Origin of the sequence: Rhodococcus sp. BP22, from assembly GCF_014281965.1 — a bacterium.
In the GTDB taxonomy this organism is placed as follows: Bacteria; Actinomycetota; Actinomycetes; order Mycobacteriales; family Mycobacteriaceae; genus Rhodococcoides.
Window position 1 is genome coordinate 398,141 of sequence record NZ_JACFTB010000003.1, and the last position, 57,671, is coordinate 455,811.

Annotated in this window: 50 protein-coding genes and 1 pseudogene (2 of these 51 running past the window's edge); 22 read left to right on the top strand and 29 right to left on the bottom strand. The window is 62.0% G+C overall.

Annotated features, from left to right (window positions below):
• The 3 genes in view from H2510_RS09275 to H2510_RS09285 are tightly spaced (at most 5 nt apart) and all read left to right on the top strand, a layout consistent with a single transcriptional unit that may run on beyond the window.
• Nucleotides 1-159, top strand: the final stretch of a protein-coding gene (locus tag H2510_RS09275; RefSeq protein WP_261392823.1) for a carbohydrate ABC transporter permease. Its footprint begins 795 nt before the window's first position; the window shows 159 of its 954 coding nt (coding positions 796-954); the start codon falls outside the window, past its left edge; it ends in the stop codon at nucleotides 157-159.
• Nucleotides 159-992, top strand: coding sequence for a carbohydrate ABC transporter permease (locus tag H2510_RS09280; protein WP_084346011.1), 834 nt, complete (start codon nucleotides 159-161; stop codon nucleotides 990-992). Before H2510_RS09275 ends, H2510_RS09280 begins: the two co-directional genes overlap by 1 nt.
• A 5-nt stretch (nucleotides 993-997) precedes the next feature.
• Complete coding sequence (locus H2510_RS09285; RefSeq protein ID WP_186628041.1) at nucleotides 998-2,167, top strand: ABC transporter ATP-binding protein; 1,170 nt, start codon at nucleotides 998-1,000, stop codon at nucleotides 2,165-2,167.
• A gap of 38 nt (nucleotides 2,168-2,205) precedes the next feature.
• Here H2510_RS09285 and H2510_RS09290 read toward each other — a convergent pair whose 3' ends face one another.
• The 3 genes from H2510_RS09290 to H2510_RS09300 all read right to left on the bottom strand — a co-directional run bounded on the left by H2510_RS09290 (nucleotide 2,206) and on the right by H2510_RS09300 (nucleotide 5,364).
• Nucleotides 2,206-3,672, bottom strand: a complete 1,467-nt coding sequence (locus H2510_RS09290; protein WP_186628043.1) for an MFS transporter — start codon at nucleotides 3,670-3,672, stop codon at nucleotides 2,206-2,208.
• Nucleotides 3,673-3,812: 140 nt separating this feature from the next.
• Entirely contained in the window at nucleotides 3,813-4,661 is an 849-nt protein-coding gene (locus H2510_RS09295) for a chromosome partitioning protein ParB (protein WP_186628044.1), read from the bottom strand.
• Complete coding sequence (locus tag H2510_RS09300) at nucleotides 4,651-5,364, bottom strand: metallophosphoesterase (protein ID WP_186628045.1); 714 nt, start codon at nucleotides 5,362-5,364, stop codon at nucleotides 4,651-4,653. The genes H2510_RS09295 and H2510_RS09300 overlap by 11 nt, the downstream gene beginning before the upstream one ends.
• A 78-nt stretch (nucleotides 5,365-5,442) precedes the next feature.
• Between H2510_RS09300 and H2510_RS09305 the strand changes: the two genes are divergently transcribed.
• Nucleotides 5,443-6,030: a suppressor of fused domain protein gene (locus H2510_RS09305; RefSeq protein ID WP_186628047.1), complete on the top strand. Its 588-nt coding sequence runs from the start codon at nucleotides 5,443-5,445 to the stop codon at nucleotides 6,028-6,030.
• Between the two features lie 31 nt (nucleotides 6,031-6,061).
• On the opposite strand, the gene H2510_RS09310 is transcribed toward H2510_RS09305, so the two are convergent.
• A complete protein-coding gene (locus H2510_RS09310) occupies nucleotides 6,062-7,159 on the bottom strand; it encodes a magnesium and cobalt transport protein CorA (protein ID WP_186628049.1) in 1,098 nt (365 codons plus the stop codon).
• Nucleotides 7,160-7,252: 93 nt separating this feature from the next.
• On the opposite strand from H2510_RS09310, the gene H2510_RS09315 reads away from it, so the two are divergent.
• From H2510_RS09315 to H2510_RS09330, 4 genes are all read left to right on the top strand, one after another.
• Nucleotides 7,253-8,116 carry a PHP domain-containing protein gene (locus H2510_RS09315; protein ID WP_186628050.1) on the top strand — a complete coding sequence of 288 codons (864 nt, stop codon included), beginning with the start codon at nucleotides 7,253-7,255 and terminating at the stop codon, nucleotides 8,114-8,116.
• Nucleotides 8,113-8,727, top strand: coding sequence for a MarC family protein (locus H2510_RS09320; protein ID WP_186628051.1), 615 nt, complete (start codon nucleotides 8,113-8,115; stop codon nucleotides 8,725-8,727). The genes H2510_RS09315 and H2510_RS09320 overlap by 4 nt, the downstream gene beginning before the upstream one ends.
• A gap of 5 nt (nucleotides 8,728-8,732) precedes the next feature.
• Nucleotides 8,733-8,993, top strand: a complete 261-nt coding sequence (locus H2510_RS09325) for a hypothetical protein (RefSeq protein WP_315901306.1) — start codon at nucleotides 8,733-8,735, stop codon at nucleotides 8,991-8,993.
• Nucleotides 8,994-9,196: 203 nt separating this feature from the next.
• Complete coding sequence (locus H2510_RS09330) at nucleotides 9,197-10,393, top strand: NADP-dependent malic enzyme (protein WP_186628052.1); 1,197 nt, start codon at nucleotides 9,197-9,199, stop codon at nucleotides 10,391-10,393.
• An 86-nt stretch (nucleotides 10,394-10,479) separates the two neighbouring features.
• On the opposite strand, the gene H2510_RS09335 is transcribed toward H2510_RS09330, so the two are convergent.
• From H2510_RS09335 to H2510_RS09350, 4 genes and pseudogenes are all read right to left on the bottom strand, one after another.
• The gene (locus H2510_RS09335) at nucleotides 10,480-11,172 is read right to left on the bottom strand and encodes an ABC transporter permease (RefSeq protein ID WP_186628053.1); all 693 of its coding nucleotides are present in this window, start codon (nucleotides 11,170-11,172) and stop codon (nucleotides 10,480-10,482) included.
• A complete protein-coding gene (locus tag H2510_RS09340) occupies nucleotides 11,169-11,867 on the bottom strand; it encodes an ABC transporter permease (protein WP_186628054.1) in 699 nt (232 codons plus the stop codon). Before H2510_RS09340 ends, H2510_RS09335 begins: the two co-directional genes overlap by 4 nt.
• Nucleotides 11,864-13,040 (bottom strand): annotated as a pseudogene (locus H2510_RS09345) (ABC transporter ATP-binding protein). The gene H2510_RS09340 and the pseudogene H2510_RS09345 overlap by 4 nt, the downstream one beginning before the upstream one ends.
• A 68-nt stretch (nucleotides 13,041-13,108) precedes the next feature.
• On the bottom strand, nucleotides 13,109-14,056 hold the full coding sequence (locus H2510_RS09350) for an ABC transporter substrate-binding protein (protein ID WP_186628055.1): 948 nt from the start codon (nucleotides 14,054-14,056) through the stop codon (nucleotides 13,109-13,111).
• 188 nt (nucleotides 14,057-14,244) lie between these two features.
• Here H2510_RS09350 and H2510_RS09355 point away from each other — a divergent pair, with 188 nt between their 5' ends.
• Nucleotides 14,245-15,120 (top strand): glycine betaine ABC transporter substrate-binding protein, encoded by an 876-nt coding sequence (locus H2510_RS09355; RefSeq protein WP_186628056.1) that lies wholly within the window; start codon nucleotides 14,245-14,247, stop codon nucleotides 15,118-15,120.
• Here H2510_RS09355 and H2510_RS09360 read toward each other — a convergent pair.
• The 3 genes from H2510_RS09360 to H2510_RS09370 are packed head-to-tail and all read right to left on the bottom strand — an operon-like array spanning nucleotide 15,076 to nucleotide 18,425.
• A complete protein-coding gene (locus tag H2510_RS09360; RefSeq protein ID WP_186628057.1) occupies nucleotides 15,076-16,014 on the bottom strand; it encodes an alpha/beta hydrolase in 939 nt (312 codons plus the stop codon). The genes H2510_RS09355 and H2510_RS09360 overlap by 45 nt on opposite strands.
• A gap of 3 nt (nucleotides 16,015-16,017) precedes the next feature.
• On the bottom strand, nucleotides 16,018-16,863 hold the full coding sequence (locus tag H2510_RS09365) for an SDR family oxidoreductase (RefSeq protein ID WP_186628058.1): 846 nt from the start codon (nucleotides 16,861-16,863) through the stop codon (nucleotides 16,018-16,020).
• Nucleotides 16,860-18,425 carry an NAD(P)/FAD-dependent oxidoreductase gene (locus H2510_RS09370; RefSeq protein WP_186628059.1) on the bottom strand — a complete coding sequence of 522 codons (1,566 nt, stop codon included), beginning with the start codon at nucleotides 18,423-18,425 and terminating at the stop codon, nucleotides 16,860-16,862. Before H2510_RS09370 ends, H2510_RS09365 begins: the two co-directional genes overlap by 4 nt.
• A gap of 69 nt (nucleotides 18,426-18,494) precedes the next feature.
• On the opposite strand from H2510_RS09370, the gene H2510_RS09375 reads away from it, so the two are divergent.
• Nucleotides 18,495-19,151: a TetR/AcrR family transcriptional regulator gene (locus H2510_RS09375; RefSeq protein WP_186628060.1), complete on the top strand. Its 657-nt coding sequence runs from the start codon at nucleotides 18,495-18,497 to the stop codon at nucleotides 19,149-19,151.
• 162 nt (nucleotides 19,152-19,313) lie between these two features.
• On the opposite strand, the gene H2510_RS09380 is transcribed toward H2510_RS09375, so the two are convergent.
• The 6 genes from H2510_RS09380 to H2510_RS09405 all read right to left on the bottom strand — a co-directional run bounded on the left by H2510_RS09380 (nucleotide 19,314) and on the right by H2510_RS09405 (nucleotide 30,582).
• A complete protein-coding gene (locus tag H2510_RS09380; RefSeq protein ID WP_186628061.1) occupies nucleotides 19,314-23,105 on the bottom strand; it encodes a multifunctional oxoglutarate decarboxylase/oxoglutarate dehydrogenase thiamine pyrophosphate-binding subunit/dihydrolipoyllysine-residue succinyltransferase subunit in 3,792 nt (1,263 codons plus the stop codon).
• 111 nt (nucleotides 23,106-23,216) lie between these two features.
• Nucleotides 23,217-27,017 (bottom strand): ABC transporter ATP-binding protein, encoded by a 3,801-nt coding sequence (locus tag H2510_RS09385; RefSeq protein ID WP_186628062.1) that lies wholly within the window; start codon nucleotides 27,015-27,017, stop codon nucleotides 23,217-23,219.
• A gap of 36 nt (nucleotides 27,018-27,053) precedes the next feature.
• Nucleotides 27,054-27,815, bottom strand: coding sequence for an ABC transporter permease (locus H2510_RS09390; protein WP_186628063.1), 762 nt, complete (start codon nucleotides 27,813-27,815; stop codon nucleotides 27,054-27,056).
• Nucleotides 27,812-28,915, bottom strand: a complete 1,104-nt coding sequence (locus H2510_RS09395) for an ABC transporter ATP-binding protein (RefSeq protein WP_186628064.1) — start codon at nucleotides 28,913-28,915, stop codon at nucleotides 27,812-27,814. The genes H2510_RS09390 and H2510_RS09395 overlap by 4 nt, the downstream gene beginning before the upstream one ends.
• Before the next feature lie 90 nt (nucleotides 28,916-29,005).
• Nucleotides 29,006-29,854 carry an LLM class F420-dependent oxidoreductase gene (locus H2510_RS09400; RefSeq protein ID WP_397517341.1) on the bottom strand — a complete coding sequence of 283 codons (849 nt, stop codon included), beginning with the start codon at nucleotides 29,852-29,854 and terminating at the stop codon, nucleotides 29,006-29,008.
• 38 nt (nucleotides 29,855-29,892) lie between these two features.
• Nucleotides 29,893-30,582: a hypothetical protein gene (locus H2510_RS09405; RefSeq protein ID WP_179142246.1), complete on the bottom strand. Its 690-nt coding sequence runs from the start codon at nucleotides 30,580-30,582 to the stop codon at nucleotides 29,893-29,895.
• A 118-nt stretch (nucleotides 30,583-30,700) separates the two neighbouring features.
• Here H2510_RS09405 and H2510_RS09410 point away from each other — a divergent pair, with 118 nt between their 5' ends.
• Nucleotides 30,701-31,531: an AraC family transcriptional regulator gene (locus H2510_RS09410; protein WP_315901307.1), complete on the top strand. Its 831-nt coding sequence runs from the start codon at nucleotides 30,701-30,703 to the stop codon at nucleotides 31,529-31,531.
• A gap of 20 nt (nucleotides 31,532-31,551) precedes the next feature.
• Entirely contained in the window at nucleotides 31,552-31,947 is a 396-nt protein-coding gene (locus H2510_RS09415) for a VOC family protein (RefSeq protein ID WP_186628142.1), read from the top strand.
• Here H2510_RS09415 and H2510_RS09420 read toward each other — a convergent pair.
• Together H2510_RS09420 and H2510_RS09425 are read right to left on the bottom strand one after the other, a co-directional pair.
• Nucleotides 31,929-32,936: a glutathione S-transferase family protein gene (locus tag H2510_RS09420; RefSeq protein WP_186628066.1), complete on the bottom strand. Its 1,008-nt coding sequence runs from the start codon at nucleotides 32,934-32,936 to the stop codon at nucleotides 31,929-31,931. The genes H2510_RS09415 and H2510_RS09420 overlap by 19 nt on opposite strands.
• Nucleotides 32,937-32,946: 10 nt before the next feature.
• Nucleotides 32,947-33,657, bottom strand: coding sequence for a GNAT family N-acetyltransferase (locus tag H2510_RS09425; RefSeq protein ID WP_186628067.1), 711 nt, complete (start codon nucleotides 33,655-33,657; stop codon nucleotides 32,947-32,949).
• Between the two features lie 147 nt (nucleotides 33,658-33,804).
• On the opposite strand from H2510_RS09425, the gene H2510_RS09430 reads away from it, so the two are divergent.
• Complete coding sequence (locus H2510_RS09430; RefSeq protein ID WP_068369974.1) at nucleotides 33,805-34,008, top strand: cold-shock protein; 204 nt, start codon at nucleotides 33,805-33,807, stop codon at nucleotides 34,006-34,008.
• 176 nt (nucleotides 34,009-34,184) lie between these two features.
• Here the strand turns inward: H2510_RS09430 and H2510_RS09435 are convergent, their stop codons facing one another.
• On the bottom strand, nucleotides 34,185-35,330 hold the full coding sequence (locus H2510_RS09435; protein WP_186628068.1) for an acyl-CoA dehydrogenase family protein: 1,146 nt from the start codon (nucleotides 35,328-35,330) through the stop codon (nucleotides 34,185-34,187).
• Nucleotides 35,331-35,413: 83 nt separating this feature from the next.
• On the opposite strand from H2510_RS09435, the gene H2510_RS09440 reads away from it, so the two are divergent.
• Together H2510_RS09440 and H2510_RS09445 are read left to right on the top strand one after the other, a co-directional pair.
• Complete coding sequence (locus tag H2510_RS09440; RefSeq protein ID WP_186628069.1) at nucleotides 35,414-36,205, top strand: enoyl-CoA hydratase/isomerase family protein; 792 nt, start codon at nucleotides 35,414-35,416, stop codon at nucleotides 36,203-36,205.
• A 10-nt stretch (nucleotides 36,206-36,215) separates the two neighbouring features.
• Nucleotides 36,216-37,148, top strand: coding sequence for an adenosine deaminase (locus tag H2510_RS09445; RefSeq protein WP_186628070.1), 933 nt, complete (start codon nucleotides 36,216-36,218; stop codon nucleotides 37,146-37,148).
• Here the strand turns inward: H2510_RS09445 and H2510_RS09450 are convergent.
• Both H2510_RS09450 and H2510_RS09455 read right to left on the bottom strand, forming a co-directional pair.
• The gene (locus H2510_RS09450; RefSeq protein ID WP_186628071.1) at nucleotides 37,141-38,640 is read right to left on the bottom strand and encodes a molybdopterin-dependent oxidoreductase; all 1,500 of its coding nucleotides are present in this window, start codon (nucleotides 38,638-38,640) and stop codon (nucleotides 37,141-37,143) included. The genes H2510_RS09445 and H2510_RS09450 overlap by 8 nt on opposite strands.
• Nucleotides 38,641-38,690: 50 nt before the next feature.
• On the bottom strand, nucleotides 38,691-40,007 hold the full coding sequence (locus H2510_RS09455) for a D-arabinono-1,4-lactone oxidase (protein ID WP_186628072.1): 1,317 nt from the start codon (nucleotides 40,005-40,007) through the stop codon (nucleotides 38,691-38,693).
• A gap of 77 nt (nucleotides 40,008-40,084) precedes the next feature.
• Between H2510_RS09455 and H2510_RS09460 the strand changes: the two genes are divergently transcribed.
• Together H2510_RS09460 and H2510_RS09465 are read left to right on the top strand one after the other, a co-directional pair.
• Entirely contained in the window at nucleotides 40,085-40,726 is a 642-nt protein-coding gene (locus H2510_RS09460) for a TetR/AcrR family transcriptional regulator (RefSeq protein ID WP_186628073.1), read from the top strand.
• Nucleotides 40,727-40,805: 79 nt separating this feature from the next.
• Nucleotides 40,806-42,098 carry an amino acid deaminase/aldolase gene (locus tag H2510_RS09465; protein ID WP_315901308.1) on the top strand — a complete coding sequence of 431 codons (1,293 nt, stop codon included), beginning with the start codon at nucleotides 40,806-40,808 and terminating at the stop codon, nucleotides 42,096-42,098.
• On the opposite strand, the gene H2510_RS09470 is transcribed toward H2510_RS09465, so the two are convergent.
• Entirely contained in the window at nucleotides 42,099-45,539 is a 3,441-nt protein-coding gene (locus H2510_RS09470; protein ID WP_186628074.1) for a bifunctional RecB family nuclease/DEAD/DEAH box helicase, read from the bottom strand.
• A gap of 56 nt (nucleotides 45,540-45,595) precedes the next feature.
• Here H2510_RS09470 and H2510_RS09475 point away from each other — a divergent pair, with 56 nt between their 5' ends.
• On the top strand, nucleotides 45,596-46,225 hold the full coding sequence (locus H2510_RS09475; RefSeq protein ID WP_186628075.1) for an alpha/beta hydrolase: 630 nt from the start codon (nucleotides 45,596-45,598) through the stop codon (nucleotides 46,223-46,225).
• Between the two features lie 69 nt (nucleotides 46,226-46,294).
• On the opposite strand, the gene H2510_RS09480 is transcribed toward H2510_RS09475, so the two are convergent.
• Nucleotides 46,295-48,082, bottom strand: coding sequence for a long-chain fatty acid--CoA ligase (locus H2510_RS09480; RefSeq protein WP_186628076.1), 1,788 nt, complete (start codon nucleotides 48,080-48,082; stop codon nucleotides 46,295-46,297).
• A gap of 300 nt (nucleotides 48,083-48,382) precedes the next feature.
• On the opposite strand from H2510_RS09480, the gene H2510_RS09485 reads away from it, so the two are divergent.
• Nucleotides 48,383-50,203, top strand: a complete 1,821-nt coding sequence (locus H2510_RS09485; RefSeq protein WP_222438470.1) for a DEAD/DEAH box helicase — start codon at nucleotides 48,383-48,385, stop codon at nucleotides 50,201-50,203.
• Nucleotides 50,204-50,324: 121 nt separating this feature from the next.
• On the opposite strand, the gene H2510_RS09490 is transcribed toward H2510_RS09485, so the two are convergent.
• From H2510_RS09490 to H2510_RS09505, 4 genes are read right to left on the bottom strand one after another with little or no spacing between them, the layout of a single operon-like run.
• Nucleotides 50,325-51,071 (bottom strand): amino acid ABC transporter ATP-binding protein, encoded by a 747-nt coding sequence (locus tag H2510_RS09490; protein WP_186628077.1) that lies wholly within the window; start codon nucleotides 51,069-51,071, stop codon nucleotides 50,325-50,327.
• Nucleotides 51,068-52,555 (bottom strand): ABC transporter substrate-binding protein/permease, encoded by a 1,488-nt coding sequence (locus H2510_RS09495; protein ID WP_315901309.1) that lies wholly within the window; start codon nucleotides 52,553-52,555, stop codon nucleotides 51,068-51,070. Before H2510_RS09495 ends, H2510_RS09490 begins: the two co-directional genes overlap by 4 nt.
• A 41-nt stretch (nucleotides 52,556-52,596) precedes the next feature.
• Nucleotides 52,597-53,079, bottom strand: a complete 483-nt coding sequence (locus H2510_RS09500; protein ID WP_186628078.1) for a RidA family protein — start codon at nucleotides 53,077-53,079, stop codon at nucleotides 52,597-52,599.
• Between the two features lies 1 nt (nucleotide 53,080).
• Nucleotides 53,081-53,647 (bottom strand): histidine phosphatase family protein, encoded by a 567-nt coding sequence (locus H2510_RS09505; RefSeq protein ID WP_186628079.1) that lies wholly within the window; start codon nucleotides 53,645-53,647, stop codon nucleotides 53,081-53,083.
• Between the two features lie 75 nt (nucleotides 53,648-53,722).
• Here H2510_RS09505 and H2510_RS09510 point away from each other — a divergent pair, with 75 nt between their 5' ends.
• The 3 genes from H2510_RS09510 (at nucleotide 53,723) to H2510_RS09520 (ending at nucleotide 57,100) form a co-directional block, all read left to right on the top strand.
• Nucleotides 53,723-54,898 carry an acyl-CoA dehydrogenase family protein gene (locus H2510_RS09510; RefSeq protein ID WP_186628146.1) on the top strand — a complete coding sequence of 392 codons (1,176 nt, stop codon included), beginning with the start codon at nucleotides 53,723-53,725 and terminating at the stop codon, nucleotides 54,896-54,898.
• A 10-nt stretch (nucleotides 54,899-54,908) separates the two neighbouring features.
• Nucleotides 54,909-56,006: an acyl-CoA dehydrogenase family protein gene (locus H2510_RS09515; RefSeq protein WP_186628080.1), complete on the top strand. Its 1,098-nt coding sequence runs from the start codon at nucleotides 54,909-54,911 to the stop codon at nucleotides 56,004-56,006.
• 185 nt (nucleotides 56,007-56,191) lie between these two features.
• The gene (locus H2510_RS09520) at nucleotides 56,192-57,100 is read left to right on the top strand and encodes a phosphodiesterase (RefSeq protein ID WP_186628081.1); all 909 of its coding nucleotides are present in this window, start codon (nucleotides 56,192-56,194) and stop codon (nucleotides 57,098-57,100) included.
• Here the strand turns inward: H2510_RS09520 and H2510_RS09525 are convergent.
• Nucleotides 57,097-57,671, bottom strand: partial view of a stealth family protein gene (locus tag H2510_RS09525; protein WP_222438561.1) — the 3' portion only. Its footprint extends 841 nt past the window's final position; the window shows 575 of its 1,416 coding nt (coding positions 842-1,416); its start codon lies beyond the right edge, outside the window; the stop codon is at nucleotides 57,097-57,099. The genes H2510_RS09520 and H2510_RS09525 overlap by 4 nt on opposite strands.

Consider the following 57,671-nt stretch of genomic DNA (forward strand, 5'->3'; position numbering starts at 1 on the left):
TCGATTCTCGGTTACGACAACCTGTTCGGCGCTTTCAATCTCGGACTCGGTTCGGCGATCAGCGTTCTCATTTTCTTCTGCGTCGCCATCATCGCGTTCGTGTTCATCAAGCTGTTCGGGGCTTCGGCGCCGGGCTCGGACGACGGAGGCCGTAAATAATGACGACAGTGACGCCTCGCAAGAAGGTCGGCTGGACGGTCATCAATGTCCTCGTCCTGCTGTACGCGCTCGTTCCGTTGGCCTGGATCATCAGCTTGTCGTTCAAGTCGACGGCCACGATCACCGATGGCGCGTTCATTCCCCGGTCCTTCACGTTCGACAACTACAAGGGAATCTTCTCCACCAGTCAGTTCACGTCGGCTCTGATCAACTCGATCGGAATCGGTCTGATCACCACGGTCATCGCCGTCGTGATCGGCACGATGGCGGCCTACGCTGTCGCACGATTGGACTTTCCCGGCAAGAAGTTGCTCGTCGGTGTCGCGTTGCTCATCGCGATGTTCCCGCAGATCTCGCTCGTCACTCCGCTGTTCGACATCGAGCGTGCTCTCGGCCTTTTCGACACCTGGCTGGGTCTGATCATCCCGTACACCACGTTCGCGTTGCCGCTGGCGATCTACACGCTCTCCGCGTTCTTCCGGGAGATTCCTTGGGAGCTGGAGAAAGCGGCGAAGATGGATGGTGCCACTCCAGCACAAGCTTTCCGTAAGGTCATCGCTCCGCTTGCGGCTCCCGGCATCGTGACAGCCGCCATCTTGGTGTTCATCTTCGCCTGGAACGACTTGCTGCTGGCCATCTCGTTGACCGCAACCGAGCGGTCCATCACCGCGCCTGCCGCGATCGCGCAGTTCACCGGCAGCTCGCAGTTCGAGGAGCCGACAGGATCGATCGCAGCAGCAGCAGTGGTCATCACAATTCCGATCATCGTTTTCGTGCTCTTTTTCCAACGACGCATCGTGGCGGGCTTGACGTCCGGCGCAGTGAAGGGATAACCGTCATGTCCGAAATTGTTCTCGAAAACATCACCAAGCTCTTCCCGGACGGTGCCGCTGCCGTCAGCGACGTGTCCATGACCATCGCGGACGGCGAGTTCATCATTCTCGTCGGGCCGTCGGGGTGTGGAAAGTCCACGACGCTCAACATGATCGCGGGCCTCGAGGACATCTCGTCCGGTGAGCTGCGTATCGCGGGGGAGCGTGTCAACGAGAAGGCTCCTAAGGATCGCGACATCGCGATGGTGTTCCAGTCCTACGCGTTGTACCCGCATATGACGGTTCGACAGAACATCGCGTTCCCGTTGACTCTCGCCAAGCTCAGCAAGAACGAGATCAACGAGAAGGTGGAGGAGGCTGCGAAGATCCTCGATCTGACCCAGCACCTCGATCGTCGGCCGGCAAATCTCTCCGGCGGCCAGCGCCAGCGAGTCGCCATGGGGCGCGCTATCGTTCGCACCCCCAAGGCATTCCTCATGGATGAGCCCTTGTCGAACCTCGACGCCAAGCTGCGCGTGCAGACGCGTGCGGAGATCTCCAGGCTGCAGAAGCGTCTGGGTACCACCACGGTGTACGTGACGCACGATCAGACCGAGGCCATGACGCTCGGCGATCGGGTCGTGGTGTTGCGTGGTGGACGCGTGCAGCAGATCGGCTCACCGCAGGAGCTCTACGACAAGCCCAAGAACCTGTTCGTGGGCGGCTTCATCGGATCTCCTTCGATGAACTTCGTGCCGGGACAGCTCACCGCGAACGGTGTGTCCACCGACCTCGGCGACATCGAGCTCCCATTGGACCGAATGGACTCGATCAAGTCGAAGAATCCGGGGCGTGAAGTTGTCGTCGGCATTCGCCCCGAACATTTCGAGGATGCTGCACTCATCGACGGGTACCAGAAGATCAGCGGCGCGGTCTTCACCGCAAAAGTCGACGTTCTCGAGTCGATGGGCAGTGACAAGTACGCGTACTTCACCCTCGCGGGTGCTCAGGTCGAGTCCGCCGAACTACAGGAATTGGCTGCCGATGCGGGCATCGGCAATCTCGGTGGTGCGCAGGTCGTTGCACGGTTGGCAGCCGAGTCCAAGGCAGCCGAGGGTAGCCAGATCGAGTTGTGGTTCGATCCCGCGAAGGTGTCCGTGTTCGACCATGCATCGGGTGCAAACCTGACCCTGTAAGCGGTCCGGCGCGCAGGTATGCGGAAATCGATGGCCCACTATCGGTTTCCGCGTACCTGCGCGACCCCGCTATCGCGCGCAACTTCGGTGACGATTACGGGTATAGGTGGTTCCACTCGTATTGCCGTTGCAGCCAAGGCCACGATGGTGCACGCGATCGCTCCGGCGACGAATGCAAACGTGTACACCATTTCGCGTGGAATCGAGGTTCCTGCAATGGTGTAGGTGGCCAGCATGGTGGTGAGAAGTGCACTCGCAATAGACGTTCCGACGGTTCGGACGATCGAGTTGACGCTGTTCGCGACGCCGGTGTCGGAGGCGGAGACCTCGGCCATAAGCAGGTTCGGTATCGCCGCGAAGGCGAGGCTGACGAAGACGCTGACGATCGACGTCGCGATAATGACCTGCCAGGTGGCGGTGTGGAAGAAGACGAAGAACACGAAGCCGAAGACTCCGATTCCACCACTCGTGATCAGTATCGGTCGTGCACCGAAGCGTCGGATGAATATCCCGCTGCAGGTTGCGGCGATGACGCCGACGACAGCTCCGGGCAGCAGATACACGACGCTGGCCCCGAGCACGGTTGCGCTGAAGCCGTAACCGGCGAGTTCACGAGGTGTCTGCACGAAGTACGAGCAGGCGAGGAAGTTGACGAACATTCCGATACCGACGAACAGTGTTGCGATGTTCGTCGCCAGTAGCGGTCCGTGCGTGAGCAAACGCGGTGCTACAAGGGGAGCTGCGGTCTTGTTCTCGAATATCCACCACAGCGCGAGCGTGATGGCTCCGATGATCGCGCAGGCAAGGGTGGCGACCGAGCCCCACCCCCAATCCCTGCCCTGCGTCAACGCGAGGAAAAGCAGGACCAGCGCGATTGCGAGGAGGACTGCGCCCCACCAGTCCACCGAACCGCGGCCAGTGCGGGCGCGCGCTGGAACGGCGAACCACGCGATCAAGAGAGCCCCGAGGACGAACACCGCGGTCAGCCAGAAGACTCGGTGATAGTCGGCGCCGTCCGCGGTCAGCAAACCCGTCAGGACGAGCCCGAACCCACCCCCGACGCCGAGGGTGCCGGAAAGAATGGCCATCGAGCCGACCAGTTTTCTGTGCGGCAGTTCGTCGCGAAGGAATGCCAGGGCGATCGGAAACAGCGCGTACGACACACCTTGAAGCACCCGTCCGAAGATCAGCAGTGCGAGGGAGTGGGTGCTCGCGGCGATGAGGGAACCTGCGAGCACGAGCAGCAGAACGCCGATGAGCACGGGCCGTTTGCCGTGCAGGTCTGCCAACCTGCCGATGACCGGGGTCGCGACGACGGCGGCGAGGAGATTTGCGGTGAGCACCCATCCGGCGGCGGCAGGGCTGACGTCGAGCTGCATCCCTATCGTTCCGACGATCGGGATGACCATCGTCTGCAGGACGGCGACCGTCATCACCACGAAGCACAGACCCGGCAGCAGTAGAACTCCTGGTCGTAGATCTTCCGTGCGAACCGCGGATGACATGCGGAAGAACCCCGTTACATTTCGATGGAGCAAAGAGGCATCAAAAAAACTTGATGTGTGCACCTAAATGCTTATCAGAGTTTCTGTGGAGGGGGAAGGCACGCATGCCACTCGCGACTACGACGCGAGGTTCACGAACGTTAGGTGTCTCGCGCCCGCTCGCGGAGTTCGGAGACGATCTGGTCGTTCCAAATATGTTCGCGCACCAGGCGATACCGTTCGCGGATCATCCACAGATACGCCTCGGCGTCCGTCTTGCCTTCCAAGATGTCGGCGGCGCGCACCATCCTGACGACGGGGAGATACTCCTCGCCGAACCAGCGTCGGGCAACGGTTGGGCGATCGACGAATTCGGATAACTCCTGGATCAGCCGGAAACCCCAAGCCTCGACGCATTCGCTCAATTCCGCGTACTCCAACGGATCGGTGACCTGCACCGCGTCGCGGGCTTTGCCGACCAAGGGCACGCGGGTAAGGAAGATGCGTCGGTGATCCTTGATGAGCAGATCACCGCGTCTGGTGATGCCCTCGGGGGAGATGCGCGTGATGATCTCGGTGACCAGAGCGTCGATCGTGGTTCGGTGCATGGCGAAAGCGATGGACACCCGATGGTGGCCGTCGAGGACGAAATGCATCGAGCCGATGCGATACACCTGAATCGGCGGCATGGACTCGCCGCGTCGCTGGGCCGCAGCGAGGCGCTGCCACCGCTCCCGAACCCGTGCCGAGGTCGGTCGGAAGAATCGATCGAAGTCGCGTGTGCGGTCCACGCTTCCGACGATGGAGTCGACCCGGATGACCTGCAAGCCGAGTTGGCGCTCACCCACCTTGCCGAGAGCGGCGACGACCTCGTCGAACGGCAGAATGGTGTTGACGTCGTCAGGCTGTCGACGCAGCCACCCGACCAATCGTGCAATGTCGGCGCGTCGGCGCTGCCGCGTGAAGTCGTTCTCCGCATCGGCGGTGGGAAAGCCGGTGTCACGTGCCATGTCGTCGCCTCACGATCGTGGGTACGTTCTCAGCTGCTCGGCCACCCGGTTCGATCTCGAGCAAGGTGTACCCGACCGTGTTGAGGACGGTGGTCCCGTGCAGCTCGAGGTCTTCCGGTGTCTGCCCGTGGGGATGGATGTGACCGTGCAGAAGCAACTGGGGTTGCAGCGAACGAACGACGTCGTCCAGACATTCGAATCCGACGTGCGCGGGATCGGTGTCGTCGCCGACTCCGAACGGCGGGCTGTGCGTCAGGAGCACGTCCACACCGCGCTGGTCGCCGCGCACCGTCCGTTTCCATGACTCGATGCGGGTGAGGGACCTGGCTCGGCGACGCTGTTGACGTTGAGTCCACTGGTTCGGGCCATCGTTGTACCGAATCGATCCACCCAGGCCCGCGATGCGCAACCCCGCCGCCGACACGATCGTGCGGTCGGCGTTCACCGCACCTACCGGCCCTGGCCAGGCGCTGGGCAGACCCGCGCGCATCCATCCGACCCGCCCGGCCGAGAATCCCGTCAAGTCCACGTCGTGATTTCCGGGGACGAACACGCACGGCGCATTCAACGCATCCGACAGATATTCCAAATATTCGAAGGGCAGGTCGCCGGCCCCGAGAACGAGGTCGACATCGAGCGAGCGCACCTGTGTACTCCACAGGGTCTCGATAGTTTCGTCGGAGACGGCTAGGACGGAGACCACGTGCCCGACGCTACCGACAACCACCTTTCGTGATGCACCGAACGCGTCGTTCGGACCGCGGTGGTGTTGGATGGCACTGTGAGCGACAGCGTCATTTCCTCGGTCCGCGCACACCTCGTCGCGCAGATCGGGGACGAGAATCCCCGCCCCTACTCGGTCACCTTCCTCGGTCTCGAATCGTTGGAAGTGCTGACATTTCTGCCCCGGCAGGATGTGTTCGCCAGATTCGCAACCCTGGGCTGTTCTCGATACCCCATGTCCGATCCCAGTGAGATGATCGCCGACGCGACCCGCGGTCCCCGAGCCGAACTCATTCTCATCACGAGAGTCTTCGACGGTATCGACACCTCGTTCCTGCAGAATATCGCCAAGTTGGCGGCGTCGCCGTCGGTGGAAGGGGTGGTTCTGCGCCCTGATCTTCTGCTCGATATCGGCGAACCGTTGTGGAAGGGCGCGCCCTTCACCGCGGTGTTGCTCGGAGACAGTGAGATCGACGATCTGGTGCTGCCGGAGCCTGCAGATCCGGTGAAATTCCTGCAGTTGGTTCCGATCACCAGTACCGAGGCGGCATGGGTACGACTGCGCGGCGCCGAAGCGCTTCGGGACGCATGGAAAGAAGCAGGTATCGACGTTCGCGACCCTGCCCGGTCGGCTGTGACCCTCTAGTCACACCGAGTTCGACGCGGCCTGCCGGCGGTCAGAGCCAGTTGTTGCGCCGGAACGTCGCGAACAAGCTGATGCATACGATCGCTACTACTCCGATGACGCCGTAGTAGCCATATTTCCAGTGCAGTTCCGGGATGTTGTCGAAGTTCATGCCGTAGATGCCTGCCACCATTGTCGGCACCGCGGCGATGGCCACCCACGCCGAGATCTTGCGCATGTCCATGTTCTGCTGCATCGTCACCCGCGCCAACGCAGCATCGACCAGCGAACTCAGTACTTCGTCGAACTCGGCCACCCGCTCCGCAACCAGCGTGTGGTGATCCGCGACATCGCGCAGATACCGGCGTATCGCTTTCGGAACAGGAGTGTCCACACCCTGCACCAACTGGCTCAACGGCGTCGACAGTGGCGTAACCGAGCGTCGCAACTCGACGACCTCGCGCTTGAGTAGATAGATGTTCTCGATCGGAACGTGATCATCGGGGGAGAACACTTCCTCCTCCATCACGTCGACGTCACGTTCGATCGAAGACGTCACCGCCAGATACTCGTCGACGACGTGATCGGCGACGGCATGCAGAACTGCGGTCGGCCCCAGCGCGAGGTGCTCCGGATTCTGCTCCAGTCGATGACGGACGCCGGAGAGCCCGGAATGTTCGCCGTGCCGGACGGTCACCACGAAGTCCCGACCGAGGAAGACCATGATCTCCCCGCTCTCGACCAACTCGTTGGCCGTCGTCGCCGATTCGTGCTCGACGTAGCTCACCGTTCGGAGAACGAGAAACGAAACGTCGTCGTATCGTTCGAGTTTGGGACGCTGGTGGGCGTGAACCGCGTCCTCTGCCATCAACTCGTGAAGGCCGTAGCACTCGGCGACACTGTTCATCTGGCCTTCGTCCGGGGCATGCAGGCCGACCCAGACGAATCCGTCGCCGCGTCTGCGGACCTCAGCGATGGCAGCGGAATGAGTGAATTTGCCCGCCAGCCGGACGCCGTCGACGTACACGGCGCAGTCGACGATGGCGCGGGCGGTCGGCACCGGGATTTTCGGCACGCGAGCCGCCGACCGGGTAGAGGGCCGCAACGAGTGCAGGGACGGCAGCGAAGGCCGTGGTGGTAGAGATGGCATGGCTGCACTCCTTCGTCGAGGGCGGGTTCTTCGAGGGCGGATTGTTCTGGGCGGCGAGCGACGCGCAATCGTACGCCTGAGAGACTTTCCCTCGTGCGCATCGATCTTCACACTCATTCTTCCGCGTCCGACGGCACCGATACGCCGGCGGAGTTGGTTCGTGCGGCGCGCGCGGCAGGTCTCGATGTCGTTGCGCTGACCGATCACGACACTACGGCCGGTTGGGACGAGGCGCTGGAGGCGGCACCTGCCGGTCTGACCGTGGTCCGCGGAATGGAGATGTCCTGCACCGGTCGAGGCGAGGACGGTGATCCGGTTCCGGTACACCTGCTGGCGTACTTGTTCGATCCCGAGAACGAAGCCTTCGCGCTCGAACGTGCGCGATTGCGCGAAGAACGCAGCACGAGGATCGGACGCATGGCCGAGCTACTGGCCGTCGACTATCCCAGCATCGACCCGGAGGACATTCTGGCAGGCACCGGCCCGTCGGCCGGCCGGCCCCACCTGGCACGTGCACTCGTCGACGCCGGCGCCGTCCCGAGCGTGCAGGCAGCGTTCGACGGACCCTTGAGTACCGGGAGCCAGTACTACGTCCCCAAGGTCGATACCCCGCTGGATCGGGCCGTGGAGATGATCGCGGCAGCGGGAGGAGTCAGTGTCCTCGCGCACGCACGCGCCAGGACCCGGGGAAGACTGCTCGATCTCGCACAGATCCGTGAACTCGTCTCGCTCGAGCCCGGAGGAACCGGGGGACTCGGGGGTATCGAGGTCGACCATGCCGATCACAACGCCGAGGATGCCCGGATACTCCGCGAGCTCGCCGGCGAGCTCGACCTGATCGTCACAGGCTCGTCCGACTATCACGGTGGAAACAAAGAACTGAAGCTCGGTCAGCACACGACACACGTGGACGACTACGAGCGGTTGGTATCGCAGGCATCTGGACTGTCTGTATGAGCTTCGATACCACCCTCTACCTGACGGTCCTGATCACGCTGTTCGTCATCATGGACCCACCGGGCGCCATTCCTGTCTTCCTGTCCCTGGTCGGACGCAAAAGCAAACAAGAGCGAAATCGCGCCGCCTGGCAAGCTCCCGCGGTCTCGCTGACGGTCATCACCGTCTTCGCCATCGGTGGCCAGGCCATTCTCGGCTACCTGCACATCGGAATACCGGCGCTTCAGGGCGCAGGCGGTCTGTTGCTTCTCCTCATCGCACTGTCACTGCTCACCGGCAAAAGCGCAGGTGGTGGAACCGAGGCCGAGGAAGTCAACGTCGCGCTCGTCCCCCTCGGCACCCCGCTGATGGCAGGGCCGGGTGCGATCGCAGCCGTCATCGTCTATGTCAGCCAAGCCGACGGGCGGGTCGGGTCCCTCGCAGCCGTCGCGCTTGCCATCATCACCATTCACATACTGTTCTTCGCAGTGCTCAGATTCTCGACGGTATTGATACGAATCCTGGGTGTCGGTGGCATCACCCTGCTTGCTCGCATCGCAGGCCTACTGCTGGCTGCAATTGCCGTCCAGCTCATTGCGGACTCCGTCCGCGGCTTCATCACAGGAGGTTGACCGGTGTGCTCAAAGCGTTGAGTGGGGCCATCGCAGCAGGGCTCGTCGTCATGGCCATCCTTGTCGTGGGCGCCCAATATCTTGGAAATCAACGTGCGTTTCCCGGGCCGGGCACAGTCTCGGTAGTGGCCCACATCGCGGCCGCAGTCGCCGCCATCCTCGCGCAGCACTTCGCCGATCACCGTCGACGAGGGTCTTCGGCTCTCGCATCGACCGCCGTCTTTGTCATCGCAGGTGTGTTGCTCTGGACTCAGTGGTGGAGTTGACCTCACCTGTCGGTGGCGATGGCCGACATGTTGCCAACCCGCGGACCGCAGTGGCACACTGACTTCTGCAGTTTTCGGCGCCACCGCGTCATACCGACTGTGTAGATCGGTACACCCGCAGACGCAGCCGTACGATGGCGCGCTCGGTGACACCTCCCTCGAATTGCTGAACGGTATCGAAACCGGATTCCATAGGAGCTAACGTGACCACCGTGACCGAACCGACCAGCAACACAGCAAACCTGTCCGCTATCACCGATGAGGAAATATTCCTCGGCCACGTCGGTGGAAAGCTGTCCGTGGAACTGACCTCCCCGCTGGAGACTCAGCGTGACCTTTCCATCGCGTACACCCCCGGGGTAGCTCAGGTGAGTCGCGCTATCGCGCAAGACGCCGCGCTTGCCAAGAAGTACACCTGGACAGACCGCCTCGTCGCTGTCATCTCCGACGGTTCGGCTGTGCTCGGGCTCGGCGACATCGGCCCCCGCGCGTCGCTTCCGGTCATGGAAGGTAAAGCGGCACTGTTCAAGAAATTCGCCGGCCTGAACTCCATCCCGATCGTCATCGACACCCATGACGTCGACGAGATCGTCGACACCATCGTTCGTTTGCGTCACAGCTTCGGTGCTGTCAATCTCGAAGACATCTCGGCCCCGCGCTGCTTCGAAATCGAGAGGCGCGTCATCGACGCTCTCGACTGCCCGGTGATGCACGACGACCAGCACGGCACCGCCATCGTCGTTCTCGCTGCTCTCAACGGCGCAGCGAAGTTCCAGGGGCGTAGCACTGCAGGGTTGAAGGTCGTCATCTCCGGAGCCGGTGCTGCAGGCGTCGCGTGCGCCAACATTCTTTTGGCGGCAGGCACTCCGGATGTCGTCGTGCTCGATTCCAAGGGAATCGTCTCGGCCGATCGCACCGACTTGAACTCGGTGAAAACAGACCTGGCCTCGCGGACCAATCCTCGTGGGCTGTCGGGAAGCGCTGCCGATGCGCTCGCCGGAGCCGACGTGTTTCTCGGAGTCTCCGCTGGACAAATCGACGAGTCCTGCATCGCGTCGATGGCACCGGAGTCGATCGTGTTCGCCCTCTCGAACCCGGATCCTGAGATTCATCCTGAGCGAGCGAGCCTCTACGCCGCGATCGTGGCGACAGGTCGCAGTGACTTCCCGAATCAGATCAACAATGTGCTCGCCTTCCCCGGCGTGTTCAAAGGCGCACTCGACGCCGGAGCACGCCGCATCACCGAAGGCATGAAACTCGCCGCTGCCGAGGCAATCCTCTCGGTTCTCGGCGATGAGTTGGCTGCGGACAAGATCGTGCCGAGCCCGCTCGACCCTCGCGTAGCCCCGGCCGTTGCGGACGCAGTTGCGGCAGCAGCGCGAGCCGAGGGTGTCGCGTAGGACCGAATAAAAGAAGCACCCCGGACCTTGCCTCAACCAGGCATGATGCGGGGTGCTTTTTTGTTCGTGTCCGAATCCCTCTCCAGCTAGACCTCGGCCACACGCGAAGGCATGCGCTTCAGCCGACCTGTACCCGGAACCGAAGCCCAGACCGCAAGGGCCAGCAGGCCGTCCACGATCAGGGTCAGCAACGCCACCAGGATTGCGCCGACAAGCACCCGCCCGTAGTCGTAGAGTGCGAGGCCGTCGAAGATGTATCGACCGAGCCCGCCGAGGTTGACGTAGGCCGCAACGGTTGCGGTGGCGATGATCTGCAGCGTGGTGTTTCTGAGCCCACCGATCATCAGCGGCAGCGCGTTGGGAATTTCGACGCGAAAAAGCACTTGTAATTCGGTCATGCCCATAGCTCTGGCGGCATCCACCACATCGGCGTCGACGTTCGCAATTCCGGAGTAGGTCCCGGCAAGTAGAGGTGGAATACCGAGAAGAACCAGAGCGATGATCGGGGGCACCAGCCCGAGCCCGATGACAAGAACCAGGAACACCAGAATGCCGAGGGTCGGTAGCGATCGGAGCGCATTGACGAGTCCGACGACGAGGGCTTCACCTCTCCGGAGGTGTCCGATCAGCAGGCCGATGGGTATCGCGATGGCCGCCGAGATCACCACGGCGAGCAGGCTGTACCAGATGTGCTCGATGATGCGGGCGCCGATTCCGGTGGGCCCGGCCCAGTTTCCGGCTTCGAAGATGTAGGAAAAGGCCTCCGAGAACAAGTTCATGCCGACTCCTCCTCCGAGACTGTGGCCCTCTGCGAAACGGTGGCCTTCTTCTTCGAGGCCGAGCTGAGGCGAGTCCACGGTGTGAGCCAACGACCGAGTAGATACAGCACCGCATCGAATACGAGCGCCAGGAAGACGATGGAGATGATGCCGGCCACTATCTGGTCCGGGTAGTCACGCTGATAGCCCTGGGTGAACAGTTGACCGAGGCCACCGATGCCGATCACCGAGCCGACCGACACGAGCGAAATATTCGTGACCGCCACGACCCTGACGTTCGCGATGAGCACCGGAAGCGACAGCGGCAACTCGACGGACACCGCGCGCCGAATCGGCGAGTAACCCATGGCCTCGGCAGAATCGACGACCGCGAACGGCACCGAGTCCAACGCTTCGGGAACGGCCCGAATCAGAAGCGCAGTCGAGTACACCGCCAGCGCGATGACGACGTTGAGCGGATCGAGAATGGGGAGACCCACGATCGCTGGAATAGTGACGAACAGTGCCAGAGAGGGGATGGTGAAGGCAATGCTGGCCAGCGTCAGCGTGGTGCGCCGCACCCATCGTGTGTTCCGGATGAGCGTGCCGACGGGTATCGCAATGACCAGTCCGATGAGCAACGGAACAAGCGAAAGGTAGAGGTGTGTCTTGGCGAGGCCGAGGACGACATCGAAGTTGTCGAACAGCCACTTCACTGCTTGTCGTCCTCGCTGTGTTGCCCTGACGTGCGGTGTTGCCCCGAACTGAAGTGGTGCCGATTTCGTTCTTCGTCCTCGGACTTACGTTGTACAGCAAGGTTTTCGAGGATCTCTGCGGCGTCGACGCTGCCGACTGCTGCTCCGGTTTCGTCGACCGCGACCCCGATTCCCGACGGTGACGAGATGGCAGAGTCGAGCGCTTGGCGCAGATCCCCACCTTGGGTGAACAGTGACCCGCCCGCCGCGGTGCTGTCCTCCAGCGACCGCCCGTCGCGAACCTTCTCGACCCCGGTGACATCGATCCAACCGAGCGGACGACGTGCCGAGTCCACAACGAGAACCCACTGCCCCTGGTCCAGGCGCAGGGACTTCACTTCGCTCTCGGTTGCAGTGTCGATCGAGTGCATGGTGACCGACTGAGCCGACCTGAACGAGAGTCCACGGTAGCCACGATCGCGACCGACGAACGAAGCCACGAAGGAGGTGGCCGGTGCAGACAAGATGGTCTCCGGCTTGTCGTACTGCTGCAGTCCCATGGGGTCCGAAAACGGCAATGTGGTCACCGAGTCGGACGGCTTCGTCGATGTCGTGAGTGACGAACACGATGGTCTTCTTCAAGTCCGCTTGTAGGCGGAGCATTTCGGTTTGCAGGTCCTCGCGGACCACCGGATCGACAGCACTGAAAGGCTCGTCCATCAACAGGATCGGCGGATCCGCGGCCAGTGCCCGGGCTACACCGACTCTTTGCTGCTGGCCACCGGACAACTGTGCCGGGTAGCGAGAGGCAAAAGCTGGGTCGAGGCCCACTCGTTCGAGAACACCCAATGCTGCCTTGCGCGCGGCGCGCCTCGTGGCGCCACGCAACACCGGCACGGTGGCGACGTTGTCCACGACCGTGCGGTGTGGCAGCAGGCCGGCGCTCTGAATGACATAACCGATGCCGCGCCGCAGTTTCACGGCGTCGGCGTCGGCGATGTTCTTGCCATCGACCGTGATCACTCCCGAAGTCGGAGTGATCATGCGATTGATCATCCTCATCGAGGTGGTCTTACCACAGCCCGACGGCCCCACGAAGACCGTGAACGACTGGGGTTCGATCACCAGATCAAGCGAGTCGACGGCGGTCGTGCCGTCCGGATATGTCTTGTTCACACTCTCGAAAGTGATCACTACTGGGGTGCCTCTCGTCGGTGCACCGGCAAACCGTCGGTGAAGAGCATGCGTCGATGGACGAGCAATCAGCTGATCGGCTTGTCCAGTCCCTTCTGCGCTACCCAGGCCTTCGCCGCTGCCGCCGGTTCGACTTTGGCGTCACCGGAAACAGAGGTGTTGAGGGCGATCAGTTCTTCGGTAGTGATCTGCGCAGACACTGCGTCGAGGACCTTGGTGAGCTTGTCCGACTGCTTCGCGGTGTTGAGTACCGGGATGATGTTCTGTGCAGCGAAGTTGTTTTCCGGGTCCTCGAGTACTACGAGGTCGTTCTGTGCGATTGCGGGCGAAGTGGTGAAGATGTCGGCAGCAGTGACCTTGCCGGAGACCAGAGCTTCGACTGTCGCTGGGCCGCCCCCGTCGGAGATCGGAACGTAGTTTCCTGCCGCGATGTCGAGTCCGTATTTCGAACTCAACCCCGGTAGCCCACCGACGCGTTCCTGGAACTCGGGTGTGCCCGCGAAGGTGACGTCCGCGGAGAAGGGCGCTAGATCGCCGATCGTGGTCAGCTTGCGTTCGGTGGCCGTCGAACGGGTGACGACAACGGCATCCTTGTCCTCACCGGGTGCCTGCGCCGTCACGGCCAAGTCCGAACCGAGTGCGTCCGGAAGGGCCGCCAGAACATCCTCGGACGAAGTCGCCGTTGCCGACTCGTCCAAGTACTGCAGGAGGTTGCCTGTGTAATCGGGGACCAGATCGATCGACCCGTCCTTCACTGCCGGTATGTAGGCTTCACGGCTGCCGATGTTGAATTTGGTACCCACCTCGAAACCATTGGCGCGCAGCGCTTCTGCGTAAATATTCGCCACGGTCTCGGATTCCGGGAAGTTGGCCGAGCCCACCACGATGGAGTTGGTGTCCCCGTTGCTCTCCCCGCCGCCACTGGACAGAGGATCGTCATTGTTGCCGCATGCTGTCAGCGCGAGTGCCGAAATCGACAAAGCAGCGAGGACGCGTGTGGTTCGGGTGATGTTCATTGCGGTCCTTCCATCGGTACCGGCGCGGAGGCTGACCGGCTGTCTCAGCAGCTCGGGATGGTGATCCGAGCAAGTCTAGACATAGGGTTGCCCCGAAGAGCATCTCGTTGGCCTCAGTTCCCGTTGTGGTGGAACGATAAACCTTGCCACCGACATCTGCTGTGAACGGAGCTTGTGGAAAAGTGCGTGTGTCAGGCCTACGGGTCGTAGTTCTAGCCCTCCTCTCGTGCGTCGCGATGTCGTGCGGGGCAGCTGAGCAGCCGTCCTCGACCATCGTGGTGGGTTCCTCGGACACCGTGCACGGTGAGCTGTTGGCGCAGATTTACGCCGGGGCGCTTCGCTCGACCGGAGCAGAGGTGCGCACCCAGTTGGACGCGGGTGACAGCGGCGAATCCCTGGCTGCGCTCGATCGAGGCGACGTCGACGTCGTGCCGGGGCTGATGGGCGAACTCCTCGACACGTTCGATTCGACATCGGAGGCTACCGAAGCGGACGAAGTGTTCGCCGACCTCAACAAGTCGCTTCCGCAAGGGTTGTCCGTCTCGGACTATGCCACCGCCGAAGACGGTGTGGCACTGGTCATCGCTGACGGCGCGCCTTTTTCGGGAGCCGAAATGATCACCGACATCGCGTCGAGGTGTTCGCAGGCGACGGTATCGGTCACCTCAGCGAACGCCGAGGCGTTGAACAGAGTGCGGGATCGCTACGGGTGCAGTTTTGCCTCGGTACGGATCGAGGCCGACGAAGAGGCAGTCGTCGAGGCAGTCCAGACAGGCGAGGCAACAGGGCCGGAGTCCGTGTCCGCCGGCGTGATTCGTACCGCATCGTCGGGGCCGAAGGCCAAGGATCTGACCGTGCTCGACGACGACGAAGGAGCGTTCCGGGCCCAGAACGTCGTACCACTCTTTCGAGACGGGGTGTTGAACGAGAACGAGATCAAAGCCTTCGGCGTGGTCGCCGGTGAATTGACGACCGCGGACCTCGCCGACATGATCGGCGAGGTCCGCGGGGGTGCGAAGTCAGACGAGGTCGCTGCTCGTTGGCTCGGGGAACACAACCTCTGAAGTCCGCACTCTCGTGCCGAGAAATGCGCCCATATGGTGCACGGCATCGGCCGCTTCGCGAAGTATCGACGCCTGCAGGTGCGCGACGTGCCACAGCTTTTCGTACTCGACATATTCGACTTCGACGCCGGACGAGAGGAGCTTGTCGTGAAAGGCGACGATCTGCGGATACAGCACCTCGGATGTGCCGACGTGCATGACGATCGGCGGTAGCCCCGACAGATCCCCGTGTAGGGGAGCGAACCTCTGATCGAGCGGATCACCGTCGTGGAGATATGCCTCGGCCGAGGCGAACGACCAGGCAGTGTTGACAACCATGTCTCGATCGAACTGCGCGTCGCGAGCGCCAGGGTCGACCCATGGGGAGATCAAACCGAGTGCGGCAGGCAGAATTCCGTCGTCCACGAGTCGACGCGCCGTTGCGACGGCGAGACCACCGCCTGCCGAGTCGCCGGCGATCGCAACCCGATCAGCGCTGAACCCGTGCGAAGTCACCAACTCGCGGAAGGCGGCGACAGCGTCGTTCAATCCAGCGGGCAATGGATTTTCCGGTGCCAGTGAATAGTCGAGAACGTATACCGCGCTTGCAGACTCGCGGGCAAGGTGGGCTGCCAGTGAGCGATGCGTAGCGATCGAGCCGATGGTGTACGCACCGCCGTGCAGGTACAGCACCGCTGTAGTACGTTCCGTCGCGCCGACCGTGATGCGTTCTGCCTTGCGTCCGGCCAGCATGAGCTTTTCGCTGACTGTCCCGGGCGGCAACGTCTGTAGTGGTGATGCCGAATCGAGAATCTTGCGTTGAATCGAGAACGGAAAGCGTGCGTTCAGCGCCAACCGATAGAACGGCTTCAACGATGCGGCCACGAGTGGAAGTGGCAGATAGAAGGACTTCATTCCCTAGATCTTTCGCGGCATGACGCGGGTGGCCACGGTGGCGATGACCCTCTGATACTTCGAACCGGTAACGCGTTGCAGCAGATCGAGCGCGATGGCATCGGCGCCGATGAGTACACGAGCCTTCCCCTTCTCCACACCCGCGAGAATGGTCTTTGCTGCTTTGTCCGGTGTGGTCTTGGCCAGCTTCGCATCGAAGAACTTCGCTACGGACGCTTGGTCGTAGTTCTCGGCGACGGTGGCATTGCGCGCGATAGCGGTCTTGATGCCGCCTGGATGCACAACGGTCATCTTCACCGGCGCCTTCGAGATGAGCAGTTCCATTCGAAGTGCCTCGCTGAAACCGCGGGCAGCGAATTTCGCAGCGTTGTACGCAGCCTGTGACGGCATCGCCAGAAGCCCGAAGAGGCTCGAGATGTTCACGATGTGTCCGTCACCGGAAGCTTGAATATGGGGAAGAAATGCTTTGGTGCCGTTGACAACTCCCCAGAAATCGACATCGACGATCCGCTCGATGTCCTTGAACGAGGAGCTGTCGACGTCACCGTGGTAAGCGATGCCCGCATTGTTGTAGATCTGGTTGATCTTCCCGAACCGGGCGGCGACGGCATCGGCGTAGTCGAGCACGGTCTCGCGCTGCGTGACGTCGAGGAAGTCGGACTTCACCTCCGCGCCGAGTGCCACCGCCTGACGAACAGTCTCTTGCAGCCCGTTCGCGTCGACGTCCGAAAGTGCGAGCTTGGCGCCGCGTTGGGCAAGGTTGAGAGCGAGTGCACGGCCGATCCCCGAACCTGCGCCGGTGACGACTGCTACCTTGCCGGTAAATCCGTTCGCTGACTTCGAACTCACTGTGTCACTACCTTGGTGTCGGTGTCGGCAAGGGTGCTGCCGAGAGCGCTGGGGAGGTCGGATGCTGCGGTACTGCGGTACGCAGCCAGGTCGAACTTTCTGGTGATCTTTCGGAATCGGAACGTGAAGTCCGGCCACAGCGTCGTGTTGTTGCCATGCTTGTCCAGGTACCAGCTGGCACAGCCACCGTTCATCCAGACGCTGTCGGCCATTCGGTCCTGTAGATCGGCGTTGTAGTCGTCCTGGACGTCCTTTCGAACCTCGATGACGCCGATGTCGTGCTTGTCGATCGTGTCGATGGCGTCGATGACATAGTTGAGCTGCGATTCGATCATGAAGACCATCGACGTGTGTCCCAAACCGGTATTCGGACCTACGAGGAAGAACATGTTGGGGAAGTTCGAGATGGCCGCACCCTTGTACCCTTGCTGACCTTCCTTTTCGAAGGTCTGTGCGAGCGACTCACCGTTCTTACCGTAGATGCCCTGGTAAGCAGGCGAATCCGTGACATGGAAACCGGTGGCCACGATCAGCGCATCGATCGGGCGTTCGGTTCCATCCGTGCTGACGATCGAGTGGGCGCGAACCTCGCGGATGCCGTCGGTGACGAGGTCGACGTTCGCGCGGTCCAGGGCAGGGTAGTACGTATTGGAGATGAGCATGCGCTTGCATCCGATACGGAAATTCGGGGTGACCTTCTTACGCAGGGACTTGTCCTTGATGCCCTTGGCGATCTGTCGCCGCGCAACCACTTCCAAAATTTTCATCAGCTTCGGCTGCTTGGCGAGGCCGAGGACCTGAGTCTCGCGAGCTGCGTAGATTCCAGTGCGCGAGAGGCGCTGGAATCCGGGAATGTGCTTGAACGCGAAGCGCTCGAACCTCGTGTAGGCGCGGTCGGCGCGAGGAAGAATCCAGGGCGCGGTTCGCTGATAGACGTCGAGATGCGACACCGTATCCGCAATGGCAGGGACAATCTGGATGGCAGAAGCGCCGGTTCCGATGACCGCGACGCGCTTGCCGTCGAGCTTCGCGTCGTGATTCCACTGCGCCGAATGGAAAATTTCACCCTCGAAGCTTTCGATTCCCTTGATGGGTGGAAGGTTCGGCTCGCACAGTGCGCCGACGGCAGGGACGACGATCTTGGCCGAGTATTCACCGGTGGTGGCGCTGACGTCCCACCGTGAAGTGTCTGCATTCCACCGGACCGAGGTGACGTCCGAACCGAACACGTGTCGGTCCATGACGCCGTACTTGCGAGCGACGGATTCGATGTACTTCTGGATTTCGGGCTGCGTGGAGAACGAGCGAGTCCACTCCGGATTGAGGGCGAACGAGTACGAGTACAGGTGCGAAGGAACATCGCACGCAGCTCCCGGGTAGGTGTTGTCGCGCCACGTCCCCCCGACGTCGCTTCCGCGTTCGAGGACGAGGAAGTTTCTCTTGCCCTCCTGCGTCAGCTTGATCGCAGCCCCGAGGCCTGCGAACCCGCTACCGATGATGACAGTGTCGACCTGGCGCGGCGTACTCACGCGCTCCGAAGTGTCCGTTACCGAGAGACTCATGTAAGCGAGCGTAGAAGCTTGTTGAGTGTGAGTCAACAGTTATTGACTGTCGATCAGTAGACTGATGTGATGGCCAGTGTGAAGCACGGAGCGCAGACTGCGAAACCGGCAGCAGGAAAGCGGACCCGCCTGAGTCCGGAAGATCGTCGAGCGCAGTTGATCGCACTCGGAACGGACATGCTCTCCGAACGTCCCCTCGAGCAGATTTCGGTCGAAGACATAGCCGATCAAGCAGGCGTTTCCCGCGGTCTTCTGTTCCACTACTTCGCCTCGAAACGGGACTTTCACCTCGCCATCGTCCGCGAGACCAGCAACACGATGCTCGAACGCACGGCGCCTGACACCAGCCTCGAACCGTTGGAACTCCTCCGCGAATCGGTGGCCAATTACGTCGACTACGTCACCGAGAATCGGGACACCTACATTTCGCTACTCCGCGGAACGGTAGGAGGAGACGCCGATATGCGAGAGGTGTTCGAGCAAACCCGGACCACCATGGCTGACCGAACCGTCACCCAGCTCCACAAACTCGATATCGAGCCCACGGCGACCATCCGCCTTGCCGTACGCGGCTGGATCGCGTTCGTCGAAGAAGCGACCATCTCCTGGCTCCGAGACCCCGAAGTAAGCCGCGAAGAAGTCATCGCGCTCAACGTCGCCGCCCTGCCTGCGGTGGCGCTCACACCTGACATGATCACTGCGCTGTTCGGAGCGGACGTCGAGTAGTTTTTGCCGCTGTGAACCTTCGCTCGAATGGCACTCCGAAACCGCCCTGATCGTATGAGTGGACCATTGAAGCGATGGGGTGGGCGCATACAGTCCCACAACGCCGAATGGCGCACCCGGTCGCTCGAAAGTGACCGAATGCGCCATCAGGCGTGAAGTGAACTACTCGCCGACGCCCGAGAAGGCCTCGTCGATGATTTCGAGCTGCTCGACGGCGTGCACCTTGCTCGAACCCGAGGAAGGTGCCGACATCGCACGACGCGAAACCCGCTTGATGCCGCTGAGAACGTCCGGCATCAATTCTGGGAACGCCAGACCGAAGAACGGCCACGCACCCTGGTTCGCAGGCTCCTCTTGGACCCAGCGGAACTCGGTTGCGTTGGGGTAACTGTTGATCGCTTCGGTGATCCGGTGGACCGGGACCGGGTAGAGCTGTTCGATCCGGACGATCGCCACATCTTCGCGGTTGTCCTTCTGCTTGCGTGCGAGAAGCTCGTAGTAGAGCTTGCCGCTCACCATCAGGACGCGCTTGACCTTGCTGCGATCACCGGTACCGGAGTCGTAGGTCGGCTCGTCGAACACGGAGTGGAACTTGCCGTCGGTGAAGTCCTCGATGTTGGACACCGCGGCCTTGTTCCTCAGCATCGACTTCGGTGTGAAGACGATCAGTGGGCGACGGATTCCGTCCCGTGCGTGGCGACGCAGGAGGTGGAAGTAGTTCGCCGGCGTGGACGGAACCGAGACGGTCATCGAACCCTCGGCGCAGAGCGTGAGGAAACGTTCGATTCGGCCCGAAGTGTGGTCCGGACCCTGTCCTTCGTGACCGTGCGGCAGCAGCAGCACGACGTCGGCCAGCTGTCCCCACTTCGCCTCACCGGAGGAGATGAACTCGTCGATGATGGACTGCGCGCCGTTGACGAAGTCGCCGAACTGCGCTTCCCACATGACGAGTGCATCGGGGTCACCAACGGAGTAGCCGTACTCGAAGCCGACGGCTGCGAATTCGCTCAGTGCGGAGTCGTAGACCATGAACTTGCCGGGATTCTCGCTGCCGATGTTGTGCAGCGGGGTGTACTCGGCGCCGGTCTTGCGGTCGATGATGACCGAGTGCCGCTGGGAGAACGTTCCGCGACGGGTGTCCTGGCCGGAGAAACGAACGTTGCGTCCCTCGTCGACGAGGCTACCGAGAGCCAGAAGCTCACCGAATGCCCAGTCGACCTTGCCTTCGTACGACATTTCGCGACGCTTTTCGAGTACCGGCTTGACGCGCGGGTGCACGCTGAAACCGTCCGGAACTTCGAGATGCGCGTCACCGATGCGGTGCAGAACCGATTTGTCGACCGCCGTCGTGAGCTTGGCGGGCAACTGCTGGTCGAGTTCGACCGACTCGCTGGGCTCCGGGGTGTACTTCTCGAGTTCGCGAACCTCGTTGAAGACGCGTTCGAGCTGGCCCTGGTAGTCGCGAAGCGCGTCCTCGGCCTCCTTGAGGGAGATGTCGCCACGGCCGATCAGCGATTCGGTGTAGCTCTTGCGAACGCTGCGCTTGGTGTCGATGAGGTCGTACATCGCCGGCTGGGTCATCGAAGGGTCGTCACCTTCGTTGTGTCCACGCCTGCGGTAGCAGATCATGTCGATGACGACGTCCTTGTGGAACTTCTGCCGGAAGTCGACGGCGAGATGCGCAACGCGTACGCAGGCTTCGGGGTCGTCTCCGTTGACGTGGAAGATCGGTGCGCCGATCATCTTCGCGACGTCGGTGCAGTACTCGGACGAGCGGGAGTGCTCAGGTGCGGTGGTGAAGCCGACCTGGTTGTTGACCACGATGTGCACGGTTCCGCCGGTCCGGTAGCCACGCAGAAGCGCAAGGTTCAGCGTTTCTGCAACGACGCCCTGGCCTGCGAACGCTGCGTCGCCGTGGAGCATCAGCGGTAGAACGGAGAATCCGCCTTCGCCTGCACCCTTGTCGAGCAGATCCTGCTTGGCGCGGACGAGCCCTTCGAGGACAGGGTCGACTGCTTCGAGATGAGACGGGTTCGCGGTGAGCGAGACCTTGATGTCGTTTTCGCCGAACATCTGGATGTACGTGCCCTCGGCACCGAGGTGGTACTTCACATCGCCCGAGCCATGTGCGGCTGCGGGGTTCATGTTGCCCTCGAACTCGGTGAAGATTTTCGAGTACGGCTTACCCACGATATTGGCGAGGACGTTGAGACGACCGCGGTGCGGCATGCCGATGACGACCTCGTCGAGTGCATACTCTGCACTCTGGTCGATGACCGCATCCATCATGGGGATGACGGATTCGGCGCCTTCGAGCGAGAAGCGCTTCTGGCCGACGTACTTCGTCTGCAGGAACGTCTCGAATGCCTCGGCTGCATTGAGCTTGCTCAATGTGTACTTCTGCTGCGCCACGGTCGGTTTGACGAGTGTCGTCTCGACGCGGTCCTGAAGCCAGGCGACCTGATCCGTCTCGAGGATGTGGGTGTATTCCACACCTACGTGGCGGCAGTAGGAGTCACGTAGGACGCTGAGTACGTCGCGAAGACGCATCTTGTCCTTGCCGTGGAATCCGCCGACCTTGAACTCGCGATCGAGGTCCCACAGCGTGAGGTCGTGGCTGATGACATCGAGATCCGGGTGCATCCGGAACTTGTCCTTGGTGAACTGCAGCGGATCGGTGTCGGCCATCAGGTGACCGCGGTTGCGGTACGCGGCGATCAGTTCGAGAACGCGAGTGTTCTTGTCGACCGTTCCCTCGGGCAGATCCTTGCGCCAGCGAATCGGCTCGTACGGGATCTTGAGCGAGTGGAACAGTTCGTCGTAGAACTCGTCACTGATCAGCAAGTTGTGGATCGTGCGAAGGAAGTCGCCAGATTCCGCACCCTGGATGATCCGGTGGTCGTACGTCGAGGTGAGGGTCATCAGCTTGCCGACGCCCAGCTCGGCGAGGCGCTCGTCGCTCGCGCCCTGGAACTCCGCGGGGTATTCCATCGCGCCGGCACCGATGATCGTTCCCTGGCCATTCATCAGGCGCGGAACCGAGTGCACGGTTCCGATGCCACCGGGGTTGGTCAGCGAGATCGTGACGCCTTGGAAGTCCTCGCCCGTCAGTTTGCCGTCACGCGCACGACGGACTACGTCCTCGTATGCGTTGTAGAACTGGGCGAAGGTGTGATCCTGTGTGCCCTTGATCGCGGCGACGACGAGGGTGCGGTTGCCGTCCTTGCCGGGTAGGTCGATGGCAAGACCAAGGTTGGTCGCACTGGGTGTGACCGCGTTCGGCTTGCCGTCGATCTCGGCGAAGTGGGTGTTCATGGTCGGGAACGACTTGATTGCCTGGACGATCGCAAATCCGAGGATGTGCGTGAACGAAATCTTGCCGCCGCGTGTACGCGCGAGATGGTTGTTGATCACCAACCGGTTGTCGACCATGAGCTTCGCCGGAATCGCGCGAACGCTGGTCGCTGTCGGGATCTGCAGAGAAGCCGTCATATTTCGCGCGACGGCTGCTGCAGCTCCGCGAAGAATTTTGTTGGTCGGTTCGCCGGCGTCGCTCGTGGACGCAGTAGCGGGCTTTGCGGCAGCAGCGGTCAAGGTTCCACCTGCGGCTTTCGACGTCGCGGGCTTAGAGGTCGGCGCAGGCTTGACTGCGGCGGCCTTGGGCGATTCGGTTTTCACCGGTGCACTCCGGGGAGCTGGAGCGGTGCCGTTCGATCCGGAAGCACCCGTCGCGGATGCGTTGCTCTTCGAAGCAGCGGCGCTGCTGGAGGCGGGCTTCGCTGTACTGCCATTCGGGACAGACGCAGTGTCACCTGCCGGAGCGTCCGGGTCGTAATCGGTGAGGAATTCGTGCCAGCTCGCGTCCACAGACGCTGGGTCTTCCTTGAATCGCTGGTACATCTCGTCGACCAGCCATTGGTTTTGTCCGAATTGGGTAGTAGAGCTGCTGCTCACGGCAGTAGTTCGCCTCGTCTCTTCTCTTCGTTCCCGATCAACGCGCGTACATAGCCAGGCTAACCCGCTCCCGGTACGTGCGAGCGCCCGGGACGGAGCTGTGATAAGTACTCACGAGTAACTATCGGCTTCATTGCTGATGACTCCTCGGTCTATCGGTTTATTCCCTCCGCGTGTTTCGGCCGCATTCCACAGCTGTGTGTAGAAGCCTCCGTGAGCGCGTAATCGATCGTGTGTACCTACCTCGACGATACGTCCGGAGTTCACGACGACGATCATGTCGGCGCGTGCCGCAGTCGCCAGCCGGTGCGCCACGACGACAGAGGTCCGCTTGCGGAGCACGGCGTCACTCGCCGTGAGAACTATGCGCTCGGTAGCCGGGTCGAGCGTGGCTGTCGCCTCGTCGAGGAGCAACAGGTCGGGGTCGACCAATTCGGCTCTGGCCAGCGCGATCAGCTGTCTTTGGCCGGCGGACAAGCCTTGTCCGCGCTCACCGACCGGCTGGTACATGCCACCGCGAAGTCCGGCGATGATGTCCAAAGCCCCGACCGCGCGGGCGGCGGATTCGATGTCGGCACGGCTCGCATCGGGGCGTCCGAAGGCGATGTTGCTTGCTACATCGCCGGTGAAAAGGTGCGCTTCCTGCGGTACGACTCCGAGTCGGCGACGGTATTCGGAGAGTCGGTATCGACGCAGATCGGTGCCTCCCACACGAACCGAACCTGACGTCGGATCGTAGAAACGGGCGAGCAATTTGATGACCGTCGACTTGCCGGCGCCGGTTTGGCCGACGAGTGCAACTGTGGTTCCCAGGGGGATTGTGAGATTGACCTCAGTGAGTGCATCGGTCTCGGCGCCTGCGTAGCGAAAGCTCACATTGTCGAGATGAATATCGCTGCGCAACTGACCGCCCTCGATCGGGACGGTGTCGGTGTCCGAGCCGGCCTCGATGGAACTCGGCGTTCGCAACAGGTCGCCGATCCGGCTCACACCCACACTGGCCTGTTGGTAACCGTCGAAAACCTGGGACAGCTGCTGGATCGGTCCGAAGAGGAGACCGAGGTAGAGCACGAACGCGACGAATGTGCCTGCCGAAGTCGAACCGGTCGCGACCTGATGAGCCCCGACGAAGACGACGAAGGCCAATGCCACGTCCGAGAGCAGAGTGATGAAAGGGAAGAACACCGAGATCGCGCGCTGAGAGCGCATCCGGCTCCGACGGTATCGATCGGCACGTTCGGCGAACTGCAGTGCGGCGAACTCTTCGCGACGATATGCCTGTGCGGACCGAAGCCCGGCTACGTTTTCCTGGAAGTCGGCGTTGACGGTCGAGATTCGCTCGCGGGATTGGGAGTACGCGACGGCGGAGACCTTGCGGAAGATGATCGTCGCGAGTATCAGCGGTGGGACTACAGCGAGTGCGACGAGTCCAAGTGTCAGATCGGTGACCAGGAGTGCGGCAGCGATGCCGATCACGGTGAGCAGTGAGACGACGGCGGTGGATGCACCGGTCTGGATGAACGACGACAGTGCGTCCACGTCGGTCGTCATCCGAGTCATGATGCGGCCGGAGAGTTCGCGTTCGTAGTAGTCCAAGCCGAGTCTCTGGATGTGCGCGTAGCTCTTGACACGTAAACCGAACAGGACTCGTTCTCCGGCCCGTGCGGTGATCATGGTGGTCGCGGCGATGACGAACCATCCCACTGCTGCAAGTACGACGCCGAGTGCGCTCGCGGCCCACAGTGCACCCGCATTCCCACTGCTTACTCCGTCGTCGACGGCGAAACGCACGATCGACGGAAAAGCAATCGCCGACAATGAGTCGAGCGCCAGCAACACCACGACCGTGGCAAGTAGGAGTCGGACGGGCTTCAGTAGACGTGAGAGTCGAAATTGTGGGTCCGCGGCTCGTATCTCCGCATCGGAGGCATGCGGATCCTCGGTTGCCGGTGGTAACGCATCGACTGCAGCTTGCAGTTGCGGCGTCGATGCGACATGGCCGAGTGAGCCCGAAGTCGGTCCGCCCCTGCCCGCGGGTGGCGTGGAGGTGAGCGTGCGGCGGGAGGCTGAATCGACCGACTTTTCGAGTTCGGGCCACAGCATCGCCTCGGTCGGCGCGGCACTTCGTTCGCTGGTGGGTATGTCTCGAGGTCCTTCTCCGTCTGCGAGCAGCAGGCGGAACAGTGGGCAGCGCTCGTCCAATTCGGCGACCGTCCCGGAATCGATGATGCGGCCGTCGTCGAGTACTGCCACGCGGTCTGCCAGGGTCAGTGTCGAGCGTCGATGCGCGAGTATCAGGGTTGTTCTCTCACGCCCAGCGCGAAGCGCATCGAATATTGCTGCCTCGGTGGTTGCGTCGACTGCCGAAGTCGCATCGTCCAGGACGAGGATCCGCGGATCGGTCAGGAGTGCTCTGGCCAGTGCGATCCGTTGCCGCTGCCCACCGGACAGGGTGAGGCCGCGTTCGCCGACGACCGAGTCGTACCCGTCTGGCAAGGCATCGATGAACGAGGCTGCTTCGGCCAGAGTTGCCGCGCGAGTGATGTCCTCGGCAGTGGCGTCGGGTCGGCCGAGGGCGATATTCGCGGCAATGGTGTCCGAGAACAGAAACGGTTCGTCGAAGACGAGACCGACGGCGCCGCGGAGTTGCTCGGCGCTGATGTCGGCGACGTCGAATCTCCTCCCGTGCGACGTCAACGCAACCGAGCCGATTCGGGGGCTGTAGAAGCGCGGGAGCAGTAGCGACAGTGCGGTCTTTCCTGAGCCTGCGTGCCCGACTATCGCGACGCTTTCCCCTGGCGCGACCGTGAGATCGAAGTATCGAAGCACGTCGCGTTCTTCCTCGAAGCCGAAGGTCACTGCGGAGAGGTCCACTCCCAGTGGCCCGTCGGGGAGGTGGGTGGGGTGCTCGGGCTCGGGGACCGAAGGCTCGGTGTCGATGACCTCGTAGACGCGCTCGACGGCGGCTCGGGAGAGTTGCGCCATGATTATGACCGAGGACAGCGTGCGGGTTACCGCCGACAGCGTTGCCACGTACGTCGCGAAGGCGAGGAAGGTGCCGATAGTGATGTGGTCGGTCATGGCGAGGTAGCCGCCGAGTGCGATGACACCGACGAGTCCCAGTTGGGGGATTGCCGCCATCGACGGAGTGAATCGGGAGTTGATTCTGGCCGAGCGCATTCGTTCGGCGAAGAGTGTGCGGCTCAGGTTCTCGAGCAGGTCGACCGCTCGGGCTTCCTGCCCGAAACCTTTGACGACGCGCACTCCGGTCACGGTTTCCTCGACGTGCTGGGCAAGGTCGCCCGCTCGTTGTTGCGCCGACCATGTTGCCGCATACAGCGTGGGCCGAATGCGATGAACGACGATCGATACTGCAGGAACGATCAACAGTGCGACGGCGGTCAACAGTGGCGACAGATAGGCCATCACGACCAGGGCGAGGACGAACTGCAGCAATGCCCCGGCCGACAACGGCATCATCGCCAGCAACCCCTGAACGAGTTGCAGATCGGTGATGGTCCGCGAGACGACCTGCCCGGTTCTGATGTCGTCCTGTCGTCGACCGTCCAGGCGTTGCAGTGACGCGAGTAGACCGAGCCTCAGATCGTGTTGGACGTCGATCGACAGTCGGCCGGCCAGGAATCGTCGACCGAACTGGCAGCCGAACCGAACTACGCCGAGTGCACCGATCGCTATGGCGATGGCGCCGATTGTGCTGCCCTCGCCTGCACTTGCGCCGTCGATCGCGATGCGGGTGAGCAACGGGAACGAGATATCGATCACGGCGGCAATCATGGTGACGGCCAACGCACCCGCGGCTGTCCGGCGGTGAATCCAGCATTGAGCACCGAGACGGCGGATCCAGCCAGGGGATCCGGTCACCGATTGGTGGGCACTACCGATAGTCGACATCACGATCGAAGGTAGACCGTGCTACCGACACCCTCCTCAGCTGATGTCGCGTTCCCTGGTCCGCAGCCAGCCGGCACCCGCAACGGCGAGCCCCCACACCAGTAGGCCGAACGGCGCCACCGGCCAGGGCATGAAGAATTCGCTATCGATCTCGCCCACTCCGACCGTCGCAAGAGTGAGCGCCGATGGGGTCACCACCGAGATGTTGCCCAGGCCGATACCCGACACTATCGAGGTCGCAACGAGTTCGCCGATCGGATACCACGCGACGATGATGATCGCGGGCCAGGTCGGGGAGCCCATCAGTAGTCCGAGACCGGCCCCGATCAAGGACCAGACGACGACGGCGAACAACCCCATGGCAAGCATGCCGATCACCGCGCCTGACAGCACGAAAGGTTCACTCGAGAACAGCAACAGGCACACCAGGCTGACGATCTCGACCAGAAGGCCGTATCCGAGTGCGAACAGAGCGGTGACACCCAGCTTGGCGGCGATGACGCGGTCACGACTCGTCGAGGTCAGAAATGATGTGGTGATCGTGTCGTACCGGAATTCGGTGCCACCGTTCACCGCTCCGAACACCGCGACGAACATCATCGTGAACCCGAGGGCGACGTAGAGCCCCACGATTCCGAAGCCGCCCGACAATTCGAACTCGTAGTCGGAGGTGGAATTGGCTATCGACGCGGCGATCGCGCTGGCGCAGATCCCGACGAACACCGGTGGTATGGCCAGCGCCCACCAGAATTTGAGGGTTGTCACCTTGCGTATCTCGGAGGTGATCAACGTAGTCATCGTCGACCCCCGTCCCAGGGAGACGGGCCGGCGTCCGGTGCCCCGTGTTGCTGTTGCGGGCCATAACCGAGGGGAGGAGCGTAACCAGGGGGCTGTGGATGACCTGCGGGCTGGGGATAACCAGGAGGAGGTCCGTACCCAGACATTCCGATACTGCCCGCGGGCGTCGCGGTGTACTGCCCGGCAGTCATCGAAAGAAATACTTGTTCGAGGTCCACGTGCTCGTAAGAAGCACCGAAGACGGTCAACCCGGACTCCGACGCTATGCGCGTGACGGTGTCCGTATCGCTACCGGCGACGCCGAGCCGTCCGTCGGGAAGTAGTTGTGCGTTCGTGATTCCGTTGGATGCAAGTGCCAGGGCAAGAGCCGCCGGATCCGACACGGCAACGAGCGTTCGGCTCGGCCGCGAGGCACGAAGCTGATCGATCCCACCCTGATACATCAAGGCACCGCCGCTGATGATCACCAGATTGTCGACCGTCGCCTCGACCTCGCGGAGTAGGTGGCTGGAGATGAGTACGGTCCTTCCCCCTGCCGCGTAGGACTTCAGAAAGTCGCGGAGCCAGGCGATTCCCTCGGGGTCGAGCCCGTTGGCAGGCTCGTCGAGCACCAGAATCTCGGGATCGCCCAGGAGCGCCGTCGCCAAGGCGAGTCGCTGACGCATTCCGAGGGAGAATCCGCCGACCTGACGGTTGGTCGCGTCCGCGAGGCCGACGAGTCGGAGAACGTCGTCGGCGCGGCTGTCGGGCACACCGATCGACGCGGTGAAGATGCGAAGGTGGCCGGCCGCGGTGCGCTTGGGATGCAGACTGCGTGAATCGAGTACGGCACCGACGGCGCGAGCCGGGTGGCGCAGGGCAGAAAAGGGTGCACCGGCCACCAGGCCGACCCCGGCGCTCGGTTTCGCCAGGCCGAGCAGCATCCGCAGCGTCGTGGTCTTACCGGATCCGTTGGGGCCGAGAAATCCTGTGATGGATCCGCGTGGGACTACGAAGCTGAGGTCGGACACTGCGCGAATCGAGCCGAAGATCTTGGTGAGACCTTGCGCTTGCAGTGCGTGGACAGCGAAGCCGTTCGCCCCTGCGTAGCCGCCTGTCATGGATTCGATTCCCCCGGATCGTCGTACGTGAGCTACCGGGGTCGAGTGAACTTCCCGACCCCGGGTTCAGGCTACGACGTTCGCGGTTGCTCAGAGAAACGCGGCAGCAACTTCGCGATATACCGTGGACGGATCTGCCTGGTCCGGCAACGCATGCACGATGACGTGGGAGGCACCGGCGTCGATGTGTTGGCCGAGTCGCTGGGCGATCGCGGCCGCATCTCCATGGGCGACAAGGGCATCGATCAACCGGTCGCTGCCGCCGTCGCCGATCTCCTCTTTGGAGTATCCGAGGCGCTCGAGGTTGTTGGTGTAGTTCCGTAGGTGCAGGTACGGATTGTTCACCGGTGGCCGCCCGATGGCTCGGGCCTTTTCCGGATCGGTGTCGAGGACGACCTTGTGCTCGGGGGCGAGGACTTTGTCCGGTCCCAGAATCGCCCGAGCCTCAGCTGTATGTTCGGGAGTCGTCAGATAGGGGTGGGCTCCTGCGGTGCGGTCTGCGGACAGCTTCAACACCTTCGGTCCCAATGCTGCGAGTACCCGACGCCCGATGGGGACCCCGCCCTCGTCGAGGGCATCGAGATAGTCGACCAGAGCCTCGTACGGCTTCTGGTATTCCTGAGTTGCCTCCGGGTGCCCCGCGCCGATACCGAGCAGGAATCGTCCGGGGTGTTTCTTCTCGATGCGGTGGAACGATTCGGCGACCTCCGGTGCAGCTGCAGACCAGATATTGACGATTCCGGTCGCCACGACGATCGACTCGGTTGCATCGAGAACCTCCTCGGCCGAGGCGAGATCCGCAGGCGGGGAGCCGCCGAGCCAGATGGCGCCGTAGCCGGCTCCTTCGATCGTGTGGGCCAACTCGGGTGAGATCCCCGAATAGTGACGCCAGATGCCGATCGTGCCGAGCTCAGGTGTAGCGGTGTTGGTCATGTTCATGACCAACACCGCTACGTACGGCGGTAATTCCTGCGGACTTACTCGTCCGGTTCGATGATCCGGGTTTCCGGCCACGCGCGCGGGGCCGGTCCGAAAGCTTCGCGTGAATTCTTGATGACGCCTTTGCCGATCATGCGGTTGCCTGTTCCGCCGATCACCGCGCCGATTCCGGCAGGAAGAAGTTTGCCGAACAGTAGAGCACTTCGTTTGGCGAAATACTTGGAGACGAACTTCTTGGCGAGTGACTTGTTCATGTTGGTCATCGCGCCACCCGGAATTCGAGTGGTGACGAGCGATCCCCAGTTGCGTGCGCTGGTCCCGACGGTCTTCTGCACGATCTGCATTCCCGATTCGCCGAGCGCGACCGACAGGACGAGCGCACGTCGCTGCTGATGGTCGTGGACGGCGATACCGTGCACCGAGGCCACCGACAGAGTCAACAGCGCGGAAGATTCGATGAAGAATGCTGTCTCTGCACCGACTGCAGCAAGGGAAGCGACGGTCCCGATTGCGGGTACTGCGGCGGCGCCCCCCACCGCGCTTCCGCTCCCGGTCACTGCGAGCAGAAAGCGATTCTCCAGGCGTTCGATCAGCTGCGCGGGAGTGTCGTTCGGATGGGCTCGACGCATGTACCCGACGTACTTCTCGACGGCCGGTCCCTGGATCCTGCTGCCGTGGTCGAGGATCTTCACGAGCGCCTGTTCGAGACGCCCGCCCTCCTTGATCATCTCGACCTGATCCTTGTTCTTGTCCTTGCTCGCCATCCGCACTCCGATCGATGTGAATTCTTTGGTTTTCGGTCGCTGAGCGCTGGTACCCGTTCACATTCGGTTCTACCCTGCAGTGGTGGCCGGTGTATCCGAGGGCGCGCGCGGAACCCCGAGTGCTCGGCTGCGTCCGTATGTCGCGTCGTACAGCGGATATCGACTGTCGGGTTACGAGCCCGGTGAGCATATCGGGATGCCGAGTCCGTATCTGACTGTGATCATCGCCATCGGCCCGAAGCTCGAGATCGCGGATTCGCCGCGACAGGGTTCCTGCGCTTTCGAGACACTTGCCAGTGGTATCTCCGCCGTACCTGTCACCATCGCGCACGACGGCAACCAACACGGGATTCAGCTGTCGTTAACCCCCGCCGGTGCCCGTGCGCTGTTCGGGATTCCCACTGCCGCGCTCGGTGACTGGTTGGTCGACCTCGGCGACGTCATGTCAGGCGCGGGCGAGCTCCTCGATCGAGTCGCCGCGACCGAAGACTGGGACAGACGGTTCGACGTGGTCGACGAGATCTTGGTTCGCAATCTGGAAGAACGGCCCATCGATCCGACGCTCGCCGAGGCATGGCGGCAGTTGGTCGGGTCGGGTGGTTCGGCACGGGTGGGTGAGGTAGCCCAGAACGTTGGATGGAGCCGGCGACATCTGATCGACAAGTTCACCGCCGAGTTCGGGGTCGCGCCGAAGGACTCGGCCCGTATTTCGCGGTTCTACCGCTCACACCAGGCTCTGCGCCGGCCGTCGATACCCCTGTTGTCCGAAGTCGCTGCCGCCTGCGGCTATTACGACCAGGCGCACATGGCCCGCGAATGGCGCGAGTTCGCGGGCAAGTCTCCGTCGCAATGGCGTCGGGTGGAGGAGTTCGCATTCGTCCAAGACCACGACGGCAGTCCGAGCGCAGGATGAGGTCCATGACTGAAACATCGATGACTTCCAAGACTCGAACAACGACCTGGCCCACCCTGAACTACAACGACGCGCATGCCGCCATCAGGTACCTCGTCGACGTTCTCGGCTTCGTGGAGAAGGCCGTCTACGGCGAAGGCGACCGTGTCGACCATGCAGAACTGCGGTGGCCGACAGGAGGCGGCGTGATGCTCGGGAGCGTCCGCGAGGGCAGTGCTCTCGGCGGACTCCCCCCGGGAGTGGGGTCCGTCTACATCGTCACCGACGAACCCGACGCGATTCACGACCGCGTCGTGTCCGTAGGTGGCAACGTCACCCAGGGATTACGAGACGAGGACTACGGCAGTAGAGGGTTCACTTGCCGCGACCCCGAGGGCGTTTACTGGAGTTTCGGGACCTACGCCGGAACCCAATGATCGGCGGGCACCACTTCGTCGGCCTTGGGCGGCGAGGGGGCGGTGCCCTCGCCGAACGGTCGACCACCGAGTGATTCGCGTCCGTGCGGCTCCAACCAGCCGTGCAGATTCGGGCCCTTGGGCACGATGCCCGTCGGGTTGATATCGGTGTGCACGAGGTAGTAGTGCCGCTTGATGTGGTCGAAGTCGACTGTGTCGCCGAAGCCCGGTGTCTGGAACAGATCGCGCGCGTAATCCCACAGCACTGGGATCTCGCTGAGTTTGCTGCGGTTGCATTTGAAGTGGCCGTGGTAGACCGGATCGAACCGCACGAGCGTCGTGAACAGGCGGACGTCGGCTTCGGTGATGGTGTCGCCGACGAGGTAGCGCTGGCCGCTCAGACGTCCGGCGAGCCAGTCGAGGGCGGTGAACAGTCGGTCGTACGCATTGTCGTAGGCCTCTTGCGATCCGGCGAAACCACAGCGGTACACACCGTTGTTGACCTCGGTGAACACACGCTGGGCTACCTCGTCGATTTCGGTGCGCAGCGGCTCGGGATACAGATCCGGTGCGCCCGGGCGGTGGTACTGCTTCCATTCGGTGGACAAGTCGAGTGTGATCTGCGGGTAGTTGTTGGTAACGACCTCGCCGGTGGAGATCTCGACCATCGCGGGCACGGTGATGCCGCGCGGATAGTCGGGGAAGCGCGCGAAGTACGCCTCCTGCAAGCGCTCGATCTTCAGCACTGGATCGACGCCCCCGGGCTCCTCGTCGAAGTTCCAACTGCGCGGGTCGTGCGTAGGGCCGGGAATCGACAGCGACAGCACATCCTCGAGTCCGAGCAGACGACGAACGATGATCGATCGGTGCGCCCATGGGCAGGCTCTGGCGGCGACGAGTCGGTAGCGACCGGGCTCTACGGGATAGCCGTCGCGCCCGTCGGCGGTTATCCGCGTTTCGATGTAGTTGGTGTCTCTGTTGAATTCCTTGCCTGGTTCGACGTAGGTCATGGAGCCAACGTTACGTAGATGCGAGCTCGACGGAGGTGAACACGCCCCATTCCTCGTAGCCGAGACGTGAACCGAGCCTTCGGGCGGTCCCATTCTCCGCGCTTGTCTGCCACTGCGGGATCAGTCCCTCGTCTATCGCGTCGTTCGTTGCGAGCCGTGCGACGACCTGAGCGTTGCCGCGTCGGCGCGCGAGCGGTGCGGTCAGAACGCCTACGTCGGCGAGAATGCCTTCCCATTCGAGGTACGCCGCGCAGGACAGGGGCGCGGCGGACTCTGCCGGGCGATCGTCGGAGAGGAGTGTGAACCACGACCGCTTGCGTGTCAGATCTGCACTGAGCACGTCATCCGGCGCGCACAGGGCGTCCAGTGCAAGAACGTGCCCGAGGTCGTGGGAAATAAGTGGGTCGTGAAGATCGATTGTCGTGCCGATGTCGGCGGCATAGGACAAGACGATGGGTCCGCGACTGCGGCCGGATACCGAGGAATCCAGTAGCGAGAGAGTTCCACGCTCGGCCAGCTCGTCGTCGGATCGGTGTTCTGCGGCCTCCAACACCTGCTCCGGCCCCACTAGGGCGCTCGCGTCTCCGAGGCGCAGGAACGTGACCTCCGTCGCATCGGGGTATACCTGCAGATATCGGATGCCGGGCTTCATAGCCGCGTCGGGCAGTCCGAGGCGTCGGGACCAGGCGAGTCGGACGATGTCGTGATGATGGGAATCCACCGGGCCAAGGGTATCCGGGCCCACCAAAAAATAAGTTTTCAGACTTTTTTCACCCCGGCGTATCGCAAATGACAAATGAATGGCATGATCGGGAGTGAGATTGGAGCTTCGACGTGAAGGTCCAGCTCGCTACAGAAGGTTTACGGTATGACGCAGGGCAGTGTTAAGTGGTTCAACGGCGAAAAGGGCTTCGGCTTCATCGAGCAGGATGGTGGCGGACCTGACGTGTTCGTTCATTACTCCGAGATCCAGGGAACTGGCTTCAAGTCTCTCGACGAGGGTCAGCGCGTGGAGTTCGAGGTTGGACAGGGCCAGAAGGGCCCCCAGGCCACCGGCGTTCGCGCTATCTGATCCCCCTAAAGGATCGCCACCCGGAAATGCTGACGGCTTAAGCTGTCCGACTCCGAGTTTTCAAAGGCCGGATACAAGAAGAGAAATCTTCGAGTATCCGGCCTTTGTGCTGTGCGACCCCACCGCAGGTGAGTGGGAGTGCGGCCCATCAGGACGTACTCCCACTCGCGTGCGCGCTACAACCCGAGATCGCGCCCGATCAGTTCCTTCATGATCTCGTTCGATCCGGCCCAGATCTTGGTCACACGTGCGTCCTTCCATGCGCGAGCCGCTCGGTACTCGTTCATGAACCCGTAGCCGCCGTGCAACTGCACGCAGTGATCGAGGATCTCGTTCTGTACCTGCGAACTCCACCACTTTGCTTTCGCAGCATCGATGGCAGTGAGTTCACCGGCACCGTGAGCGACAATGCAGTTGTCGATATATGCCTGCGCCACATCGAGTTTCGTGGTCAGCTCGGCGAGTAGAAACTTGTTCCACTGAAGCGAACCGATCTGCTGACCGAAGGCCTTGCGGTCCTTGGCGTACTGCAGTGTCTCTTCGAGGATCGGCCGTGTGTGCCCAAGATTGGCAACCGAGCAGCTGATGCGCTCCTGGGGGAGAAGCTGCATCATGTGGATGAACCCGCCGTCGAATTCGCCGATCATATTGCTCGCGGGCACGCGAACATCTTCGAAGAAGAGTTCGGCGGTATCGGACTCGGGCTGGCCCACCTTGTCGAGCTTGCGTCCACGGGAGAACCCCACCGCGTCCTTCTCTACGGCGAACAAGGTGATGCCCTTCGCCTTTTTTTCAGGCGTGGTGCGGGTAGCGACGATCACCAGATCGGCACTGTTCCCGTTGGTGATGAACGTCTTGGATCCGTTGATGATGAAATCGTCACCATCCCTGACTGCGGTGGTCTTCAACGCGGCTAGGTCGGAGCCCCCGGAAGGCTCGGTCATCGCGATCGCGGTGAGCAACTCGCCGGTGCAGAACTTCGGCAGCCAACGCTGCTTCTGCTCCTCGGTCGTCAGTTTGACCAAATACGGTGCGACGATGTCGACGTGAATGCCGAAGCACGACGCCACTGCCGCGCTCGAGCGAGAGAGTTCCTCACCGAGGACGGCGTTGAATCGATAGTCCTCGGCGCCGCTACCACCGTATTCTTCTGGAACCTCGAGCCCCAGGAACCCGTTTCGGCCGGCTTCGAGCCAGATGTCGCGGTCGATGAAGCGTTGTTCGATCAGCTTCTCTTCGCGCGGGGTGATGGTACGGGTGACGAACTCGCGGACGGACTCGCGGAACGCGTCGTGGTCCGCGTCGAACAAACTGCGCTTCATGTATTCCTCCAAGTAAGGGCTCTCTCGGAAAATGTACCCGCTGGTAACTTCTGCTTCGGTGGCGATGTGGCACGCTGAACCACATGGCTGACCACCCCACTTCGCTAGTTCGATACTCCACCGACGCCGGCGCTGAGATTGCCGTCCTGACTTTCGATCACGGACCGCTCAATCTGTTCGATCAGGCGATGTTCGACGCCGTCGCCGCCGATGTAGCTGATCTGACTGCACGCCCGCCGCGCGCGGTGCTGCTGCGCGCCGAGGGCAAGGTCAATTCCGCAGGGGTGGATGTGAAGGTCTTCGAGGGCCTCACCGCGCAGCAGGGTGCACAGATGTGGCGTCAGCTTTTCGCTGACATCGCCCACCCGCTCGAGGCGCTGCCGTGCCCGGTCGTCTACGCCGCTCACGGTCTGACCCTGACCGCGGCATTCGAGATTTCCCTCGCCTGCGACATCATTCTCGCCGGACCGAAGGCAAGATTCGGCCTCGTCGAAACCGTCGTCGGGCTGACTCCGTCGATGGGCGGCCCGCAGCGCTTGGCCGAACGGGCCGGTTCGGGTCGCGCTCGCGAGCTCGTCATGACCGGAGATCTGTACGACGCGGAGACGATGCGCGAGTGGGGCGTCGTCAACGCCGTCCACACCGATGTCGACGCGGCTGCTCGTTCCCTGGTCGAGCGGTTGGCCGCCGGGCCGACGGTGGCTCACGCTGCCACGAAAAAGATTGTGGCAGCGTGGCGTTCGGGTGGTGTCGCGCATGCTGACGAGATCACGTCGGAGGTGTCGGGTGCGTTGTTCGAGACCGATGATCTACGCGGTGCGGTGAAGAGTTTTCTGGAGAACGGTCCTGGTAAGGCGATTTATTCGGGCAAGTAGTGTGGGGTGGATGAGTTTGCCTCTCGCTGAATTGCACATGCACATCGAGGGTTCGTTGGAGCCCGATCAGATTTTTCGGTTCGCGGAGCGTAACGGTATTCGGTTGCCGTATGCGGATATCGACGAGTTGCGTGGGTTGTACGAGTTCTCGGATCTGCAGTCGTTTCTCGATCTTTATTATGCGAATACCTCGGTGTTGCGTACTGCCGAGGATTTTGCCGATCTCGGGCGGGCGTATTTTGCGCGTGCCAAGGTTGCGGGTATCACGCATGCGGAGGTCTTTTTCGATCCTCAGGCACACACCAGCAGGGGTGTTGCGTTGGAGGCGGTGGTGGAGGGTTTGGCCGATGCTGCGGCGTCGAGCGAGCGGGAGTTCGGTGTCACGAGTGGTTTGATCGCTTCGATTCTGCGGGACAAGCCGGTCTTGCATGCCAACAAGTTGCTCGAGGATTTGCTGGCGATGAAGGCGCCGATCATCGGCCTCGGTCTCGATTCGGCGGAGGTGGGTTTTCCGCCTTCGTTGTTCGTGGATGTGTTCGCGCGTGCGCGGGCGGAAGGCTTGCATGTGGTTGCTCATGCGGGGGAGGAAGGTCCGGCCGAGTACATCTGGCAGGCGCTGGACTTGCTGGGTGCCGAACGTATCGATCATGGGGTTCGCTGCCTGGAAGACGAGGCGTTGGTGAATCGTCTTGTCGAAGAAGAAATTCCGTTGACTGTCTGTCCGTTTTCGAATGTTCGGCTCAAGGTTGTCGACACGCTTGCCGATCATCCGATTCGTCAGATGATCGAGAGGGGGCTCGTGGTCACCGTCAATTCGGATGATCCGGCTTACTTCGGCGGCTATGTGGACGACAACTTCGCGGCCTTGACCGATCAGGTCGGCTTGACCGAACGTGAGCGAGAGATTTTGTACGACAACTCGATTCGCGCGTCGTTCAGCTGACCGATACCGAGATCTTCGGGTATCCGGTTGCGCCGTCGGGAACGGTGTCGGCGGTGATGGACGTTTGGATGTCACCGTTCGCGTCGGTGGCTCGTGCACGAATGGTGTGAGTGCCCGGTGGCGCGTCCCATTCGAGAACCCATTGGCGCCAGGTGTCTTTCGAGTATTCCTCGGACAGCGTCGCGGGCATCCAGTTGCCTTCGTCGATCTGGACGTCGACTCCGGAAATTCCGAGGTACTGGTGCCAGGCGACGCCGGCGATCATGGTCTTTCCTGCCGGGACGGTTCCGCCGGAGCGGGGCGTGTCGATGCGTGAGGCGGTCTTGATCGGTCCGAGTTCGCCCCATCCCCGGTCGGTCCAGTATGCGGTGACCTTGTCGAATCGGGTCACCTCGAGGTCGGTGACCCATTTGGTGGCTGAGACGTAGCCGTAGAGTCCGGGCACCACCAATCTGGCTGGGTATCCGTGGCGGACGGGCAACGGTTGGCCGTTCATACCGACTGCGAGCAGGGCATCGCGGCCGTCGAGCAGCACCTCCAGTGGGGTTCCTGCGGTGAACGCATCGTGGCTCGAGGAGAGCACCATGTCGGCGCCGTCTTGGATCCCGGCTTCTTCGAGAAGATCTTTCAGCGGGTAACCGATCCAGGTGGCATTGCCGACCAGGTCGCCGCCGACGACGTTGGAGACGCAGGTCAGGGTCACGGTCTTCTCGACGGCTTCACGTTGCATCAGATCTTCGAAGGTGATCTCGAGTTCTCGCTCCACCATGCCGTGGATACGGAGTTTCCAGGTGTCCGAAGACACTTGCGGTAGCACCAGTGCGGTGTCTATTCGGTAGAAGTCCTCGTTCGGGGTGATGTAGGACGCCAAGCCATCGATGTTCATCGTCGCGTTCAGATCGGCGCCGGGAGGGATCGGGGTTTGTGGTTTCGGTGTCGGAAGCATAAATGCGAGGCGGTTGGCCGTGACGTTGCGGGCTTGACCGATCATCCGGCCTGCGGTTCCGGCAACGACTGCGACAGCACCCGCAGCAACGGCAAGGCCGAGGAAACTCCGTCTGCTCATACCTTGTGCCGGCTCGGGTGATTCGGAGGCGCGGATCAGCGCGTTCAACGCCACGATCCCGACGGCGACTCCCGCGACGGTCGGGATGGCGTCGAGTACGTTGTTTCCGCTGCGAGTCAGCGCTGCAATCACCCCGACGGCGCCGAGTCCAGCGAACAGCACGGCGCCGCGCGGAGCGCGCATGATGCCCGCGAGGGCTGCGAGCGCGGCGATGATCAGTGACATCCCGACGAAGAGGGCCGTTTTGTCGGAGGTGCCGAAGGTGTCGATCGCCCATTCGCGGACTGCTTCGGGGGTGTTGTCGACCACCGCCGAGCCCACGGCATAGAACGGAGAGGAGTTCGGGCCGAAGGGAACCGAGACGAGTTCGCCGACGCCGAGAATCACTCCTGCCGCAAGGAGACCGGATAGTGCACGCTTCAACATCACTCCACGATAAGCGGTGCTCTCGCCGGACCCGGGTCTCCGGCCCGCGTCTACTTGCGTAACCGCTGCTGAAGGTACTCGTTGTCGAACAACCTGTCCGGATCGAACTTGTCACGGATGTCGCAGAAGTCGTCGAAGTGCTCGTACGTTCCGGCGAACTCCTCCGCCTGAAGCGAGTTCAGCTTCCCCCAGTGCGGCCTGCCACCGACACTGCGCGCAATCGCTTCGACCGCGTCGAAATACTCGCGATGGTCCACGCGGTGATATTGATGGACGGCGATGTAGGCGGTATCTCGCCCGTAGGCGGTCGAGAGCCAGATGTCGTCCCCCGCCGCGAACCGCACCTCTATGGGAAACGCGACCGTGACGGTAGAAGACTCCAGCCATCGATCGATTTCGCGCAACACATACGTGGTCGATTCTGCCGGTATCGCGTACTCCATTTCGCGGAACCTGACGGTGCGGGAGGACGCGAACACGCGATAGCTACGGTCGGTGAACTCGCGAGCAGACAGCGCCCGTGCAGAGAACATGTTGATGCGCGGAGTCGCACGGGGAAACCTGGTTACTGCTCGATTGACGACCTCGAAGACCGTGTTGGACAACAACTCGTCGTCGATGTAGGCCCGCACCGATCCGAGTGGGGACAGAGGCGTATCAGCCGGTAGCCGCGTGTTCCGCTTGGTCAGCACCCGATCGGTGTGCGGAAACCAATAGAACTCGAAGTGGTCGACGCCGGAGACGGACTCGTCCAGGTGCGCAAGCGTTCCGTCGAGCGTCGCCGGTGCCTCGACTGCATGCAGCGCAAAGGCAGGCTCGCAGGCCAAGGTCACCTTGGTGATGATGCCGAGCGCACCGAGTCCGACACGGGCAGCGTCGAACAGGTCGGTTTCGAACATCGCCGAACAGTTGATCAGCTGCCCATCGGCGGTGAGTATTTCGAGGGCGCGAACCTGTGTGGCGAGGCCACCGAACCGTGCGCCGGTCCCGTGAGTACCCGTCGAGATTGCTCCCGCCACGGATTGAGAGTCGATGTCGCCGAGATTGGTCATCGCCAGTCCGAGGTCCCACAGACGAGCCGTAAGTTCCCGCAATCGAGTGCCTGCGAGCACGGTCACCAAGGTGGAGCCGTCGGCCTCAGGGACAACAGATTCGATTCCGTAGAGCATGTCGAGACTGACCTGTACTCCGTCTGTCACGGCAATCGAGGTGAACGAATGGCCGGCACCGACGCATTTGACGCGAAGACCACTCTCGGCTGCGCGTAGGACCACCGATCTCAGCTCGTCGATCGTTCGCGGTGTCAGGTACTCCGCCGGACGCGCGGTCTGATTCCCGGCCCAATTTTTCCATGTATGCCCCGTCATGGCATAACTATGGATCGCAGGTCCGACACGGTCAATTTTTCCGGCGTATTACTCTGTCTGGGCCTACTATCGTGGGCATGCAGACCCAGTTGTCGGCAGATGCGCGCCGCGAGCAGTTGGTGGCATATGCGGTGCAACGAGCCGAGCACGTAGGCCTCGAGGCGTTGACCGTTCGCGGCGTCGCCGAAGAAGCGGGCGTGACCCAGGCTGCTGTCTACTACTGGTTCAAGTCGAAGGAAGCGCTCGTCATTGCCATGGGGGAGCGGCTGATCGCCGAGGTGACCGGCGCGTTGCACGGCGCATTCGAACGAGCGGTGGATGCGCGCGACCTCACCGGTGTTCGCGGACTACGCGAATTGGTGCACAGTGGCCTGAGCGGTATCTGGCCGGTCATCGAGCAGTCCGCGGACCGGCAACTGCTGTCCTACGAGATCAAGACGTACCTCCTGCGCCACCGCGCACTCGGTTCGGAACAGGCAGCCCAGATCGCCACCGGTCAGTACGCTATCCGCGACACCGAAGCCCTAGCATTCTTCGAGCGCTGCGCCGCTCATACCGGTATCCGATGGCTGGAGCCAACTGACGCAGTGGCACGGTTCGGCATGGCTGTCATCGACGGTATGGTCCTGCGTTGGCTGGTGGATCGAGATGAGATGACAGTGATTGCGCAGCTCGATGAACTGTCTGCTCTGATAGCAGCCAAGGCCGTCGATCTGTGACGGTCGCTGGGACAAACAGTGCTCTCGATGCTTGACTGACAGCCCGTAGTAGCGATTAGACGAAAAGGAAGACAGCTCAGTGACGTCACTTCTCGGTCGGATCACGCACAACTCAGCCACACATGACGCGGCCCTCGACCGTATCGCTTCGGCCACCAAGGACCTGGAACCACCTTTCGCTGCCGTGGACTCGGTTGCATTGGACTTCAACGCGTCCCAGTTGATTGCTCGTAGTAATGCGCTACCGGTTCGGGTCGCCAGCAAGTCGGTGCGATCGCGAGCGATACTCGGCCGTGTCCTCGGAAGGGATCGGGTCACCGAAACCACGGCCGGATCGAATATGGCTGCCGGGCAAGGGTTCCAGGGAATCATGGCGTACTCGACGGCGGAAGCATTGTGGCTCGCAGGCGCCGGTGATCAGCATGGAGTCGATGGCGTCGAGGACATCCTCATGGGGTATCCGAGCGTGGACACCACATCCCTTGCCGCGATCACCCGTGATCCGGTGCTGTCTTCACGCATCACTCTCATGGTCGACGACGTCGCACACCTCGACATCATTCGGGCCGCAGCCGGTTCCGATCGACTCGCCCCGCGCATCTGTATCGATGTCGATGCTTCGCTGCGGATCGGACCCGCTCATATCGGGGTGAGGCGCTCGCCACTACGTGAGCCGGCGCAGGTCGCCGACTTCGCACGCATCGCGCATGCACGAGGCTTCCACGTCGTCGGAGTGATGTTCTACGAAGCCCAGATCGCGGGGTTGCCGGACTCGAATCCCGCTGTCGAGCTGATGAAGCGGCTGTCGGCATCGGAGCTTCTGGTACGGCGCCGGGCAGTGGTCAGCGCAGTGACCGACATTGTCGGGCCTTTGGAAATCGTCAATGGTGGTGGCACCGGTTCACTCGAGGTGACCTCGGCGGACCCCGTCGTCACCGAGGTCACCGCCGGTTCGGGGCTTTTCCTGCCCGCTCTGTTCGATCGCTACAAGGCTTTTCCTTCGAATCCGGCCCTGTATTTCGCATTGCCGGTTCTCCGCAAGCCCACCGCGTCGATCGCGACAGCATTCAGCGGCGGGTACATCGCCTCGGGTCCGGTGTCGGCTACGCGAGTGCCGTTGCCTGTCGGGTTCTCGAATGCGGTGCGCGGGGTGACGCGCGGCGGGTTGAAGCTGATCCGAAACGAAGGTGCAGGCGAGGTTCAGACGCCGCTGCGTGGTGCCGAGTCGGTTGCGATCGGTGACCGAATCTGGTTCCGTCACGCCAAAGCAGGTGAAGTGTGCGAGCGCTTCGACACGCTGTACGTCATCGACGCAGACGGTGGACGGACTGCCGTCCCGACCTACCGAGGAGAGTCGAAGAACTTCGGCTAGTCATGCCCGCTGTTGCCCCTGCCCGCTGTTACTCAGTGCCATGAAGGTTCCCAATGTGACGAGCCCGTCGGGGGTTGTGGGTAGGTGCTGAGTGAGACTGCGGGACCGGATGAGAAATGCGGCCCACTGGCCACGCGAGATTGCCACGTTCAGTCTGTTGCGTGAGAGCAGAAATCCCATTCCGCGGGGGACGTCGTCGACGGACGAGGCGGCCATCGAAACGAGGACCACCGGAGCCTGACGGCCTTGAATCTTATCGACGGTTCCCACCATTACCTCGTCGAGGCCGACCTCTGCGAGATGGGCGAGGATGACAGCGACCTGCGCGTTGTATGCGGCGACGACGAGAAAGTCCGATGCCGCGAGCGCTCGGGTCCCCTCGAATGACGCAGGGTCCGTCCACTCGTTGCCGATCAGCCCCTGAATGCGAGTGGCGATCTCCGCGGCTTCTTCCGGGGAGCCCGTCGAGTTCCCGTGATGATCGACAAGGACGGTGTGCAGGCCGGGGGCGAGTCCGTCGAGGTTCCGTGCCTCGGTCACCTCGCAGTTCGACTCGAGGCGCCCCTCGTACGCCAGCGCCGATACCGGCGCGCACAGTGCCGGATGCATACGCCACGTGGTGGCCAGGAAGTAGCCGCGGTCGGCAGGAAGGGCGCCGTGTCCGGCAGCGAGCCAACCGAGCGCCGATCGGTCGACGGGTTCGGGGTGGGTTCCCTGGCTTACCTGGGGGAGTTGTTGCGGATCACCCAGCAGTAACAGATTTCGAGCTGCACCGGCGACGGCGATGGTGTTGGCGAGTGAGAATTGGCCGGCTTCGTCGATCACGAGAAGATCGAGCGACCCAGGCACTACCCGGGTGGAATGCGAGAAGTCCCATGCCGTCCCGCCGATGACGCAGCCGCGATCTGCGTCGGCAACGAAGCCCGGGTACTCGGTTTCTTTCAATACGGTCTGTTCGGTCGGTGCTTTCTTACCGACGGACCGGGCGTCGACTCCTGCCTTGACGACGGTGGCCAGAAGATTGTCGACCACCATGTGTGATTGTCCGACAACTCCGATGCGCCAATGATGCTCGCGCACAAGGTGGGCTATCACCTTGGATGCGGTGTAGGTCTTTCCGGTTCCGGGCGGGCCTTGAACCGCAAGATACGAGTGGTCGAGGTCCAGAAGCGCTGCAGTGATGGCCGAGGCATAGTCGCTTCCGTTTACGGGTGGAAGCCGATTGCCCGATGTGGTTCGAGGTGGTGACAGCGCCATCAGATCGGCCACGGCGGTCAGTGGCAGATCGGGCAGCGTGTCATCGACCTCGGTGGCGGCGGTCACGATCGCGGACTCGAGGCTTGCGGTGGGTACGGGTCGGTCCGGAGCTGTCGCGATCGGAGCATCGCAATACGGCTCGGTGCCCGCTCGCAGAGATTCCTCGACGATGACGGCATCTCGGGTGCCGGCGAACCCGACGTCGACGATCTTCGCCATGGATGAACCACGATGGGTCGGGTGAAGCTTGTCCAACCCCTCGGGTGACGGATTGTCGTACAACAATCTGACCGTATGACCGACTCCGCCGATGACATCATTGGACAGTTCACCGACGAGTCTCAGTTTTCTACGTAGAACTCGTTGACGTGGCGCGGTTTTCATCCAATCGTGGAGAACTTCTACGTGATCGATCTTCATGACGTCGGCGGCGTCGGCCCACTCGTCGACAGGGTCGGTCAGTCTGTCGAAGTGCGCCCACCAGAAAGGCTTACGTTCGCGTCGGTGGAAGCCGACGGCGCCCGCGTACATGGCAACCGCCTGTTGAGCGGGTGTTCGATTCCAGGGGAGGCCGGCGTACTCGCCGAGTGAGATTTCCAGTGGGGTTGCAGTGTCTTCCCGTTCTACGACCGGTTCGCTCGGCTTGCGGGGGGTCACCCCGGCGTCGGAAGCCCTGGCGAGAAGCCAATCGCGGAGCTCGATCGTCGAGATGCAGTCAGTCCGGTTGTACTCGGCGATCTCGTTCAGTAGTTCCGCCGCCGCGGCATCCTCGCCTGCATCGCGGAACTCGCACCAGTGTGCGTACTCGACGATCGAAGCGGCCGCATTCGTGACGTCTCCCGATCTGTCCTCGGGCATGTACAGCGGTTCGAGCTTCTTGATGCTGTACGACCTGGCACCGATGCGGACGGACTTGCGGACGATCGGATACAGATCCACTAGGACCTCGTGCCGTAGCAGGTCGTCCACGACGTCCTCGCCGACGCCGTACCGGCCTGCAAGCCGAAGTAACGCGGTCTTCTCGTACGGGGCGTAGTGGTAGACGTGCATGTTCGGGTATTCGGCGCGCCGGGCCGTGACGTAGGCGAGGAAATCGATCAGCGCCTGACGTTCCTGGTTGCGATCGTGTGCCCAGAACGGCTCGAACGACATATCCGTGTTCAGAACACCGAAGAGGTACTCCAGACCCCAGTCGTTCGGATTTGCCGGATCGGCCCAGAGCGGGTCGCCTTCGAAGTCGAAGAAGATGTCACCGGGGTCTGGTTCTGGGATCGAGCCGAGAGCCTGAGCGTCGAAGATGTCGAATTCGGCGGCGCCGGTGCACTCCTGACGCACCTGCAGTGCAGCCTGCGCCCGCAGACTCGTCGATGTTCTGTCCGACATGCCTTCCACTGGACCGGCCGAGGCGGCGAGCTCTTCGATCGTCGAGATGCCTGCGTCGATCAGTCGCTCACGCGCCGAACTGCGCATACCCGCAACAAGAATCAGGTCTCGGTGTTCCTCGACCTGCACCGAGCAGGTATCGCACCGGCCACACGCGGAATATTTCGTATCTGTCCACCCGACGGCGGTCCCCTCCGCCTGATGTTCGTCGAGTATGCGTTGAAGGTTCTCGCGGGACTGCCGATAGACGGCAAGTATTTCGGTGAGGGTGTGGCTCGAAGTGCTGCCGTCGCCGAGCATCAGATGCACGTGATCGGACGGCGTGATTCCACCGCGCTGCAGTGAGTCGGCGTACGCCGCCAACTGGAGTAGAGCAGGAACCTTTGCATGACGAGACAATTTGGTGTCGTAGACGCCGTAGCGGTCCCCGTCGGCAACCAGAAAGTCGCAGAATCCAAGGAATCGGCCGTCGAAGAAGGTCGCCTGATAGAGCACCGGGGTGCGGGAGGTCAAGGCCGTGAACGTCGACCAGTCGGCGTCGACGAGTTCTTGACGGGTGCGGCCCGGCCTCTCCATCGTCAGCACTCCGCCCGGGAACTGTTCTTCGAACCGTGCCAACTGCGTGCGTTCGTGTGCCAGGCCGAGTGCTGATGTTCGCTCCAGCATCGGATCGGGTTCGGCGGCAATACGCGGCACGAGCCCGTTCAAGCTGTCGAGTTTTCTTAGCAGGCCGAACTCGCAGGACGCGGCCGCCGCGAGGTCGCTGGCGCTGTAAATTACCTGATCGTCCAAGAGGAACACGCGCATAACTGTAGGGGAATGCACCGACACGAAAGCGAAACAGGCAAGATGGTCCAATGCCGTTTTTCGAGGGAGTCACTGGTGCCGTCCATTACCGATCATGGACGACGGCACACCCCCGTCTCATCGTGGTGTTCCTCCACGGTTTGGGACAGAACAGCGGCCACTACCATCGGTTCGCACGGGTGATGAACGGTCTCGACATCGATGTATGGGCCATCGACCACGTCGGCCACGGTCTCACCGAGGGCGAGTTGTCCGATGCGTCGCAGATCGAAGGTCTTGCTGACAATGCCCTTCAACTCGCGGCGATCGCGCAGTCCGAGCGTGACGGCATCCCGGTGGCGCTGATGGGGCATTCGCTGGGCGCGGCAACAGCAATTGCCGCTCTCGACAAGGATTCGAGCCGGTTCACTTCGGCGGTGTTGTGTGCGACCCCGAAGTCGGTCGTCGGTGCAGCCGGCGCGGATCTGTGCAGCTCGACCGTGCCCGTCCTGGCGCTGCACGGCATGGACGACCGGATGGCGTCGATAGACGCTGTTCGCACGTGGATTCCATCGGTGCCGGGTGCTCAGTTGAAGGAGTACGAGAATGCCGGTCATGATCTGTTGCACGAGAAAATCCACCGGACCGTCTCGCTCGACGCTGCCGAGTTCATGCTCGGCTGTATAGACACAGCTGTATAGCCACAGCTGTATGGACATAAAGGTGTGACGTGCATGCCCGAACAGCAGACATGCACGTCACACGGTAAGTCAGCTGTAGATCGACTCGATGACCGAGCCGCGCTCCTGGTGAATGATGTTTCGCTTGAGCTTGAGCGTCGGTGTCAGCTCCCCGGTCTCCACCGTGAAGTCCTGTTCGAGGATCTTGTACTTCTTGATCTGCTCGGGCTTGGAGACCTTCTTGTTCGCTTCGGCGACGGCCTTGTCGATCTCGGCAACGAGATCGACGTGGGTCGACAGTTCCGCGAAGTCGACGGTCTCGGACAGCCCGTGGCGTTGCTTCCAGCCGGGAAGTGACTCCGGGTCGAGGGTGATCAGCGCGCCGATGAAGGGCTTGGCGTCGCCGACCACCAGGGTCTGACTGATGAGTGCGTGCGCTCGCAGTGCGTCCTCGAGCACCGCGGGTGCAACATTCTTCCCGCCCGCAGTGACGATGATTTCCTTTTTACGCCCGGTGATGGAGACGTAGCCGTCCTGGTCGATGGTGGCCAGGTCTCCGGTGTGGAACCACCCGTCGACGATGGACTCGGCGGTGGCCTTGTCGTTGTGCCAGTAGCCGCTGAAAACGACTGGTCCCTTCAGGAGAAGTTCCCCGTCTTCGGCGACCTTGACCGCGTGGCCGTTGATCGGCTTGCCGACCGTGCCCACGCGCTGCTCGGCCGTGGTGTTGACGGTGACCGCCGCGCTGGTCTCGGTGAGGCCGTAGCCCTCGTAGACGGGGACGTCGATGCCGCGGAAGAAGTGACCGAGACGTGCGCCGAGGGGTCCGCCGCCCGAGACAGCTCTCACACACTTGCCGCCGAGGGCCGCACGCAACTTGGAGTAGACGAGCTTGTCGAACAGCGCGTGCTTGAGATTGAGGACGAGACCGGCTCCACCCTTTTCCTTGGCCTCGCTCCACTCGATCGCGGTCGCAGCAGCCTTGTCGAAGATTTTGCCCTTACCGCCGTCGTGCGCCTTCTGCTTGGCGGAGTTGTAGACCTTCTCGAACACCCGTGGTACCGACAGGATGAAATCCGGCTGGAATACGGCGAACTGGTCGACGAGGGTTGTTACGTCGGCAGTATGACCGACGGTCACCTTGGACTCGAACGAGCCGAAGGAGATAGCCCGCGCGAACACGTGCGCCATCGGCAAAAACATGAGTGTTCGGTTGCCCTCCTTCATCGAATCACCCAGTGCCAGCTTCACGGCCTCCACCTCGGCGTAGAAGTTGGAGTGCGTCAGCTGAACGCCCTTGGGACGGCCGGTGGTGCCGGAGGTGTAGATCAGCGTCGCCGGCGAAGATGCCACTACCTGCTTGCGACGGGTGTGCAGTTCGTCATCGGTCACCGCTGCGCCGCGCTTGCTCAGTTCTTCGACTGCGTCTGCGTCGATCTGCAGTACCTCACGCAGTTCGGGGGCACCCTCGATGACCTCTTTCAACGCCTCGGCATGTGCCGGGGATTCGATGAACAGGATTTTGGTAGCAGAATCTTCGAGAATCCACTGAGCTTGGTCGGGCGAGGACGTCTCGTAGATTGCGACTGTGCATCCACCAGCCGTCCAGATCGCGTAGTCCAGAAGAACCCACTCGTAGCGGGTTGCGGACATGATGGCGATTCGATCGCCCAGTTCGACTCCCGAGGCAATGAGGCCCTTGGCGACTGCAGATACTTCCTTGGCGAACTGAGCTGCGGTGACCTCGGTCCATTTACCGTTCTGCATCCGCAGGAACGGTACGAGGTTGGGGCACTCCTTTGCGTACCGGAACACCGAGTCGGCCATGGATGCGTCTTCGGGAATGGTGAACGACGCGGGTACAGAATATTCTCGCACTGTGGGACCCCTCCGGGAATATGGCGTAACAGATGTGCATTTCATCACACTCTTGGCCGACATGCATCACCGATGGGGTGTCCGGATTGCGTACTTTCGGCCAGATCTACCGAGTTTTGATGTAACTCTGGGTGCACCATAACCGTTGTGGCACGGAGTTCGAGGCTTCTCTCCCGCAATGCCCCGCAATCACCGTCGGTCGGATCGAAGGACGAACATTGCTCCGACCGGTGGTGTCCAACCACGAATTCGCCGCACTCGGTCCACTGGGTCGGTTGCAGGGACTAAACTGGGTTGCATATGAGCACAACAGAGCCGAATCAGGATGCCGCCGTGACGAGTGACGAAGCAATTTCGAATAGGTCGGCACCGGCGCCCACCGACTCGACCCCCGCCCCGGACGCTGCGTCCGAAGAAGCTCCGCAGCTTACTTTCGCCGACCTCGGAATCGAGGAACGTGTTCTGCAGGCACTGCGGGACGTGGGATACGAGACACCGTCGCCCATTCAGGCGGCCACCATTCCGCCGCTGATGGCAGGCAACGACGTCGTCGGATTGGCTCAGACCGGTACCGGCAAAACCGCGGCGTTTGCGGTGCCGATCCTCTCGCGGCTCGACGTGTCGCGGCGTGTTCCGCAAGCGTTGGTGTTGGCACCGACGCGTGAGCTCGCGCTGCAGGTGGCCGAGGCGTTCGGCAAGTACGCCTCGCACATCCCTGGCCTGCACATCCTGCCTATCTACGGCGGTCAGGCATACGGTATTCAGCTCTCGGGCCTGCGCAAGGGTGCGCAGATCATCGTGGGTACCCCCGGTCGCGTCATCGATCACCTGGAGAAGGGCACTCTCGACCTGTCCGCCCTCGAGTATCTGGTCCTCGACGAGGCCGACGAGATGCTCAAGATGGGCTTCCAAGAGGATGTCGAGCGAATTCTCTCGGATACACCCGAATACAAGCAGGTCGCTCTCTTCTCTGCCACGATGCCTGCTGCGATCCGCAAGATCTCCAAGCAGTACTTGCACGATCCTGTCGAGATCACCGTCAAGACCAAGACCTCGACGGCACCGAACATCACGCAGCGCTACGTACAGGTCGCACATCAGCGCAAGCTGGAAGCACTGACACGGATCTTCGAAGTCGAAGAATTCGAAGCGATGATCATGTTCGTCCGAACCAAACAGGCCACCGAGGAGCTTGCCGAGAAGCTGCGCGCACGGGGATTCTCCGCAGCCGCGATCAACGGTGACATCGTTCAGGCTCAACGTGAGCGGACCATCGGTCAGCTCAAGAACGGCCAGATCGACATTCTCGTTGCCACCGACGTCGCGGCGCGTGGTCTCGACGTCGATCGCATTTCACACGTCATCAACTACGACATTCCGCATGACACCGAGTCGTACGTGCACCGCATCGGTCGTACCGGGCGAGCGGGCCGAGCCGGTCAGGCCTTGCTGTTCGTAGCGCCACGGGAGCGTCACCTGCTCAAAGCGATCGAGCGTGCGACGCGTCAGCCGATCACCGAGATGCAGTTGCCGAGTGTCGACGACGTCAATGCGCAACGCGTCACCAAGTTCGGGGACTCGATCACCGAGAGCCTCGAGAGCGAGAATCTCGCTCTGTTCCGCCGGCTCGTCGAGGATTACGTGCAGGCGCACGACGTCCCGCTCGCGGATATCGCAGCAGCGCTCGCCGTGCAGTCCCGCGACGGTGAAGCGTTCCTGCTCAAGCCCGAGCCGCCCGCCCCGCCGCGCGCACCCCGGGAGCCACGCGAGCCGAGGCCTCCGCGTTCGTTCGACGCAGACGCGGCCGATTCTCATCACCGCAAGACCGGTCAGGAAATGGCGACGTACCGGATCAGCGTCGGCAAGCGTCATCACGTCGCGCCGGGCGCCATCGTCGGAGCTATCGCGAACGAGGGCGGACTGCGCCGCAGCGATTTCGGGCACATCAGCATCAGACCTGATCACTCGCTCGTGGAACTGCCCGCGGACCTGGCCGACGAGACGGTCGAAGCGTTGCGTCGTACTCGGATCAGTGGGGTGCTGATTCAGCTGACCCCCGACTCCGGGCCTCCCGGACGCAGTGGCGGCGGCGGCAAGTTCAAGGGCAAGCCCAGGCGCTGAGAAAGCCGATAAGTAGACAGACACCGTCTGCCTACGCAACGCACCCTGTTTCAGACGGTGCGACGCGTAGGTGGGCGGTGTTTTTCTTGGGCGGTGTTTTTCTTGGGTGGACCCGCCTTCGTCAGCCCGTGATCCGCTGTAGAAACTGTCTGGTCCGCGGCTCGGTCGGATTGACCAGAACTTCCTGCGGCGTTCCGCGCTCGAGGACGATGCCGTCTTCGATGAAGAGAACTTGATCGGCGACCTGCTGGGCGAAGCGAATTTCGTGGGTGACGATCACCATCGTCCACCCCTGCGCTGCGAGATTCTTGATGACGGCGAGTACTTCGCCGACCAGTTCGGGATCGAGGGCGGAGGTCGGCTCGTCGAACAGCATGAGCTTCGGTCGAAGCGCCAACGCTCGGGCGATCCCAACGCGCTGCTGTTGGCCGCCGGACAGTTGGAACGGGTATTGATCGGCTTTGGCTTCGAGACCGACCTGCTCGAGCAGAATGCGGGCGTCGGCGATCGCTTCGTCTTTCGGACGTTTCTGGACGATCACCGGACCTTCGATGATGTTCTGCAGGACGGTTTTGTGTGGGAACAGATTGTGGCTCTGGAAGACCATTCCGCTTTGCGCTCGGAGGAGTCGAAGCTCTGCTGCGGACACTGTGGTTGCGAAGTCCACAGAGACGTCACCGATCCGGATCGACCCGGAATCGGCGGGGTCGAGTGCATTCAACGATCTGAGCACCGTCGTCTTGCCGGAGCCGGACGACCCGATGATCACGGTGACGCTCCCCGCCGGGACGGAGAAGGAGACGTCGCACAGCACGTCGATCTTGCCGAACGATTTCTTGAGTGCCTTGACTTCGAGAAGGTCGGTCATTTCGCCACATACCTGTCGAGTCGTACTTCGAGTTTTCCTTGGAAGAACGAAAGAATCATGCAGATCACCCAGTAGTACAGAGCGGCGACGCTGTAGAGAGCGAAGAAGTCGAACGTCGGTGCGGCTGCCAATTGGGCGACGCGGAGCAACTCGGTCACCAGGATGGTCGATGCCAGCGAGGTGTCTTTGACGAGTGAGATCAACGTGTTCGACAGCGGCGGCACGGCGGTACGTAATGCCTGGGGAAGAATGATGCGCTGCAGCGTCGTGCGGTAGCCCATGCCGATGGTCTGCGACGCTTCCCATTGACCCTTCGGCACGCTGAGGATGGCTGCTCTGATGACTTCGGCCGCATAGCCGCCGACGTTCAAGCTGAACGCGACCACCGCAGCTGGGAACGGGTCGATCACCACTCCGAACTGCGGCAGCGCGTAGAAGACGATGAACAACTGCAGCAGTAGCGGCGTGCCTCGAACGATCGAGACGTAGAAGCGAGCTGCCGCAGACAGTGCCTTTCTCGAGGAGATGCGAGCCAATGCAACTGCGAGGGCGATGACGAGCCCGATGACGAAGCTGATGGCCGTCAGCGGGATTGTCATCGTCAGCGTTGCCTTCAACATCGGCCATAGATTGTCGAGGATCAGATCGAGTTTGGATTGCGGTTCGACATCCGAGGCGTCCGATGTCGGCACCTGGGTATCTGCGGTCGGTGCGGCGACGGCAGAACCGAAGTACGTGGTGGAGATCCGATCGAGCGTTCCGTCCGCCTGCAACGTGTCGATCGCATTGTCGATTTCGTCCATCAGGCCGCTGTCTTTGCGGGCTGCGAATGCCTGGTAGCTGGTGTCTCCGGTCTGTGCCGCCACTTTGACGCCGGTGTCGCCGGTCTGTTTCAGATACTCGGCGATGGCGAGGCTGTCGTTGACGGTGGCGTCGACACGCCCGTCTTTGACGAGGGTGACTGCCTGCACGAACCCTTCGACGGCTTCGACTTTCGCGCCAGCGTCTGCGGCGACCTGGGCCCAGTTGCTGGTCGATGATTGTGCAGTCGTTTTGCCGGCGAGGTCTGCGACCGAGGTGATCGCGGTGCTGGTCGCCGAGTCGAGTATTTCGCCCTCGGAGACCGTGTACGGCTTGGACAGGTCGTACGCATTCTGTCGATCAGGGTTGATCGTGACCTGATTGGCGATCAGGTCGAAGCGCCCGGATTGAAGTCCGGCGAAGATCGAGTCGAACGGCGTTTGTACGTACTCGACGCGGACGCCGAGTTCGCCCGCGACTGCATCGACCACGTCGATGTCGTATCCGGTGAGTTGTCCGTTCGCGCCCTGAAAGCTGAATGGGCTGTAGGTACCTTCGGTACCGACGACGAGGACTCCGTTGTCCTTGACCGTATCGATCAGTGGTCCGGTCGAGGAGCCACAACCGGCAACGGACATCAGTGCGACCAGCACGGCCAGCAGAGCGAGCACTTTGCGATGCACTTCGAGGAAGGCCTTCCGTCATCTCGTTCGGTAGAGGAAACCTACCCGTCGATCTCTATTTCCGCCGATATCACGACGGCGTTGTTCATCGGTAGTGCTGCCGTTCCGATGGCACTGCGCGCATGGGCTCCGACTTCGGGGCCGAACACTTGCAGGATCAGATCGGAGAAGCCGTTGATGACTGTCGTCGTCTGGGTGAACCCGTGATCGGCGTTGACCATTCCCGAGACGGTGAGCCAGGCACTGATTCGATCGAGGTCGCCGATAGCGCGTTGCACGCTGGCGAGTATCGCCAGGGCTGTGTCTCGTGCCGCGTCAGTGGCCTCGTCGAGGGAGATGTGCGACGGCACCGCGCCGAAGGGGCCTGCCATCGAGCCGTCCGACCGCTGCGGTGAGTGACCCGTGACGTACACCCGGTTGCCTCGTACACGAACCCATTCGAAGGAGAATTGGAATCCCGGCGGCGCGTGAGCCTCGGCGGGAAGGACGAATCCCAGTTCTTCCAACTTGCGTTCGATGTGCATTTCAGTGATACCTCCGTGCTGGAATTCCGTTGATCGTGCGCACAGTCCATCCAGTCTCGTCGCGGACCAGGGTGGACACCCCGGCGTTGAGGATGCGCGGCGACGGTACGCCGCGGATGGCACCGAGAATCGCCCGGATGATGCCGCCGTGGGCGACCGCGATCACAGAGGAGTCCTGATACGTCTGCGCGATCATCTCGACGGCGCGCATTCCTCGCTCGATCAGGGTGCCGCGCGGTTCCAGCCCTGGATACAGTCCGTCCGGCCAGTGTGAGTATGCGTCGTAGTCGGTGAATCCCTCGGCCTCGCCGAAGTGTCGTTCGGCGAGATCGGGATAGGTGGCGCTGCGTTCGATCCCGAGATGCGATCCGATGATGTCCGCTGTCTCCGAAGCCCTCGACAATGGCGAACTCACCAACAGGTCCCAGGTGTGGCCCTCGAGTTCGTACACGGCCTCGCGGGCCTGCGCGCGGCCGGTCGAGTTGAGTGGGATATCCGAGGAACCTTGGAGGCGACCGTGCAGATTCCAGTCGGTTTCGCCATGTCGAACCAGTGCCAGCAAAGTCATAGTGTCCGGAGAGTATCCCAGCTACTGGAGAGTACGGTCGAAAGAGACAACGTGGTCGAGTCCGGAGGGACCAAAATGAATCTTGCCCTGACAGAGAAGGAAGCCGCATTTCGTGACGAAATGCGGACTTTCTTCACCACTGAGATTCCCGCCGAAATACGCGAGAAGAGCAAGGTGGGCATCGAGCTGAGCCGTGAAGACATGGTGACGACGATGCAAATCCTCAATGCGAACGGTTTGGCTGTTCCGCATTGGCCTGCAGAGTTCGGCGGTAGGGATTGGACGCCGGTTCAGCGTCACATCTGGCTCGACGAGATGCAGCTGGCCTCGGTGCCCGAGCCACTGGCATTCAACGCCTCGATGGTCGGACCGGTGATCGCTACTTTCGGCTCGCAAGAGATGAAGGAGAAGTTCCTTCCGAAGACGGCGAATCTGGATATCTGGTGGTGTCAGGGATTCTCCGAGCCCGAGGCAGGATCGGACCTTGCATCGCTGCGAACGACTGCCTTGCGCGACGGTGACGACTACATCGTCAACGGCCAGAAGACGTGGACGACGCTGGGGCAGTACGCGGACTGGATCTTCGCTCTCGTCCGGACCAACCCGGATGCGCCGAAGAAGCAGGCGGGGATCTCGTTCCTGCTGATCGATTTGAACACGCCCGGCATCACCGTGCGCCCGATCAAGTTGATCGACGGCAGCGTCGAGGTCAACGAGGTGTTCTTCGAAAACGTCCGTGTTCCAGCGGAGAACCTTGTGGGCGAGGAGAACCAGGGGTGGAGCTACGCGAAGTTCCTGCTCGGTAACGAACGCACCGGTGTCACCCGGGTCGGACACACGAAGGTTCGTCTGGAACAGGCAAAGAAGCATGCGGCCGCCACCGCCGTTGCGGGCGGCACCCTGCTCGAAGATCCGATCTTCGCGGCTCGGTTCGCCGAGCTCGAAAACGAAGTTCTCGCACTCGAACTCACACAGCTGAGAATGGTGTCGGGATCCTCTGACGGCAAGCCGAATCCGGCGTCGTCGATTCTGAAGCTTCGCGGATCGGAGCTGCAGCAGTCGGCGACCGAGATGTTGATGGATATCGCAGGACCCGATTCGCTTCCCTACGAGGCCGGCGACGACATCGACAGTCCAGGTTGGGCGCAACGTTCGGTTCCGACGTACCTCAACTACCGCAAGGTATCGATCTACGGCGGATCCAACGAAGTGCAGCGGCAGATCATCGCATCGACGATTCTCGGATTGTGAGGGGCAGGACATGGATTTCGAACTGAACGAAGAACAGAAACTCCTGCGTGACACCACTCGTGAGGTGCTGTCGAGGGCGTATGACACCGAAAAGCGAAACAAGATCGTCGCCGCCGAACCTGGTTGGTCGGTCGATGTGTGGAAGCAGCTCGCCGAAGTCGGGCTACTCGGACTGAGCTTCTCCGAGGACGACGGCGGCATGGATGCCGGTCCGGTGGAGATCATGGCCGTCATGACCGAGGTCGGACGTCGCCTCGCCCCGGAGCCGATACTCGATGCGGTGCTCGTGCCGGGCGGGTTGATCTCCGAGGTCGGAAGTGTCGATCAGCGTCGACGCGTCTTGCCCGGCGTAGCCGAAGGCAGCACCTTGCTTGCCTTCGCACACAACGAAACCGGCAGCCGTTGGCCGAACATCACGGTGAGCACTTCAGCGACCGAGGACGGCGGTTCGTGGTCCATCACCGGTACGAAGAATCCGGTCCCGTCAGGCGGCAGCGCCGATGTACTGGTGGTCAGTGCCACGCTTCCGGGCGGTGGGATAGGCCTGTTTCTCGTCGACGGCGATGCGACGGGGCTCGATCGCAAGTCCTACCAGACTCACGATGGCGGTCGGGCGGCCCAGATCACGCTGACCGATGTCGCAGCCGAACCGTTGGGTGACGGCGTAGATGCAAGCGCGGCCATCGTGGCTTCGGAGGTGAAGGCTCAGGCTGCACTGTGCGCCGAAGCTGTCGGTGCCATGGAAGAGGCATTGAGGTTGACGACGGACTATCTGAAGCAGCGCAAGCAGTTCGGTGTTCCGCTCGCCAAATTCCAGGCGTTGACGTTCCGGGCAGCGGATATGTACGTCTTGCTCGAACTGGCGCGCAGTATGGCGCTGTACGCGACGATGAATCTCGCGGACGACGTCGTCGATCCGCTCGTGGCTTCCCGTTCGAAGCTGCAGATATCCCGGTCCTCGCGCAAGCTGGGGCAAGAGGCGATTCAGCTGCACGGTGGTATCGGCGTCACGGCCGAATATCCGGTCGGACATTACGTCAGCAGGCTCGTCGCGATCGAGCACACTCTCGGTGGTGCCGACGAGCACCTGCGCGTGCTGTCGAAGTAGCGGAGTCCGACAGGTGAGTGGGAGTCGGAATGATTCCCACTCACCTGCGTGGGGAGCTGTCTCGGTGTTCGTTCTCCGTAAATTCTCCGTACCCCGAGTGTTCCCTTCGGCGGGTTTGGCTACTGTGAACTAGAGGGCATGCGAAAAGTGTGCCCACGAGAAGGCCGATCGGAAGCGAGACACCGATGAAGTCTCGGACGGCGGAGTACCCACGCCCGAATCATTGCCTCCTGCACCTGAGCGATACGCACCTTGTCGAGGGCGGTGATTTGTACGGTGGGGTGGACAGCACGGCCACGCTGCGTCGCATCCTTGCTGACGTCGAGACATCCGGGGTGCGGCCCGATGCACTGGTCTTCACCGGCGATCTCACCGACCGAGGTGAACCGGGTGCTTACGACACACTGCGGGCGCTGGTCGAGCCGGTTGCCGATGCGCTCGGGGCCCGGATCATCTGGGCGATGGGAAATCACGACGACCGAGCGACCTTTCGATCTCGGTTGCTCGACCAGGCTCCGACGACCGGCACGGTCGACCGTGTGCACGAGGTGGCAGGACTTCGCATCATCACGTTGGATTCGACGGTTCCCGGTCACCATTACGGTGAAGTGACACAGAGCCAATTGGATTGGCTTGCAGGCATTCTCGAAACGAAAGCCGAATTCGGCACCATCTTGGCAATGCATCATCCGCCCGTTCCTGCGGTGTTGGATCTTGCTGTGCTGGTGGAGTTGCTCGATCAGCGCCGACTCGCAGATGTACTCCGTGGCAGCGACGTCAGATCCATTCTGGCCGGCCATCTGCACTATTCGACGTCGGCGACCTTTGCAGGGATTCCTGTGTCGGTAGCGTCCGCTACCTGCTATACCCAGGACCTCAACGTCCCACCCGGTGCTACCCGGGGCCGCGACGGGGCGCAGGCCTACAACCTCGTCCACCTCTACGACGACAACGTCGTGCACTCGGTGGTCCCCATCGGAACCTACGAGACAGTCGGTGAATACGTCTCCGCCGAAGAGGTCGTTCGGCGTTTGGACGAGGCCGGGGTGACCATCGCCGAAAGCACGCGACGGCCGAGGTTCAGCAGTATTTAGCTCTCCCAGGGTGCGACGATGGGGAAGTACCTTTCGAGGAACTCGGTGACCCGACGGGTACGCACCTCGAGGTCGACCTCGGGAAAGCTACCGTCGTTGAGGCAGAAGAAGTCGATCGAGCGTTTGGGTAGAAGGTTCTCCATGGAGTGGAGTCCCGAATGCGACGTGGTGTCGATGTAGGTCACCTTGGCGTTCGTCTGCACCACGGCCCGGCCACTCATCAACGCGTAGTAGTGGTAAAGCGAGTTCGTAACCGAGATGTTGGTGCTGGCGCGAAAGACGCTTGCGGCAGTGGCAGCGAACTCGTCGGGAAACTCGTTCTCCATCTCTTGCATGACGCTTTTGCGCAGTGGCGTGGCCGCGTGTTCGAGGTGTCTGGTGGTCATCAGGCCGAAGCGGTCCTGCAGCAGTCGACGGTTGACCCGGGCGGCGTTCTCGAACCCGCTGCGATCTTCGTCGTTGTAGCCCAACCCGATTCGGGTGCCGGCTTCGATGAACATGCTGATGCCGCCGGGTGAGAAGAACATCTGCGGGCCGACCGGACGTCCGAAGAACATGTCGTCGTTGGAGT

Excerpts from the sequence above, each read along its gene's own strand:
- H2510_RS09385 (WP_186628062.1), bottom strand. The coding sequence starts at position 27,017 with ATGTCGACTATCGGTAGTGCCCACCAATCGGTGACCGGATCCCCTGGC.
- H2510_RS09475 (WP_186628075.1), top strand. The coding sequence starts at position 45,596 with ATGCCGTTTTTCGAGGGAGTCACTGGTGCCGTCCATTACCGATCATGG.
- H2510_RS09415 (WP_186628142.1), top strand. The coding sequence starts at position 31,552 with ATGACTTCCAAGACTCGAACAACGACCTGGCCCACCCTGAACTACAAC.
- H2510_RS09510 (WP_186628146.1), top strand. The coding sequence starts at position 53,723 with ATGAATCTTGCCCTGACAGAGAAGGAAGCCGCATTTCGTGACGAAATG.
- H2510_RS09375 (WP_186628060.1), top strand. The coding sequence starts at position 18,495 with ATGGCCAGTGTGAAGCACGGAGCGCAGACTGCGAAACCGGCAGCAGGA.
- H2510_RS09290 (WP_186628043.1), bottom strand. The coding sequence starts at position 3,672 with ATGTCATCCGCGGTTCGCACGGAAGATCTACGACCAGGAGTTCTACTG.
- H2510_RS09420 (WP_186628066.1), bottom strand. The coding sequence starts at position 32,936 with ATGACCTACGTCGAACCAGGCAAGGAATTCAACAGAGACACCAACTAC.
- H2510_RS09445 (WP_186628070.1), top strand. The coding sequence starts at position 36,216 with ATGAGTTTGCCTCTCGCTGAATTGCACATGCACATCGAGGGTTCGTTG.
- H2510_RS09515 (WP_186628080.1), top strand. The coding sequence starts at position 54,909 with ATGGATTTCGAACTGAACGAAGAACAGAAACTCCTGCGTGACACCACT.
- H2510_RS09450 (WP_186628071.1), bottom strand. The coding sequence starts at position 38,640 with ATGTTGAAGCGTGCACTATCCGGTCTCCTTGCGGCAGGAGTGATTCTC.
- H2510_RS09310 (WP_186628049.1), bottom strand. The coding sequence starts at position 7,159 with ATGCCATCTCTACCACCACGGCCTTCGCTGCCGTCCCTGCACTCGTTG.
- H2510_RS09395 (WP_186628064.1), bottom strand. The coding sequence starts at position 28,915 with ATGACAGGCGGCTACGCAGGGGCGAACGGCTTCGCTGTCCACGCACTG.
- H2510_RS09400 (WP_397517341.1), bottom strand. The coding sequence starts at position 29,854 with ATGAACATGACCAACACCGCTACACCTGAGCTCGGCACGATCGGCATC.
- H2510_RS09295 (WP_186628044.1), bottom strand. The coding sequence starts at position 4,661 with ATGGCACGTGACACCGGCTTTCCCACCGCCGATGCGGAGAACGACTTC.
- H2510_RS09350 (WP_186628055.1), bottom strand. The coding sequence starts at position 14,056 with ATGAACATCACCCGAACCACACGCGTCCTCGCTGCTTTGTCGATTTCG.
- H2510_RS09485 (WP_222438470.1), top strand. The coding sequence starts at position 48,383 with ATGAGCACAACAGAGCCGAATCAGGATGCCGCCGTGACGAGTGACGAA.
- H2510_RS09335 (WP_186628053.1), bottom strand. The coding sequence starts at position 11,172 with ATGAACTTGTTCTCGGAGGCCTTTTCCTACATCTTCGAAGCCGGAAAC.
- H2510_RS09505 (WP_186628079.1), bottom strand. The coding sequence starts at position 53,647 with ATGACTTTGCTGGCACTGGTTCGACATGGCGAAACCGACTGGAATCTG.
- H2510_RS09435 (WP_186628068.1), bottom strand. The coding sequence starts at position 35,330 with ATGAAGCGCAGTTTGTTCGACGCGGACCACGACGCGTTCCGCGAGTCC.
- H2510_RS09405 (WP_179142246.1), bottom strand. The coding sequence starts at position 30,582 with ATGATCAAGGAGGGCGGGCGTCTCGAACAGGCGCTCGTGAAGATCCTC.
- H2510_RS09285 (WP_186628041.1), top strand. The coding sequence starts at position 998 with ATGTCCGAAATTGTTCTCGAAAACATCACCAAGCTCTTCCCGGACGGT.
- H2510_RS09440 (WP_186628069.1), top strand. The coding sequence starts at position 35,414 with ATGGCTGACCACCCCACTTCGCTAGTTCGATACTCCACCGACGCCGGC.
- H2510_RS09360 (WP_186628057.1), bottom strand. The coding sequence starts at position 16,014 with ATGAAGTCCTTCTATCTGCCACTTCCACTCGTGGCCGCATCGTTGAAG.
- H2510_RS09280 (WP_084346011.1), top strand. The coding sequence starts at position 159 with ATGACGACAGTGACGCCTCGCAAGAAGGTCGGCTGGACGGTCATCAAT.
- H2510_RS09455 (WP_186628072.1), bottom strand. The coding sequence starts at position 40,007 with ATGACGGGGCATACATGGAAAAATTGGGCCGGGAATCAGACCGCGCGT.
- H2510_RS09490 (WP_186628077.1), bottom strand. The coding sequence starts at position 51,071 with ATGACCGACCTTCTCGAAGTCAAGGCACTCAAGAAATCGTTCGGCAAG.
- H2510_RS09500 (WP_186628078.1), bottom strand. The coding sequence starts at position 53,079 with ATGCACATCGAACGCAAGTTGGAAGAACTGGGATTCGTCCTTCCCGCC.
- H2510_RS09390 (WP_186628063.1), bottom strand. The coding sequence starts at position 27,815 with ATGACTACGTTGATCACCTCCGAGATACGCAAGGTGACAACCCTCAAA.
- H2510_RS09430 (WP_068369974.1), top strand. The coding sequence starts at position 33,805 with ATGACGCAGGGCAGTGTTAAGTGGTTCAACGGCGAAAAGGGCTTCGGC.
- H2510_RS09520 (WP_186628081.1), top strand. The coding sequence starts at position 56,192 with ATGAAGTCTCGGACGGCGGAGTACCCACGCCCGAATCATTGCCTCCTG.
- H2510_RS09320 (WP_186628051.1), top strand. The coding sequence starts at position 8,113 with ATGAGCTTCGATACCACCCTCTACCTGACGGTCCTGATCACGCTGTTC.
- H2510_RS09370 (WP_186628059.1), bottom strand. The coding sequence starts at position 18,425 with ATGAGTCTCTCGGTAACGGACACTTCGGAGCGCGTGAGTACGCCGCGC.
- H2510_RS09460 (WP_186628073.1), top strand. The coding sequence starts at position 40,085 with ATGCAGACCCAGTTGTCGGCAGATGCGCGCCGCGAGCAGTTGGTGGCA.